This window comes from Nocardia vulneris, from assembly GCF_001613425.1.
GTDB lineage: Bacteria > Actinomycetota > Actinomycetes > Mycobacteriales > Mycobacteriaceae > Nocardia > Nocardia vulneris.
On record NZ_BDCI01000030.1, the window covers coordinates 1 to 55,068 of the forward strand.

At 67.7% G+C, this 55,068-nt stretch carries 61 protein-coding genes (1 of these 61 only partly in view); 23 read left to right on the forward strand and 38 right to left on the reverse strand.

The window, feature by feature from the left end; genetic code table 11:
• Window positions 1–766, reverse strand: a 766-nt coding sequence (locus tag NVU01S_RS28520; protein ID WP_373864219.1) for a coiled-coil domain-containing protein, incomplete at its 3' end; no start/stop codon positions are given.
• Window positions 767–1,054: 288 nt separating this feature from the next.
• On the reverse strand, window positions 1,055–1,633 hold the full coding sequence (locus NVU01S_RS28525; protein WP_043669337.1) for an Rv1476 family membrane protein: 579 nt from the start codon (window positions 1,631–1,633) through the stop codon (window positions 1,055–1,057).
• A 407-nt stretch (window positions 1,634–2,040) separates the two neighbouring features.
• Here NVU01S_RS28525 and NVU01S_RS28530 point away from each other — a divergent pair, with 407 nt between their 5' ends.
• Together NVU01S_RS28530 and NVU01S_RS28535 are read left to right on the forward strand one after the other, a co-directional pair.
• Window positions 2,041–4,875, forward strand: a complete 2,835-nt coding sequence (locus NVU01S_RS28530) for an aconitate hydratase (protein ID WP_156161545.1) — start codon at window positions 2,041–2,043, stop codon at window positions 4,873–4,875.
• Window positions 4,876–4,962: 87 nt separating this feature from the next.
• Complete coding sequence (locus NVU01S_RS28535; protein WP_014986321.1) at window positions 4,963–5,529, forward strand: TetR/AcrR family transcriptional regulator; 567 nt, start codon at window positions 4,963–4,965, stop codon at window positions 5,527–5,529.
• 6 nt (window positions 5,530–5,535) lie between these two features.
• Here the strand turns inward: NVU01S_RS28535 and NVU01S_RS28540 are convergent, their stop codons facing one another.
• A complete protein-coding gene (locus NVU01S_RS28540) occupies window positions 5,536–6,330 on the reverse strand; it encodes a hypothetical protein (protein WP_043669343.1) in 795 nt (264 codons plus the stop codon).
• A 204-nt stretch (window positions 6,331–6,534) separates the two neighbouring features.
• On the opposite strand from NVU01S_RS28540, the gene NVU01S_RS28545 reads away from it, so the two are divergent.
• From NVU01S_RS28545 to NVU01S_RS28555, 3 genes are all read left to right on the forward strand, one after another.
• Window positions 6,535–6,951 (forward strand): acyl-CoA thioesterase, encoded by a 417-nt coding sequence (locus tag NVU01S_RS28545; protein ID WP_043669345.1) that lies wholly within the window; start codon window positions 6,535–6,537, stop codon window positions 6,949–6,951.
• A gap of 307 nt (window positions 6,952–7,258) precedes the next feature.
• On the forward strand, window positions 7,259–7,675 hold the full coding sequence (locus NVU01S_RS28550) for a hypothetical protein (RefSeq protein WP_237748142.1): 417 nt from the start codon (window positions 7,259–7,261) through the stop codon (window positions 7,673–7,675).
• Between the two features lie 44 nt (window positions 7,676–7,719).
• The gene (locus tag NVU01S_RS28555) at window positions 7,720–8,649 is read left to right on the forward strand and encodes an MvdC/MvdD family ATP grasp protein (RefSeq protein WP_244467217.1); all 930 of its coding nucleotides are present in this window, start codon (window positions 7,720–7,722) and stop codon (window positions 8,647–8,649) included.
• A gap of 278 nt (window positions 8,650–8,927) precedes the next feature.
• Here NVU01S_RS28555 and NVU01S_RS44995 read toward each other — a convergent pair whose 3' ends face one another.
• Both NVU01S_RS44995 and NVU01S_RS28565 read right to left on the reverse strand, forming a co-directional pair.
• Window positions 8,928–9,161, reverse strand: coding sequence for a helix-turn-helix domain-containing protein (locus NVU01S_RS44995; protein WP_014986328.1), 234 nt, complete (start codon window positions 9,159–9,161; stop codon window positions 8,928–8,930).
• 81 nt (window positions 9,162–9,242) lie between these two features.
• Window positions 9,243–10,874: an ABC-F family ATP-binding cassette domain-containing protein gene (locus NVU01S_RS28565; RefSeq protein ID WP_029900596.1), complete on the reverse strand. Its 1,632-nt coding sequence runs from the start codon at window positions 10,872–10,874 to the stop codon at window positions 9,243–9,245.
• A gap of 160 nt (window positions 10,875–11,034) precedes the next feature.
• On the opposite strand from NVU01S_RS28565, the gene NVU01S_RS28570 reads away from it, so the two are divergent.
• The 5 genes from NVU01S_RS28570 (at window position 11,035) to NVU01S_RS28590 (ending at window position 15,150) form a co-directional block, all read left to right on the forward strand.
• The gene (locus NVU01S_RS28570) at window positions 11,035–11,820 is read left to right on the forward strand and encodes an SDR family oxidoreductase (protein ID WP_043669351.1); all 786 of its coding nucleotides are present in this window, start codon (window positions 11,035–11,037) and stop codon (window positions 11,818–11,820) included.
• Window positions 11,821–12,049: 229 nt separating this feature from the next.
• Window positions 12,050–12,388 (forward strand): hypothetical protein, encoded by a 339-nt coding sequence (locus NVU01S_RS28575; protein ID WP_043669354.1) that lies wholly within the window; start codon window positions 12,050–12,052, stop codon window positions 12,386–12,388.
• Window positions 12,389–12,424: 36 nt separating this feature from the next.
• Entirely contained in the window at window positions 12,425–13,537 is a 1,113-nt protein-coding gene (locus tag NVU01S_RS28580; protein ID WP_043669356.1) for a lycopene cyclase family protein, read from the forward strand.
• An 88-nt stretch (window positions 13,538–13,625) separates the two neighbouring features.
• Window positions 13,626–14,558, forward strand: coding sequence for a non-homologous end joining protein Ku (ku, locus tag NVU01S_RS28585; RefSeq protein WP_043669359.1), 933 nt, complete (start codon window positions 13,626–13,628; stop codon window positions 14,556–14,558).
• Between the two features lie 34 nt (window positions 14,559–14,592).
• On the forward strand, window positions 14,593–15,150 hold the full coding sequence (locus NVU01S_RS28590; RefSeq protein WP_036561517.1) for a GNAT family N-acetyltransferase: 558 nt from the start codon (window positions 14,593–14,595) through the stop codon (window positions 15,148–15,150).
• Between the two features lie 168 nt (window positions 15,151–15,318).
• Here the strand turns inward: NVU01S_RS28590 and NVU01S_RS28595 are convergent, their stop codons facing one another.
• Window positions 15,319–15,936, reverse strand: a complete 618-nt coding sequence (locus NVU01S_RS28595) for a hypothetical protein (RefSeq protein ID WP_244467218.1) — start codon at window positions 15,934–15,936, stop codon at window positions 15,319–15,321.
• 45 nt (window positions 15,937–15,981) lie between these two features.
• Complete coding sequence (locus NVU01S_RS28600) at window positions 15,982–16,302, reverse strand: hypothetical protein (protein WP_156161546.1); 321 nt, start codon at window positions 16,300–16,302, stop codon at window positions 15,982–15,984.
• Between the two features lie 219 nt (window positions 16,303–16,521).
• Between NVU01S_RS28600 and NVU01S_RS28605 the strand changes: the two genes are divergently transcribed.
• Window positions 16,522–17,601, forward strand: coding sequence for an isopenicillin N synthase family dioxygenase (locus NVU01S_RS28605; protein ID WP_043669543.1), 1,080 nt, complete (start codon window positions 16,522–16,524; stop codon window positions 17,599–17,601).
• Between the two features lie 7 nt (window positions 17,602–17,608).
• Here the strand turns inward: NVU01S_RS28605 and NVU01S_RS28610 are convergent, their stop codons facing one another.
• Window positions 17,609–18,475 (reverse strand): MetQ/NlpA family ABC transporter substrate-binding protein, encoded by an 867-nt coding sequence (locus NVU01S_RS28610; protein WP_043669369.1) that lies wholly within the window; start codon window positions 18,473–18,475, stop codon window positions 17,609–17,611.
• Window positions 18,476–18,609: 134 nt separating this feature from the next.
• Between NVU01S_RS28610 and NVU01S_RS28615 the strand changes: the two genes are divergently transcribed.
• Genes NVU01S_RS28615 through NVU01S_RS28625 form a run of 3 tightly spaced genes read left to right on the forward strand, consistent with a single transcriptional unit; the run spans window position 18,610 to window position 21,169 of the window.
• Window positions 18,610–19,485, forward strand: a complete 876-nt coding sequence (locus tag NVU01S_RS28615; protein ID WP_043669372.1) for a MetQ/NlpA family ABC transporter substrate-binding protein — start codon at window positions 18,610–18,612, stop codon at window positions 19,483–19,485.
• Window positions 19,482–20,495, forward strand: a complete 1,014-nt coding sequence (locus tag NVU01S_RS28620) for a methionine ABC transporter ATP-binding protein (protein WP_043669375.1) — start codon at window positions 19,482–19,484, stop codon at window positions 20,493–20,495. The genes NVU01S_RS28615 and NVU01S_RS28620 overlap by 4 nt, the downstream gene beginning before the upstream one ends.
• 11 nt (window positions 20,496–20,506) lie before the next feature.
• The gene (locus NVU01S_RS28625; RefSeq protein WP_042258923.1) at window positions 20,507–21,169 is read left to right on the forward strand and encodes a methionine ABC transporter permease; all 663 of its coding nucleotides are present in this window, start codon (window positions 20,507–20,509) and stop codon (window positions 21,167–21,169) included.
• 44 nt (window positions 21,170–21,213) lie between these two features.
• Here the strand turns inward: NVU01S_RS28625 and NVU01S_RS28630 are convergent, their stop codons facing one another.
• The 8 genes from NVU01S_RS28630 to NVU01S_RS28665 all read right to left on the reverse strand — a co-directional run bounded on the left by NVU01S_RS28630 (window position 21,214) and on the right by NVU01S_RS28665 (window position 27,678).
• A complete protein-coding gene (locus NVU01S_RS28630) occupies window positions 21,214–21,660 on the reverse strand; it encodes a DUF4189 domain-containing protein (protein ID WP_052280520.1) in 447 nt (148 codons plus the stop codon).
• A gap of 151 nt (window positions 21,661–21,811) precedes the next feature.
• The gene (locus tag NVU01S_RS28635) at window positions 21,812–22,237 is read right to left on the reverse strand and encodes a DUF4189 domain-containing protein (RefSeq protein ID WP_043669378.1); all 426 of its coding nucleotides are present in this window, start codon (window positions 22,235–22,237) and stop codon (window positions 21,812–21,814) included.
• Between the two features lie 133 nt (window positions 22,238–22,370).
• Window positions 22,371–23,150 carry an ESX secretion-associated protein EspG gene (locus NVU01S_RS28640; RefSeq protein ID WP_043669382.1) on the reverse strand — a complete coding sequence of 260 codons (780 nt, stop codon included), beginning with the start codon at window positions 23,148–23,150 and terminating at the stop codon, window positions 22,371–22,373.
• The gene (locus NVU01S_RS28645) at window positions 23,143–24,444 is read right to left on the reverse strand and encodes a hypothetical protein (RefSeq protein WP_052280521.1); all 1,302 of its coding nucleotides are present in this window, start codon (window positions 24,442–24,444) and stop codon (window positions 23,143–23,145) included. The genes NVU01S_RS28640 and NVU01S_RS28645 overlap by 8 nt, the downstream gene beginning before the upstream one ends.
• Window positions 24,441–24,818 (reverse strand): hypothetical protein, encoded by a 378-nt coding sequence (locus tag NVU01S_RS28650; RefSeq protein ID WP_063048183.1) that lies wholly within the window; start codon window positions 24,816–24,818, stop codon window positions 24,441–24,443. Before NVU01S_RS28650 ends, NVU01S_RS28645 begins: the two co-directional genes overlap by 4 nt.
• A gap of 9 nt (window positions 24,819–24,827) precedes the next feature.
• Complete coding sequence (locus NVU01S_RS28655; protein WP_043669387.1) at window positions 24,828–25,403, reverse strand: DUF3558 domain-containing protein; 576 nt, start codon at window positions 25,401–25,403, stop codon at window positions 24,828–24,830.
• Between the two features lie 18 nt (window positions 25,404–25,421).
• Window positions 25,422–25,916: an LppA family lipoprotein gene (locus NVU01S_RS28660; RefSeq protein WP_167829372.1), complete on the reverse strand. Its 495-nt coding sequence runs from the start codon at window positions 25,914–25,916 to the stop codon at window positions 25,422–25,424.
• Window positions 25,917–25,986: 70 nt separating this feature from the next.
• Window positions 25,987–27,678 (reverse strand): alpha/beta hydrolase, encoded by a 1,692-nt coding sequence (locus NVU01S_RS28665; RefSeq protein WP_043669390.1) that lies wholly within the window; start codon window positions 27,676–27,678, stop codon window positions 25,987–25,989.
• Window positions 27,679–27,769: 91 nt separating this feature from the next.
• Here NVU01S_RS28665 and NVU01S_RS28670 point away from each other — a divergent pair, with 91 nt between their 5' ends.
• Window positions 27,770–28,084: a WXG100 family type VII secretion target gene (locus tag NVU01S_RS28670; RefSeq protein ID WP_043669392.1), complete on the forward strand. Its 315-nt coding sequence runs from the start codon at window positions 27,770–27,772 to the stop codon at window positions 28,082–28,084.
• A gap of 102 nt (window positions 28,085–28,186) precedes the next feature.
• Here the strand turns inward: NVU01S_RS28670 and NVU01S_RS28675 are convergent, their stop codons facing one another.
• The 11 genes from NVU01S_RS28675 to NVU01S_RS28725 form a co-directional block, all read right to left on the reverse strand.
• Window positions 28,187–28,630 (reverse strand): SRPBCC family protein, encoded by a 444-nt coding sequence (locus NVU01S_RS28675; RefSeq protein WP_043669395.1) that lies wholly within the window; start codon window positions 28,628–28,630, stop codon window positions 28,187–28,189.
• Window positions 28,627–28,992: an ArsR/SmtB family transcription factor gene (locus NVU01S_RS28680; RefSeq protein WP_043669398.1), complete on the reverse strand. Its 366-nt coding sequence runs from the start codon at window positions 28,990–28,992 to the stop codon at window positions 28,627–28,629. The genes NVU01S_RS28675 and NVU01S_RS28680 overlap by 4 nt, the downstream gene beginning before the upstream one ends.
• 34 nt (window positions 28,993–29,026) lie before the next feature.
• A complete protein-coding gene (locus NVU01S_RS28685; protein WP_043669557.1) occupies window positions 29,027–29,614 on the reverse strand; it encodes a TIGR03086 family metal-binding protein in 588 nt (195 codons plus the stop codon).
• 170 nt (window positions 29,615–29,784) lie between these two features.
• A complete protein-coding gene (locus NVU01S_RS28690; protein WP_042258910.1) occupies window positions 29,785–30,150 on the reverse strand; it encodes a metal-sulfur cluster assembly factor in 366 nt (121 codons plus the stop codon).
• The gene (sufU, locus tag NVU01S_RS28695; protein WP_043669401.1) at window positions 30,143–30,616 is read right to left on the reverse strand and encodes a Fe-S cluster assembly sulfur transfer protein SufU; all 474 of its coding nucleotides are present in this window, start codon (window positions 30,614–30,616) and stop codon (window positions 30,143–30,145) included. Before sufU ends, NVU01S_RS28690 begins: the two co-directional genes overlap by 8 nt.
• Window positions 30,617–30,619: 3 nt before the next feature.
• The gene (locus NVU01S_RS28700) at window positions 30,620–31,873 is read right to left on the reverse strand and encodes a cysteine desulfurase (protein WP_043669404.1); all 1,254 of its coding nucleotides are present in this window, start codon (window positions 31,871–31,873) and stop codon (window positions 30,620–30,622) included.
• Window position 31,874: 1 nt separating this feature from the next.
• On the reverse strand, window positions 31,875–32,651 hold the full coding sequence (sufC, locus tag NVU01S_RS28705) for a Fe-S cluster assembly ATPase SufC (RefSeq protein ID WP_014986356.1): 777 nt from the start codon (window positions 32,649–32,651) through the stop codon (window positions 31,875–31,877).
• A 32-nt stretch (window positions 32,652–32,683) separates the two neighbouring features.
• Entirely contained in the window at window positions 32,684–33,892 is a 1,209-nt protein-coding gene (gene sufD / locus NVU01S_RS28710; RefSeq protein ID WP_043669407.1) for a Fe-S cluster assembly protein SufD, read from the reverse strand.
• Complete coding sequence (sufB, locus tag NVU01S_RS28715) at window positions 33,892–35,328, reverse strand: Fe-S cluster assembly protein SufB (RefSeq protein ID WP_029900622.1); 1,437 nt, start codon at window positions 35,326–35,328, stop codon at window positions 33,892–33,894. Before sufB ends, sufD begins: the two co-directional genes overlap by 1 nt.
• Complete coding sequence (locus NVU01S_RS28720; protein WP_043669410.1) at window positions 35,325–36,125, reverse strand: helix-turn-helix transcriptional regulator; 801 nt, start codon at window positions 36,123–36,125, stop codon at window positions 35,325–35,327. Before NVU01S_RS28720 ends, sufB begins: the two co-directional genes overlap by 4 nt.
• A 414-nt stretch (window positions 36,126–36,539) precedes the next feature.
• Window positions 36,540–37,313, reverse strand: a complete 774-nt coding sequence (locus NVU01S_RS28725; RefSeq protein ID WP_043669413.1) for a TetR/AcrR family transcriptional regulator — start codon at window positions 37,311–37,313, stop codon at window positions 36,540–36,542.
• Between the two features lie 94 nt (window positions 37,314–37,407).
• On the opposite strand from NVU01S_RS28725, the gene mptB reads away from it, so the two are divergent.
• The 5 genes from mptB to pip all read left to right on the forward strand — a co-directional run bounded on the left by mptB (window position 37,408) and on the right by pip (window position 42,940).
• Window positions 37,408–39,090 (forward strand): polyprenol phosphomannose-dependent alpha 1,6 mannosyltransferase MptB, encoded by a 1,683-nt coding sequence (gene mptB, locus NVU01S_RS28730; RefSeq protein ID WP_036561526.1) that lies wholly within the window; start codon window positions 37,408–37,410, stop codon window positions 39,088–39,090.
• A complete protein-coding gene (locus NVU01S_RS28735) occupies window positions 39,087–40,019 on the forward strand; it encodes an ABC transporter ATP-binding protein (protein ID WP_043669414.1) in 933 nt (310 codons plus the stop codon). Before mptB ends, NVU01S_RS28735 begins: the two co-directional genes overlap by 4 nt.
• Complete coding sequence (locus NVU01S_RS28740) at window positions 40,016–40,807, forward strand: ABC transporter permease (RefSeq protein WP_043669416.1); 792 nt, start codon at window positions 40,016–40,018, stop codon at window positions 40,805–40,807. The genes NVU01S_RS28735 and NVU01S_RS28740 overlap by 4 nt, the downstream gene beginning before the upstream one ends.
• Before the next feature lie 147 nt (window positions 40,808–40,954).
• Complete coding sequence (locus NVU01S_RS28745; protein ID WP_043669560.1) at window positions 40,955–41,923, forward strand: COX15/CtaA family protein; 969 nt, start codon at window positions 40,955–40,957, stop codon at window positions 41,921–41,923.
• A 24-nt stretch (window positions 41,924–41,947) separates the two neighbouring features.
• On the forward strand, window positions 41,948–42,940 hold the full coding sequence (pip, locus tag NVU01S_RS28750) for a prolyl aminopeptidase (RefSeq protein WP_082032004.1): 993 nt from the start codon (window positions 41,948–41,950) through the stop codon (window positions 42,938–42,940).
• Window positions 42,941–42,983: 43 nt separating this feature from the next.
• On the opposite strand, the gene NVU01S_RS28755 is transcribed toward pip, so the two are convergent.
• Genes NVU01S_RS28755 through NVU01S_RS28805 form a run of 11 tightly spaced genes read right to left on the reverse strand, consistent with a single transcriptional unit; the run spans window position 42,984 to window position 52,666 of the window.
• Complete coding sequence (locus tag NVU01S_RS28755) at window positions 42,984–43,601, reverse strand: TetR/AcrR family transcriptional regulator (RefSeq protein ID WP_043669422.1); 618 nt, start codon at window positions 43,599–43,601, stop codon at window positions 42,984–42,986.
• Window positions 43,598–44,266, reverse strand: coding sequence for a TetR/AcrR family transcriptional regulator (locus NVU01S_RS28760; protein ID WP_043669424.1), 669 nt, complete (start codon window positions 44,264–44,266; stop codon window positions 43,598–43,600). The genes NVU01S_RS28755 and NVU01S_RS28760 overlap by 4 nt, the downstream gene beginning before the upstream one ends.
• Window positions 44,267–44,305: 39 nt before the next feature.
• A complete protein-coding gene (locus tag NVU01S_RS28765; protein ID WP_052280523.1) occupies window positions 44,306–44,872 on the reverse strand; it encodes a hypothetical protein in 567 nt (188 codons plus the stop codon).
• Between the two features lie 15 nt (window positions 44,873–44,887).
• A complete protein-coding gene (locus NVU01S_RS28770; protein WP_043669427.1) occupies window positions 44,888–45,832 on the reverse strand; it encodes an MlaD family protein in 945 nt (314 codons plus the stop codon).
• Window positions 45,829–46,842 (reverse strand): MlaD family protein, encoded by a 1,014-nt coding sequence (locus tag NVU01S_RS28775; RefSeq protein ID WP_043669430.1) that lies wholly within the window; start codon window positions 46,840–46,842, stop codon window positions 45,829–45,831. The genes NVU01S_RS28770 and NVU01S_RS28775 overlap by 4 nt, the downstream gene beginning before the upstream one ends.
• Window positions 46,839–47,888, reverse strand: a complete 1,050-nt coding sequence (locus NVU01S_RS28780) for an MCE family protein (RefSeq protein ID WP_052280524.1) — start codon at window positions 47,886–47,888, stop codon at window positions 46,839–46,841. Before NVU01S_RS28780 ends, NVU01S_RS28775 begins: the two co-directional genes overlap by 4 nt.
• Entirely contained in the window at window positions 47,888–48,934 is a 1,047-nt protein-coding gene (locus NVU01S_RS28785) for an MlaD family protein (RefSeq protein ID WP_043669433.1), read from the reverse strand. The genes NVU01S_RS28780 and NVU01S_RS28785 overlap by 1 nt, the downstream gene beginning before the upstream one ends.
• Window positions 48,931–49,935 carry an MlaD family protein gene (locus NVU01S_RS28790; protein WP_043669435.1) on the reverse strand — a complete coding sequence of 335 codons (1,005 nt, stop codon included), beginning with the start codon at window positions 49,933–49,935 and terminating at the stop codon, window positions 48,931–48,933. Before NVU01S_RS28790 ends, NVU01S_RS28785 begins: the two co-directional genes overlap by 4 nt.
• Entirely contained in the window at window positions 49,932–50,960 is a 1,029-nt protein-coding gene (locus tag NVU01S_RS28795) for an MlaD family protein (RefSeq protein WP_043669438.1), read from the reverse strand. The genes NVU01S_RS28790 and NVU01S_RS28795 overlap by 4 nt, the downstream gene beginning before the upstream one ends.
• A gap of 3 nt (window positions 50,961–50,963) precedes the next feature.
• Entirely contained in the window at window positions 50,964–51,833 is an 870-nt protein-coding gene (locus NVU01S_RS28800; protein ID WP_043669441.1) for an MlaE family ABC transporter permease, read from the reverse strand.
• Window positions 51,833–52,666, reverse strand: a complete 834-nt coding sequence (locus NVU01S_RS28805; protein WP_014986376.1) for an MlaE family ABC transporter permease — start codon at window positions 52,664–52,666, stop codon at window positions 51,833–51,835. Before NVU01S_RS28805 ends, NVU01S_RS28800 begins: the two co-directional genes overlap by 1 nt.
• Before the next feature lie 261 nt (window positions 52,667–52,927).
• On the opposite strand from NVU01S_RS28805, the gene NVU01S_RS28810 reads away from it, so the two are divergent.
• From NVU01S_RS28810 to NVU01S_RS28820, 3 genes are all read left to right on the forward strand, one after another.
• Window positions 52,928–53,839 (forward strand): 2-hydroxyacid dehydrogenase, encoded by a 912-nt coding sequence (locus tag NVU01S_RS28810; RefSeq protein ID WP_043669445.1) that lies wholly within the window; start codon window positions 52,928–52,930, stop codon window positions 53,837–53,839.
• 138 nt (window positions 53,840–53,977) lie between these two features.
• Entirely contained in the window at window positions 53,978–54,682 is a 705-nt protein-coding gene (locus NVU01S_RS28815; RefSeq protein WP_043669448.1) for a TetR/AcrR family transcriptional regulator, read from the forward strand.
• Window positions 54,679–55,068: the beginning of a PEP/pyruvate-binding domain-containing protein gene (locus tag NVU01S_RS28820; protein WP_043669451.1), read on the forward strand. 2,220 nt of this gene lie beyond the right edge of the window; only the first 390 of its 2,610 coding nucleotides appear in the window; it begins with the start codon at window positions 54,679–54,681; its stop codon lies beyond the right edge, outside the window. Before NVU01S_RS28815 ends, NVU01S_RS28820 begins: the two co-directional genes overlap by 4 nt.

Consider the following 55,068-nt stretch of genomic DNA (forward strand, 5'->3'; position numbering starts at 1 on the left):
GGCCGGCGACATTCTGTCGCGCGAAGTCCAAGCGGCCCTGCGCATCCTGGCGTTGCCGGAGCAGGTCGTCGCGCCGGACCGTCTGCTGATCGAGTTCGTTCTTGGCGGCGGCGACGGCGTGCTCGGCGTCGATCTTCTTCTGCTCGGCGACCGCGGCCGCGGCGTCGGCCGCCGATTTCGCCTGGCGCGCACTGGAGTTCTTGTTGCCCTGATCGATCTGGGCCCGGCGTAGTCGGTCCAGCACCTGCTGCTGGTTCTTCGACACCAGCGATAACAGCTGGGCTTGGTCGAGCGCGGTGGCCGGGGTGGACGCGGCGAGGTACACGACCATCGAGTCCGCGGCCGGGCGGGTGTAGGCCTGGGACGCGAACTGATCGAAATTGCGCCGGGCCTGCCCGACCTGCGTTCCGGCATCGGCCAATTGGCGTTGCGTGTCGGCGACGACGGCGGCGGCCGCGTCCGCGGCGTCGCGCGCGTCCTGCAGGTCGACCAGGGCCTTGTTGACCTCTTCGCGTTTGCGCGCGACCTCGCCGTCGAGCTGCTGCAACTGCTGGTCGACCGTGGCGACCTGATTGATCAGCGCGCCGACCTCGGTGACGCTCGCGTCGACTCGCGCTCCCGCGTCGGCGATTTGGCCGTCGCTCGGATTGGGCGGCGCGGGCGGGACGGCGACGGCGGGTCCGGCCAGCACCACGGCGACCGACACCAGCAACCCCAGAGCGATCCCCAGCGGCCGCCGATAGGCGACCTCGCCGTTGTTGCGCATCGCACCTCCCAAGGACCCGACTCCGGCAAACACCCCATGGGCATCACCGGAACCATCAAGCCCAGTGGTCGGCAGACACCCCTGACAACACTCTTTTCCCGCAAGCAAGCACTCGAACCGTACGACACTTCTGCCCCCAAAGGAACTTCAGCAACAGAATGACAAGCGCGTAATTTGTCCGTTGCCGGTAATTAGCCGGATGCACACAAGGTTTCCGGGCGGAAAAACGTACCGGTCGTCAGGGAAAGTAGCTGGATAGAAACCAGCTATGCAGGAGCAGACCGAGGTCTACGCGGAGGGGGTCTTGTCGCGGTCCACCCCGGCGGCGACCACCGGCGTTTCGGGCTCGGCACGCCGACGAGACTTCACGACATAGAGGCCGACGATGACCACCGCGGTACCGGCCAGCAACACGCTGGAAATCGCGGTCCAGGAGATCGGTTCCGGCTGCTGCAACTGGTCGACGAACGCCTGGGCCGCCTCGGTGGAATGGGCACTGCCCTTGAACTTGGCCTTGTCCTCGGCCCACTCCAACCGGACCCGGCTGATCGAATCGCTGTAGGTGCCGGCGAAGTCGTCGCTCAGCACCACGACGGTGCCGTGCTGGGTCTTGCCGAGTTCGGTGGCCAGGTCGCGCAGGCTCGAATCGCGGCCGGGGTTACCGGGCACCACCACGATGCTGAGCGGGATGCCGTTCGCTCTCGCCTCGGCGGCGACGGCCGCCAGCCCTGACTGATCCTTGCCGTCCACGGTGGCGACATGGTTGTCGGCCAGGTCGGCGTTGATGGTGGTGACGGTGTCCTCGGTGACGTTGGGCGGCAGTTCGGCGGCCATGGGCGAAAAAACCGAGGTGTGCGAGACGGTCATCTTCCATCCGGTCTGTCGAGCCGCATCGGCATCCGAGGCGACATGCATCCAACACTGCGGGGTGAGCGCAACACCCCCGGGCTGGCTCCGAAAGCACAGTACGCGACCGAGTGTCGCAGCACCCGCAGACGCCACGCGACGCGCCCCGCGCGGTACCCACAGCCCGCGCGCACTCGCGGTCGCGCACCCTGGCATGGTTCGCAGGTGGGTGGGCACACCCTTCTATAGGCAGGCCCGCGCGAACCGGACCCGTGCGGTTCACAGGACAAGCGTACTGTTAAGGTCATAGCGCAGAGGAACCCGGCGCTGCCGCGCTGGAATACCTGCAATGACACCGGAGCGACTGCTTGCAGGTCGCTCGAAAGGCCAGCCGCCGACACAGCCCCGTCGGCGGCCAACCCTCACAGATGAGTGGAGCTGACGTGACGACAAGTATCGATACTTTCGGCGCCAAGGGCACCCTCGAGGTCGGAAGCAACTCCTACGAGATCTTCCGTCTCTCGGCCGTGCCGGGCACCGAGAAACTCCCCTACGCACTCAAGGTCCTCGCGGAGAACCTGCTCCGTACCGAGGACGGCGCCAACATCACCGCCGATCACATTCGCGCCATTGCGAATTGGGATCCCAACGCCCAGCCCGACACCGAGATCCAGTTCACGCCCGCGCGCGTGATCATGCAGGACTTCACCGGTGTGCCCTGCATCGTCGACCTCGCCACCATGCGTGAGGCCGTCACCGCCCTCGGCGGCGATCCGAGCAAGGTCAACCCGCTCTCGCCCGCCGACATGGTCATCGACCACTCGGTCATCCTCGACGTCTTCGGCCGCGCCGACGCCCTCGAGCGCAACGTCGACCTGGAATACCAGCGCAACGGCGAGCGCTACCAGTTCCTGCGCTGGGGTCAGGGCGCCTTCGACGACTTCAAGGTCGTCCCGCCGGGCGTCGGCATCGTGCACCAGGTCAACATCGAATACCTGGCGCCCACGGTCATGGTCCGCAACGGCCAGGCCTACCCCGACACCTGTGTCGGCACCGACTCGCACACCACCATGGTCAACGGCCTCGGCGTATTGGGCTGGGGCGTGGGCGGTATCGAGGCCGAGGCGGCCATGCTCGGCCAGCCGGTCTCCATGCTGATCCCGCGCGTCGTCGGCTTCAAGCTGACCGGTGAGATCCAGCCCGGCGTCACCGCCACCGACGTGGTGCTCACCGTCACCGACATGCTGCGCAAGCACGGCGTCGTCGGCAAGTTCGTCGAGTTCTACGGCAAGGGCGTCGCGGAGGTTCCGCTCGCGAACCGCGCCACCCTGGGCAACATGAGCCCCGAATTCGGTTCCACCGCAGCGATCTTCCCGATCGACGAGGAGACCATCAACTACCTGCGCCTCACCGGCCGCACCGACGAGCAGCTCGCGCTCGTCGAGGCGTACGCCAAGGAGCAGGGTCTGTGGCACGACGCGGACAACGAGCCCGGCTACTCGGAGTACCTGGAGCTGGACCTGAGCACCGTGGTGCCCTCGATCGCCGGCCCGAAGCGTCCGCAGGACCGAATCCTGCTGTCGGACTCCAAGACCGCGTTCCGCAAGGACATCCACAACTACACCAACGACGCGGAGTCCGGCCCGGCCGCGACCACCCCGCACACCCACCTGGACGAGGCCATCGAGGAGTCGTTCCCGGCGTCCGACCCGGCCGTGCTGTCCTTCGCCGACGACGACGCGGTGCTGATCCCGTCCGCCGCCAACGGCAACATCGGCCGCCCGTCCAAGCCGGTCAAGGTGTCCGATCCCGAGCGCGGCGACTTCGTGCTCGATCACGGCGCGGTCGTGGTCGCGGGTATCACCTCCTGCACCAACACCTCCAACCCGTCGGTCATGATCGGCGCGGCCCTGCTGGCCCGCAACGCGGTCGAGAAGGGCCTCGCGTCCAAGCCGTGGGTCAAGACCAACATGGCGCCGGGCTCGCAGGTCGTCTCCGACTACTACGAGAAGGCCGGCCTGTGGCCGTACCTGGAGAAGCTCGGCTTCTTCGTGGGCGGTTACGGCTGCACCACCTGCATCGGCAACACCGGCCCGCTGCCGGACGAGATCTCCAAGGCGATCAACGACAACGACCTCTCGGTCACCGCGGTGCTCTCCGGCAACCGCAACTTCGAGGGTCGCATCTCCCCCGACGTGAAGATGAACTACCTGGCCTCGCCGCCGCTGGTCATCGCCTACGCGCTCGCGGGAACGATGGACTTCGACTTCGAGACCGACCCGCTGGGCAAGGACACCGACGGCAACGACGTGTTCCTGAAGGACATCTGGCCGTCCCCGCAGGAGATCGACGACACCATCAAGTCGGCGATCAGCCGGGACATGTTCACCAAGTCCTACGCCACCGTCTTCGAGGGCGACGAGCGCTGGAAGGGCCTGAGCACCCCCGAGGGCGACACCTTCGCGTGGGACGAGAGCTCGACCTACGTCCGCAAGGCGCCGTACTTCGACGGCATGCAGATGGAGCCGAGCCCGGTCGAGGACATCACGGGCGCCCGCGTGCTCGCGCTGCTCGGCGACTCGGTCACCACCGACCACATCTCCCCGGCCGGCCCGATCAAGCCGGGCACCCCGGCGGCGCAGTACCTCGACTCGCACGGCGTGCAGCGCAAGGACTACAACTCGCTGGGCTCGCGGCGCGGTAACCACGAGGTGATGATTCGCGGCACCTTCGCCAACATCCGGCTGCGCAACCAGCTGCTCGACGACGTCTCGGGTGGTTACACCCGCGACTTCACCCAGGACGGTGGCCCGCAGGCGTTCATCTACGACGCCTCGCAGAACTACCAGGCCGCGGGCATCCCGCTGGTCGTGCTGGGCGGCAAGGAGTACGGCTCGGGTTCCTCGCGCGACTGGGCTGCCAAGGGCACCTCGCTGCTCGGCGTGAAGGCCGTGATCACCGAGTCCTTCGAGCGCATCCACCGCTCCAACCTGATCGGCATGGGCGTCATCCCGCTGCAGTTCCCGGCCGGCGAGTCCGCCGCGTCGCTGAAGCTGGACGGCACCGAGACCTTCGATATCGAGGGCATCACCAAGCTGAACGAGGGTGTGACTCCGAAGACCTTGAAGGTCACCGCCACCAAGGAGAACGGCGAGAAGGTGAGCTTCGACGCGGTGGTCCGGATCGACACCCCCGGTGAGGCCGACTACTACCGCAACGGCGGCATCCTGCAGTACGTGTTGCGCAACATGATTCGCGGCTGATCTCGCATCTGCCGTACGTCGAGGATCCGCGCACCGCGTTTTCGCGGTGCGCGGACTTCTCACACCTCCTGGAGGAGCACGCCCGACATGCCCAAAGTCAGTGAAGATCATCTCGCCGCCCGGCGGAGCCAGATTCTCGACGGGGCGCGGCGCTGCTTTGCCGAATACGGGTACGAGGGCGCCACGGTGCGCCGCCTCGAGGAAGAGATCGGGCTGTCCCGGGGCGCCATCTTCCATCACTTCCGGGACAAGGACGCGCTGTTCCTCGCGCTCGCGCAGGAGGACGCCGAACGGATGGCCGATGTCGCGGCCAACCAGGGCATCGTCCAGGTCATGCGCGACATGCTCACCCACCCAGAGCAATTCAACTGGCTCGGCACCCGGCTGGAGATCGCCCGGCGGCTGCGCACCGACCCGGAGTTCCGCGCGGGCTGGACCCAGCGCTCGGCCGAGCTCACCGCCGCCACCCTGGCTCGCCTGGAACGCCGCAAGGCGGCGGGCGCGCTGCGCGACGACGTGCCCACCGACGTGCTGCTCGGCTACCTCGACCTGGTGCTCGACGGCCTGATCGCGCGCATCGCCTCCGGCCACACCAACGAAAACCTCACCGCCGTCCTGGATCTCGTCGAAGCCTCGGTGCGCCGCCGGGACTGAGGCCGCTCAGAAATTGTCGTTGATGTACTCGGCGGCGTGCGTCGTCCACAGCACATCGGTGCCCGGCATCTCGTGGCTCGAATACAGCACGTGCTGTCCCTCCGGCCACGGCGTCAGGTAACCGATCACGCCGTTCACCGCCGTGGCGTAGCGATTCAGGTTCGTCACCGGATCGCTCATCAGCCAGGCCAGCAGTTCCGCGAAGATCAGCGGCCCGAAGTTGCCGATCCGCGCGCCCTCCAGGAACGAGAACGGCGAGATGCCGACGTCGATGATGCGCAGTGGCGAATCCGCGGGCGCGGCGGTGATGATGTCGCCGGGATTGGCGTACTCACGGATCGCCACGCCCGCCGGCCAGCGCCCCCGTTGACCGTGCAGGCCGAAGGTGTTGGCCGGGCACAGGTTCCCCACCGACTCGCCCGCCTTGCGCAGCGGGTTGGAGATGTTCACCGCGAACGCGATCTCCAGCGGCGAGCCGTTGGTGTTCTTGTATTTGCCCGAGCGCACCCCCTCCAGGATGCGGCTGGCACAGATCCCTCCCAGCGAATAACTGAGCAACCCACACACATTCGGCGAATCCTGGATCGCCTTGACGCCCGCCGCGGTGCCGAGCCGCACCGAGGTGTCCAGCGACGGGCCCCACAGATCCGGCGACGGACCGACCGAAGCGGGCCAGTCCGGTTCGAAAGCCGAGAACCGCGCCGGGTCCAGCAGCGCGGTGACGGCGTGCAGCATGCCCGCGGGCGTTCCGTCCGGATTGCGCGGCTCACCGGTGCCACGCAGGGTGATGATGTCGATCATCAGTGATCTCCTTGCACACGCGCCGCGTCGTCCGGCGCATAACCCCACGGTAAGCCCGTTTCGGAGCCGAAGGGCGAGTACCGGACTACCCGATTCGCTGAACGAACCAGCCGCGCGACGACCCCGCCGGCCACCGTCCACCGGTGTGACGAAGGCATCGGTCCGTCCGGGAACAAGACCATCCGGTACGGCGCTGGTCCAGACATGACCTTCACCATCCCGATCGTTGTGCGCGGTTACGAGCTCGATACGCAAGGCCACCTGAACCAGGCGGTCTACCTGCAGTACACCGAGCACGCGCGGTGGGAGATGTTGCGGGCCGCGGGCCTGCCGCAGGACAAGCTGATCGCGACCGGCGTGGGCCCGGTCGTGCTGGAATCCACCATCAAGTACCTGCGGGAGCTGCGCGGCGGCGACGAAGTCACCGTCGATACCGATATCGAATACTCCGGCGGCAAGACCTTCACCTTCCGGCACGAGATCCGCAAACTCGACGGCACCGTCGCGGCCGAGGCGCGGGTGGTCGGCGGGCTGCTCGATTTGCGCGAACGCAAGCTGGTGCCCGGACCCGCCGACCGTTTCCGGGACCTCGCCGAGCGTCCCGACCTGCTCGGTCTGTGAAATCGCACGTGCGAATGCACAGCCGCCAATCCGGGGCTATGCGATAGACACATTGCCATTCGGAAATAGCTCGTTGATTGCGCCGGAACTAGTGGTGCCCTGCCGAAAAACTTTCGGCGCTAGCGCATCCGGGATCGTAATCCGGTTTGCCACCGGGGGTTAAATCTGTCGATCCGGACCGGTACCGGCCCTTCGCACGTTATGATCGGGCTCACGCTCGGGGGTCGTGGCAAATCGCGAGCAGATCGGAGAAATGGCTATGACCGACGCACTCCGCCTCCACGGAACCGCGCCGAAGAGTGATCGTGTGCCTCCGCTGCACGGACTGTTGGTAGCGGAGTCGGAGCGAGATATCAGCGTGCGCGTCGCCGAGGGAACGTGGACCTTCCGTCGGTCCGACGTGCTGCGCGTGCTCGATTCGGCAGTGCCCGAAGGGGTCCGCGCCGAGCGCGGCGCCCGGCCGGTGCTGGTCGACATCCGGGTCGGCGCCACGGCGGATTTCACCCGCCGCCTGCGCATCGACGTGGTCGACCGCCCGATGACCATGCAGCAGGCCCCGTCTGCCGCGCTCGGCGACGAGCAGCTGCGCGAGCTCACCGAATCCTGGGCCGATCGCCTGAATCTGGTGGACCTGCCCGGCACCAACGGCGCCACCTTCACCTACTGCCAGACCAAGTCGCTCGCCACCAGTGACGACGGTATCAACTGCGACAGTCTCGACTGAGCGGCGCATTCATGGCGGGACGCCGGACGGGTTCAGTCCTCATCGTGTCCGAATCCGACGATCTGCACGCTACCGCCATGGCGGCGACGCTGCGAGAATTCCACGGGCTCAGCGCGATTCAGCTCGACCTGCGCGACTTTCCGCGTGAGTCGGGCAGTTTCCGGCTGGACCGCTACGGTACCGCCCGTTCGGTCTCCCACCTGATCGGCCTCGACGACGTCCGCTCGGTCTGGTGGCGCCGGCCGCACCCGACCCAGCCGCCCGCCGGAGTCCGCGTCTCCGACAACGACTTCCGGCAGGCCGAATGCGACGGCTTCATCCAGGGTCTGCTCTGGTCCATCCCGGCGCACTGGGTCAACGACCCGGGGGCCGATCGCACCGCCGCCCGCAAGATCGTCCAATTGGAGACCGCGCTGCGGGCCGGCTTCGCGGTGCCGGAGACGCTGATCACCAACGACCCGGACGAGGCCCGCAGCTTCGCCGAATCCCGGCCCGGCCCAGTCGTTTACAAGCGCACCGGGACCAGCCGCGCCGAGTTCGCGGAAACCAGGATCATCACCGAGCACGACTACGACAGACTGGTCGGCATCCGCGCGGCGCCGACCACCTTCCAGGACTACGTCGACGCGGAATGCGATCTGCGGGTGGTCTGGGTGGACGGCGTCGAATGGACGGTGCGCATCGACTCCCAGGCGGGCGTCGGCCGCGTCGACTCCCGCCTGGACACCTCGGTCGATTTCGTGCCCGAGCATCTGCCGGCCTCGGTCAGCAAATCGCTCGCCACCCTGATGGGCGCGCTCGGATTGTCGTTCGGCGTCTTGGACATTCGGCTCGGCCTCGACGGCGAGTACTACTTCCTCGAGGTCAACCCGCAGGGACAGTTCGCGTACCTGGAGATCAAGACCGGCCTGCCGATCTTCCGCAGCCTGGCCAATCTGCTCGTCGACGGGGACGGCGCCGTCGAGGGCTACTGACGCCGTCGAACAGCCGCCGCCCTTCCCCGAGCAACACCGGAAACACCAGCAGCCGAAGCTCATCCACCGCGTCCTGAGCCGGCGGCTCGTAGGACGCGCGTCCGTAGACATGGGGGCCACCCCACGCAGCAGTCCGGCCAGATAGTCGTCCGGTGCCGAGTCGCCGACCTCGATCCAGTCGAGCGCCTCGTCCGGGCCTGCCGCCTAGCCGTCGCGCGGGAACTCACCGGTTCAGGCGAAATCCGTTCCGCCGAAACCGGTTCGAGCCGGATGCGGTGCTACTGACTCTTGCGGCGGTTCGCGCCGCCACGGCTGCGGAGTTGCACGTGCGACTCCACCAGTACGTTGTGGATGAAGCCGTAGGAGCGACCGGTTGCTCGCGCCAGCGAGCGAATGCTCGCACCTGCCTCGTACTGCTTCTTCAACTGGGTCTGTAGGCGGTCACGGGACTTCCCCGTGACGCGGGTTCCCTTACCCAGGGTGGCTTTGACTTGTGCGGGCCTGTCGCTCATGGCTTCCTCCGAGTCGCCGAGCAGCGTCTTTCCAGGCTAAGCACTCGAGGGGCCGTGATCAACGGGTTCTTGTGATGAAACTCACGCGAGCTGAATCAATTCCAGATAATCCGCGGACCAGTGGTCCTCCGTACCGTCCGGTAGCAAGATCACCCGCTCCGGCGAGAGCGCCTCAGCGGCCCCCGGATCGTGCGTGACGAGCACGACCGCGCCGGCGTAAGTGCGCAGCGCATCCAGCACTTGTTCGCGCGAGACCGGGTCGAGGTTGTTGGTCGGCTCGTCGAGCAGCAACACATTGGCAGCCGAGGACACCAGTCCGGCGAGCGCCAACCGCGTCTTCTCACCACCGGACAGGGTGCCCGCGGGCTGGTCCAACTGGGGACCGGTGAACATGAACGCGCCGAGCAGGCCGCGCAGGTCCTGCTCCCCCGCGTCCGGCGCGGCATGCCGGATGTTCTCCCAGACCGTCGCGTTGTCGTCGAGGGTGTCGTGCTCCTGCGCGAAATACCCGACCTTCATGCCGTGGCCCGGCACCAGACTGCCCGCGGTGGGCTGTTCCACCCCGGCGAGCAGCCGCAGCAGCGTGGTCTTGCCCGCGCCGTTGAGCCCGAGCACCACCACCCGGCTGCCGCGATCGATCGCGAGATCCACCCCCGCGAAGATCTCCAGCGAGCCGTACATCTTGGTCAGGTTCTCCGCCATCAGCGGCGTCTTGCCGCAGGGCGCGGGCTCGGGGAACTTGATCCTGGCCACCTTGTCGGCGACGCGCACGTCGTCGAGTTCGGCCATCAACCGGTCGGCCCGCTTGGCCATGTTCTGTGCCGCAGTGGCTTTCGTGGCCTTGGCGCCGAGCTTGGCGGCCTGCACCCGCAGCGCGCTCGCCTTCTTCTCGGCATTGGCGCGTTCGCGCCTGCGGCGCTGTTCGTCGGTGGCGCGCGCGTCCAGGTACTTCTGCCAGCCCATGTTGTAGACGTCGGCCTCGCCGCGCACCGCGTCGAGGAACCACACCTTGTTCACCACATCGCCGAGCAGTTCCACGTCGTGGCTGATCACGATGAGACCACCGTCGTGGTTCTGCAGGAAGCCGCGCAGCCAGGTGATCGAGTCGGCATCGAGGTGGTTGGTCGGCTCGTCCAGCAGCAGGATGGTGTCGGAGCGGCCGCCGCTGCCGTCGGACGCGGCGAACAGGATGCGCGCCAACTCGATTCGGCGGCGCTGACCACCCGAGAGGGTCCGCAGGGCCTGGCCGAGCACCCGGTCGGGCAGGCCGAGGCTGTGGCAGATGCGGGCCGCGTCGCTCTCGGCGACGTAGCCGCCCAGCGCCGAGAAGCGATCCTCGAGCCTGCCGTACTTGCGCACCGCCTTCTCGCGTTCGTTCTCGTCGGCCACCTCGGCCATCAGCGCCTGCTGCTTCTCCATATCGCGGATCAGCGTGTCCAGTCCGCGCGCGGACAGCACGCGATCGCGCGCGAGCACATCCAGGTTGCCCTCCCGCGGATCCTGCGGCAGATAGCCGATATCGCTGGAGCGCAAGATCTTTCCGGCATACGGTTCGCCCTCGCCGGCCAGGATGCGCAGCGTGGTGGTCTTGCCCGCACCGTTGCGCCCGACCAGTCCGATCCGGTCGCCGGACTGCACCCGCAATGCCGGTCCAGGGGCCGACAGCAGCGTGCGGACTCCGGCCCGGACCTCCAGGTCGGTCGCGGTGATCACAGGTTTCTCCTCCGGATCGGTAGTGCTGGGCGGTTGCTACTCGATTGTGCGACGCGTTACACACAAGAACCACCGATTTTACCCGTGATCGGAGCAGCCCTTCACACCCCGCGATCGGTATGTGACGGCCGTAACTGAACGGCGAGTAACCTGCGGTTGCATGAGTGAGCGAAACAACGGCACCGCGACCGATCTAGTGGGCAAGAGCGCGTTGGTCACCGGGGCCAGCCGGGGCATCGGCAAGGCGGTGGCGGCGGAGCTGCTCAGCCGGGGCGCGAACGTGTTGATCAGCGCCCGCAAGAAGGATCCGCTGGAGGAGGCCGCCGCCGACCTGCGCGCGCTCGGCCATCAGGGCGAGGTCGTGGCGCTGGCCGGGAACTCCGGTCACGCCGAGGACCGCGCCGCCTCGATCGACCGGATGATGGCCGAATTCGGTTCGGTGGACATCCTGATCAACAACACCGGCATCAATCCCGTGTTCGGCTCGCTGATGGAGGCCGATCTCGACGCGGTCCGCAAGATCTTCGATGTGAACGTCGTCGCGGCGCTCGGCTACGTGCAACTGGCCTACAAGGCGTGGATGGGGACGCACGGCGGTGCGGTGGTGAACGTGGCCAGCGTCGCGGGCCTGCGCTCGTCCGGCGTGATCGCCGCCTACGGCGCGTCCAAGGCTGCGCTCATCCGGCTCACCGACGAACTGGCCTGGCAGCTCGGCCCGAAGATCCGGGTGAACGCCGTCGCGCCCGGCGTGATCAAGACGAAGTTCGCCGACGCGCTGTACTCCGCCGACGAAGAACGCGCGGCGAGCGTCTATCCGCTGAAACGCCTCGGCACCCCCGAAGACGTCGCCCGCCTCATCGGCTTCCTGGTCTCCGACGAAGCCGCCTGGATCACCGGCGAAACGGTCCGCGTGGACGGCGGCCTCCTCTCCACCGGCGGCCTCTGATTCCAGCGAAAACACCTGTGGACGAACACCTTTCACCGCACGGCGACACACGCCGCACCCCGGTGCCAGGTGTTCGCACACCGCATAGCGCCGGACCCCTGGTCTGGACAAGAGACCAGGGGCCGCCCGGACACGCGCCCAGGGCACCTGTCTGTGCAGCGTCGAAATCCTGCGGCGCGCCCGATTGCCCCTCGCCGGTCGGTCGCACCCCGGGCGAAGCCGGACCGCTGTGCCGGACGACAGGAGCCCGGAAGCCGACAGCGCACGCACGCTGGGCACCCAACTGCGCGGCAGCGGAATCCCGTGGCGCAGCGGACCTCAACTCGACGCCGGGCGATCGCGCACCAGGCACAGCCGGACCGCTGTGCTGGACAACACGAAGCCTGAGGCCGACAGCGCACGCGGGCCGAGCACCAAATTGCGCAGCGCCGAAATCCTGTGGCGCAGCGGACCGCACCTCGGCACCATCTCGGCGCACATCGCGTGGAACCGGGCTGCGGTGCCGGACTATTGGCAGCCCCAAGCCGACAACACACTCATGGCGAGCTGCCTGTGCGACATTGGGTAGCCGCCGGGCCGGGGCCGGCTCGCGGCGGGTGGCGGCGTGACTGTCGATGTCGTGGTTTGTGGTCTCGGACCGGCGGGACGCGCGCTCGCGCATCGGTGTCTGGTCCGCGGTTTGGCGGTGACCGTGGTCGACCCCGCGCCAGAACGGCGGTGGCACGCCACGTATGCGGCGTGGGCCGACGAACTGCCGGATTGGCTCGCGAAGGACGCGGTGGCCGCGACAGTCGCGCAGCCGGTGGCCTGGGGTACCCGCGTGCACCGGATCGATCGGCCCTACGTCGTGCTCGACACGGCACGGCTACAGGACTCGCTGGACGTGACGGGGGCGCGAATCATCGCCGATCGCGCGGTCGAGTGCGGGCCCGGCACGGCGGTGCTGTCCTCCGGCACCGTGCTGCACGGTCGGCGGGTGATCGACGCCCGCGGGATCGGCCGCTCCCCCGCACTGGCCGAGCAGACGGCGTACGGGCTGATGCTCGACCGGGACCGCTGCGCCGGTATCGAGCCGATGTTCATGGACTGGCGGCCGGACAACGGCGCGGCCGTCGACGCACCGCGCTCGTTTCTCTACGCGGTCCCCCTCGACGGCGACACGATGCTGCTCGAGGAAACCTGCCTGGTCGGGCGGCCCGCCCTCGACGGCCGCGAGCTGCGCGACCGGCTGCTGCACCGATTGCGTTCGCGCGGTGTCGAAGTCACCGGCGACGAACGGGTCGAGCGCGTCCGCTTCCCGGTCGAAGGCGGCCGGCCGGGCCGCTACACCTTCGGCGCGGCGGGCGGTTTCGCGCATCCGGCCACCGGCTACAGCGTGGCCGCCGCGCTCGCCGCCGCAGACACCGTCGCACGCGGCGCTGCGGCCTGGCCGGTTGCGGCGCGCGCGGTGTACCGCCTGCGAGCCGCCGGGTTGCGGGCACTGCTCGGCTTACCCACAACCGACCTCCCGGTTTTTTTCGACGCGTTTTTCACGCTTCCGCCGGCCGCGCAGCAGGCCTATCTGTCGGGCCGTACCGACTTGAACGGCACCGTCAGAGCCATGCTCGGCCTATTCGGCACCTTGCCGCCGCCGGTCCGTCGGCGCGTCGCCGCCGCGACACTCGGGACGCCCATTCGCTCGCGTATTCGAATACCGTCCGCCATCATGGAGGAATGAGTGGGTCTTACCGTCCGGCACTCATCCGTCCCGAACCGGTGGAGCACCGGGTTCGCGGACGCGGTACCCGCGTCGAGGGGATGCAGCAGTGAGGTCGATCTGGAAAGGCTCGATCGCATTCGGGCTGGTGAACGTCCCGGTCAAGGTGTATACCGCCACCGAGGACCACGACATCCGCTTCCACCAGGTGCACGCCAAGGACGGCGGCCGGATCAAATACGACCGGGTCTGCACCGTCTGCGGTAAATCCGTGCAGTACGCCGACATCGACAAGGCCTACGAATCCCCCGACGGCGACAAGGTCATCCTGACCGACGAGGATTTCGCCAAACTACCCGCCGCCGAGAAGCACGAGATCCCGGTGCTGCAGTTCGTGCCGTCCGAGCAGATCGATCCGATTCTGTACGAGAAGAGCTACTACCTCGAGCCCGACTCCAGTACGCCCAAGGCCTACGTGCTGCTGGCCACCACGCTGGAACGGATCGACCGCACCGCGCTGGTGCATTTCACGTTGCGCCAGAAGACCAGGCTCGCCGCGCTGCGCGTGCACGAGGGCGTGCTGGTGCTGCAGACCCTGTTGTGGCCGGACGAGGTCCGCGAGGTGGAATTCGAATCCCTCGACGGCGTCGCCGAACCGAAACCGCAAGAGATCAAGATGGCCGAGACACTCGTCGAGACCATGTCCGACGATTTCGATCCGGACCAGTTCACCGACGAGTACCAGATCGAACTGAAGCGGCTGCTGGACGAGGCGATCGCCAGCGGCACCGGCAAGGTGCCCGAGCAGCCCGAGTCCGCACCCGCGGACATGGACGCCGAGGTGGTCGACCTGGTGGCCGCCCTGCAGCGCAGTCTGGAAGCCAGCGGGCGGCGCAGCACCGCCGAGGACAACGGCAAGGCCGCGCCCGCGAAGAAAACTCCGGCCCAGAAAGCCGCCGCGAAGAAAACTCCGGCCAAGAAAGCCGCGAAGAAGACCGCCGACAAGCCTGCGAAGAAGACCGCGGCCCGCAAGGGCGCGTGAGGGCCGAGGCGCGTCCTGCTGGCAAACTGTCGGCATGGATTCTGCCGTAGTGATCGTCCCGATGGGTCTCGGCCACCTGCGCCAGGTCCTCGATCTCGGTCACGAAGTCTTCGACATCACCACCAAGCCGTACACCTCGTGGTCGCTCACCTCGGTCGCCGAGCACCTCGACAGCCCCGACAACGCCTGCTGGGTCGCCCTCGATTCCGACCGCGTGGTCGGTTTCGTGCTCGGGTCGATGGAGTTCGAGAACCGCGACGACTGGGCCTACCTCGAATGGATCGCCGTCGCACCGGATATGCAGGGGCACGGCATCGCCCGCCGCCTGGTCGACGTCTGCTCCGAGGCGCTGTTCGCCCGCGGCGCACGGCGCATCGTCACCGACGTCGAAGACCGCAACGCGGCCTCCACCGCGCTGATGACCCGCAGCGGCTTCACCCCCGCCGCCACGGTCACCCTGTTCGTCCGCCCGAATCCCGATGACCCCGACCCGGATTCGCAACTCGACGCCGCCGCCATCGCCCCCGGCACCAAGCGCGCGTTGATCCGCCGCGGCCGCCTGGCCGGCGACAACCACCGCGCCGCCCGCTAGCGCTCGGCCGCCCGCTCCGAATCCGCTCGCCGCCGGCACCGGCTGCCCCGCCCGCCAGTGCGCAGTTCAGACCGTCGCCGCACCCTTTCTGTCTTCTCGCACCCGCTCTGCCAGGCCACAGCGGGTGCGCGAAGACAGAAGGGGTGCGGCGGGGCAGGAAGGGTGCGCCTAGCTCGCCGCCGCGGCGCGACCTTCCTCGAAGAACGCCAAGAGGCTTGCTGCCGAGTCGAATTCGGTGCCGGGGCGCAGCGCGCCGAAGGGGGCGTTCCAGAACGCGCCTGTGCGCGGTGTCCACGGACCCACATACGCATAAGGTCCGGGGTGGGCCGAATCCCCCGGTGACACACCGTAATTCACCTCACCTACCGCGCTGGACAGGTCGAAGTGCTCGGGCCAGAGCACCGGCGTGCTGTCCGGGGCCAGGCATCGCAAAGCCTTGTCCCCCAGGGCGAACCAGTCGCTGATCTGCTGCGCCGCGACCGGATCGATCTCCATCGCGCTGTCCGGCTCCACGCCGGTGGTGTCCTTGTACAACCCGTCCGGTGCCCCGGGTTCGATGTTCGCGAGCTTGCCGAGTTCCCGATAGGTTCCCGCCAGCGCCGCGCGCCCCTCCGGCCAGACCAGTTCGGCGCCGACCACCGACACCGGCCACTGCACCCCGCCGAACCCCTGGTGCACCACCCGTAACCGGATGGTCTCGTACTGCCGATACTGCGGCCCCGCGATCAACAATTCCGCCACCGCATGCAACCCGCGCCGCGATCGCTCGTACATCTGTTCGTCCACACCGGCATCATTGCCGGTGCAGACCCGACCCGCAGCCGTTTCAGCTCACGGCTGAGCTTCCTCCGCCAGGACGATCCCGAAGTGCGACACGATCGCATCGACACTGCGGGTCAACCCGGACACGCTCTGCTTCAACCCCGACACGTCGCCCTTGAGGAAAGCCACGTCCTGCTTGAGCACAGCCACGTCCTCCTCGACCGCACCCAGGCGGACCTGCGTGTGCCCAGCCATGACCTTCAGGGTGCTCATACTGTGCTCGAGTCGCACGACGCGATCGCGCGTATCGATGATGGCGTCCTGATAGGCGATACCGTCGCCCTCCGTCCGCTGCCATTTCCCTTCCAGCACCGCCACCCGCTCTTCCAACGATGGAACTTTGACTGACATGTAGATCCCCCTGTCGCGTCGATTGGAGCCCTCAGCTTAAGGCCGGACACCGACAGCGCCACGCTCCCGATCTCGGTCCATTCTGGACCCTCATTCGGGTCAATTCTGGAACCCTCGAACAGGTCTCGGATGGAACCGGAAGCAACGGATTTACCCGAATGTGACCCGAACGCCGGTTCGGCGCAGCGGGTACGGACCATGCTGGGGGACGGTGCAGCGGAGACGGAAGGACGGCGCGTCGTGGAGTTCCACGTTCCTATCATCGATATCTCGCCCTACGTCGAGGGCGCGGACGCCGCGGCGCGGGCCGCGGTCGCCCGGCAGGTGGACGAGGCGGCGAGCACGGTCGGGTTCATGCAGATCCGCGGGCACGGGATCGCCCGCCCGGTGCTCGACGAGTTCGCGGCCGCGCTGGACGAGTTCTTCGCGCTCGCGCCCGCCACCAAGGAGAGCTACCGGACGGCGGTCGAATTCAATCGGGGCTATTCACCACCCAAGAGCGAGAGTCTGAGCTTGAGCCTCGGGGTGGCCTCGGCGACCCGGATGAACGACTTCTTCGAGGCGTTCAATATCGGCACGACCACCTCCGACTATCCGGGACTGGATCTTCCCGCGCGGGCGGGCTACGCCGACAATGTCTGGCCCGCAGAACTTCCCGGCTTCCGGCCGCGGGTGCAGCGGTACTACGCCGAGGCCGCGCGGGTGGCGGGCACGCTCACCACCGTCTTCGCCGACGCCCTCGACCTACCGCCCGGCTATTTCGAGAGTTTCACCGATCACTCGCTGAATGTGTTGCGCATGAACAACTATGCGCTGCCACCGGGCAGTGTGGACCTCGACGGCGACCTCAAGGGGATGGGCGAGCACACCGATTACGGCATCGTCACCGTCCTGTGGGCCGACCAGGTGCCCGGCTTGCAGGTGCTGGGCGCGGACGGCCGCTGGCACGACGTACAACCCGCCGACGAGGCGCTGCTGGTGAATCTCGGTGACGTGATGGCCCGCTGGACCAACGAGCGATGGCTCTCGACGCTGCACCGGGTGATGCCGCCGATCGTCGACGGCACCATCGAACGCCGGCGCAGCGCCGCGTTCTTCCACGACGGCAATTTCGACGCGGTGATCGAGACGCTGCCCTCCTGTGTCGGCGCGGGCAGCAAGTATCCGCCGATCACCGTGTCCGAGCACGTGCAGGCCAAGCTGGCCGGTTCCCGTGCGCTGCAACCGAATACGAACGCACACCGGGAAGCAGCCCGGGTGCTCTCGGCCCGCGACTGACCCGAAACTACTTGCGGAACTTCGCTTCCAGTTCGGTCGCCGTGGCTTGCAGGTCGGCCGGGGTGTTCGTCTTGAAGATGCCTTCGTAACCGGTCTCGGCCCGCACTGCGGCCACTACATCCGGATCGTGGTACAGCGCAGCCAGTTTCAGCAGCGTCGGGTTGTCCTTGTCGGCGGCCCGCGCGGCGAAGATGTTGATGTACTGCTTCAGTTCCGGGCGCTCCGGGTCGTCGGTGTAGATGGTGTCGTTCTTGGTCAGACCCGCCGGACGCGCGAAGGTGTCGTCGACGAACGCGGCGTCGACACTGGCCAGCGACTGCGCGGTGAGGGTCGGATCGATGGGTGTCAGCTTCACCTTGGAGGCCGCGGTGTCCACGTCTTCGACCTTGGAGTCCCAGCTCGCACCGCCCTTCAGCACGACCAGGCCCGCCGCGGCGAGGCTGAGCAGCGGCCGCACCTGATTGGCGGGGTTGTTGCTCAACGTGATCTGGCCGCCCTGCGGGATCTCGGCGACGGACTTGTGCTTGCGCGAGTACAGGGTCAGCGGGAAGATCTCGGTCGCGCCGACCGGCACCAGGGTGTCGTTGTTGCGGGCGTTGTAGTTGGCCAGGTAGCGCACGTGCTGGAACTTGTTGAGATCGATACGCCGTTGGGCCAGTGCGGGATTGGGCTGGTTGTAGTCGGTGAAGTTGATGAACTCCACGCGAATGCCTTGATCGGCCGCCTTCTTCTTGTACACGTCCCAATGCGACTCTGCGAGATCGTTCACACCGATGCGGATCACTCCGTCGTCGTGCTTCGCGCCACACGACATCGTGGTCACGGCCAGGGCGGAAAGAATCGGAATCACCAGCAGACGGTGCATCAAGCGCATTGCGAGCAAACTAGACGGTCGTCCAAGAATTGGGAAGGGTTTCGCTCACCACAATCCCAACCGTTGTCCCGCCCGCCCTCGGATCGCTTGGATTACCGGGTTCATATTGCGACGAGCTTTTCGGGAGCAACGAAGTGAAATTCCATCGGGCACTGGCGATCCCGGTCCTGGTAGCAACCGCGGCCCTCACCGTCACGGCGTGCGGTTCCGACGACAAGTCCTCCTCCGACACGGTAGTGCGGATCGGCACCACCGACAAGGACAAGGCCTGGGACGTCTTCGAACAGCGGGCCAAGGACAAGGGCATCACGCTGAAGATCACCAACTTCTCCGACTACAAGCAGCCGAATCTCGCGCTGTCGCAGAAGCAGATCGATGTGAATCTCTTTCAGCACCTGCAGTTCCTGGGCGCCTACAACGTCGCCAACAAGGACACGCTGACTCCGATCGGCGCCACCTACATCGTGCCGCTCGGCCTGTACTCGAAGAAGCACAAGGCGCTCGCGGACCTGCCCCAGGGCGCGGAGATCGCGATCCCGAACGACCCGACCAACCAGGCGCGGGCGCTGTTCGTCCTGCAGGCGGCCGGTCTGCTGAAACTGTCCGGCAGTTCGAGCGCGCCCACCGCCGCCGATGTCGACAAGGCCGCGTCCAAGGTCAAGGTGACCACGGTCGACGCCGCGCAGACCGCGCTCTCGCTCGTGTCCGTGGACGGTGCGGTGATCAACAACACCTTCCTCGACCGCTCCGGCATCGACCCCGATTCGGCGCTGTACAAGGATGATCCGAAGAACCCGGCGGCCGAGCCGTACATCAACGCGCTGGTGACCAGGGCCGAGGACAAGAACAACCCGAAGCTGCTGCAGCTGGTCGAACTCTGGCACGACCCCGAGGTGCAGCGGGCGCACGCCGAGGTCACCAAGAACACGGCCGTCGAGGTACGCCGCACCGGCTCCGAACTGGAGCAGATTCTCCAGCGGGTGCAGCAGACCATCCGTGACGGCAAGTGAGCGATAACCCGCCCGCCGTCGAATTCCGCTCGGTCACCAAGGTTTTCGGCAAGGGCGCGGATGCCCATGTCGCGCTGGACGCTATCGATCTGCGGATCGAGCAGGGCGAGATCTTCGGCGTGATCGGCTATTCCGGCGCGGGCAAGAGCACCCTGGTCCGCCTGATCAACGCCCTGGAGCGGCCGACCAGCGGCAGCATCGAGGTCGCGGGCACCCCCATCACCGGCGTGCGCGAAGCCGAGGTGCGCCGTCTGCGCCGCGATATCGGGATGGTGTTCCAGCAGTTCAATCTGTTCCGATCCCGTACCGCCGCAGGAAATGTCGAATACCCGCTCAAGGTGGCGGGCTGGAAACGAGCCGCGCGTAAGGCGCGGGTCGCGGAGTTGCTCGAGTTCGTCGGACTTTCCGACAAGGCCCGCAGCTACCCCGACCAGCTGTCCGGCGGCCAGAAGCAGCGGGTCGGCATCGCTCGCGCGCTGGCGACCTCGCCGTCGCTGCTGCTCGCGGACGAGTCGACCTCGGCGCTGGACCCGGAGACCACCGCGGAGGTGCTGCGCCTGCTGAAGAAGGTCAATCGGGAGCTCGGCGTCACCATCGTGGTGATCACCCACGAAATGGATGTGATCCGTGCCGTCGCCGACCGGGTCGCCGTGCTCGCCGAGGGCCGGATCGTCGAACTCGCCAGCACCTTCGAGGTTTTCGCGACGCCGCAGGCCGCACCGACGCGATCGTTCGTGGCGACGGTGCTGCACAACCGGCCGTCCGAGGACGAGGTGCGCAGGCTCGGTGAGCTGCACGGCGGCCGGCTCGTCACGGTGGACGTCGACGACGAGCACGGCATCGGCGCGGCGTTGACCGTCGCGGCGCACGCCGATGTCCGCTTCGAGGTGGTCTACGGCGGGGTCGGCACGTTGCAGAACAAGACCTTCGGCAGCGTCACCCTGGCGTTGCACGGACCCGACGACGCCGTCGACAAGGTGATCGCCGAACTCGGCCCGCGCACGGCCTGAAAGGAGTACCGATGCAAGCGGATTGGGACAAACTCCGGCCGTTGCTGACCGAGGCGATCGGCACCACCCTCTATCTGGTGCTGATCACCTTCGTGATCGGTGGCCTGATCGGACTGTTCCTGGGCACCGTGCTCTACACCACCCGCAAGGGCGGGCTGCTCGCGAACGCCCCGATCAACCTGCTGCTCAACGTGATCGTGAACGTGGTGCGCCCGATCCCGTTCATCATCCTGCTCGCGGCGCTCGGGCCGGTGACGCTGGAGGTGGTCGGCACCACCATCGGCCGCGACGCCGCGGCGTTCGTCATGATCGTGGCGGCGTCGTTCGGCATCGCCCGGATCGTGGAGCAGAATCTGGTGACGGTCGACCCCGGCGTCATCGAGGCGGCGCGCGCGGTCGGCGCGGGACCGCTGCGAATCATCTTGACGCTGTTGATTCCCGAGGCGCTCGGCCCGCTGATCCTCGGCTACACGTTCGTGGTGATCTCGATCGTCGACATCTCCGCCATGGCGGGCACCGTCGGCGGCGGCGGGCTCGGCGATTTCGCGCTCGTCCACGGGTATCAGCAGTTCAACTGGCAGGTCACCTTCGTGGCCACGCTGATCATCGTGGCGGGCGTGCAGGGCATCCAGTTCTTCGGTAACTGGCTGGCCCGAAAAGTATTGCGCCGCTGAGGCCCCTGGTGCCCGGGACAACTCCCGGGCACCAGGCGACCGCGTCATTCCACGTTGCTGGTGCAGAGCGTGGTGCCGACGATGCGCGCCGCGCTCGGCGCCGAGCTGCCGAAATTCACCGGCGGCGGCCCGAATGCGGCGAGCGCCGCACGCTCGGCTTCGGCCCGGTTGGGACCGGTGCCACCGACATAGCGACCGTCGCGTTCGGCGATGGCGCCACAGCCGTCGACGAAGCGGACGATGATATTGCAGTTCCGCCCGCCCTTCGCCCGGCAGTCGTCGAGCGCCGCGGCGTCGGATTCCGCCCAGTTCGGGTAGTTCCAGGCCGTCGAGACGCCGGCACCGTTCGCGTCGACCGTGATCGCCCGCGACCCGTAGTAGGAACCGTCCGGCCCGGGCTCGGCACCGGCCTGCCCCGCGCCGGCCGCCACGAAGGCGACGGCCGTCGAGGCGAACAGGCCCAGGACAGCCTTGCCCGCTGTGTATTTCATGATTCTCCCCACGAAAGAAAGTAAACCTCGGTCAGATCATCCGGCATCCGAATCGATCTGTCCAAGCCTTTGCAGACGGCCACTCACCTCGAAATAGGCTGTCATACAGGGCCTTTTGAAATGCAAGGTTCGCTTCCGCAGGGCGAGTTGTTCAGCTCGCGTTCTTGGTGCACGAGGACAGCACTACACGCGCCGGTTGCGGCACGGCACTGCCGAGATCCGGGAACGGCGGCGCGCTTTCGCCGAGCTTGGCGATCGCCAATCGCTCCGCTTCCTCCCGCGTCGCCGCCCAATCGGCCGCGAACGCACCGTCGGCGCCGCGCACGGCCGCCGCACAACCGTTGGAGAAACGCACGAGAATCTTGCAGTCGTACACGCCGCAGTCCCGAATGGCCACCGCATCCGCGGCCACCCAGGACGGTTGATCGACCGAGCCGACCACTTTGCCGGTGCTGGGCGAAAAGGCCAGCGTCCCATGATAATCAGGCGCCGCGCCGGCGGAGCCCGTGCCGACGATGGTCAACGCCGCGGTGGATGCCAGGACCGCACCGAACGCGGCCCTCCCCAGATTGGACAACAGAAACTCCCGTTCAAAGAAGATGAAGCGAGCTGATCATCACCCACACCACCTACCCTGTCCAGCACCGGGAAAGCTGCCGCCGATCCTCGGGGCAGCCGCGCAATCCGGCACTCCGGCTGCGGATTCGGTCCTAGCGACGCGTGCGCAGATACTCGTCGTGCTCACGGTCCTCGCGGTAGTACCGCTGCGTGAGTGCGATCAGTCGGCGGATCTCGGCGGCCATGGCGGCCGAGTCCATCGGCTTGGCGACGACAGGATCACCGGTCTGCACGTAGTAGCGGCCATCCGGATAGTCCATCCACCAGAAGCCACGGCCGAACGTGGGACGCGCGTCGACGGCCGGGCCGGGCAGTACCGTGATCTCGCCGAGCGCACGGCGCTCCCGTTTGAGCAGCCGGTCGAACCGCTGTGCGAGGCCCACCGCGTACGCTTCGCGCACCGGGCGCTCCCGGTCGGCGGTGATCTCCGCGCGCCGCGCCTCCAGCGGTGGCTGGGTGCCCGGCGGCGTATCCGGTAGCGCGCCAATTGCTTCCGCGGCGACCTGGGCGGCGGTGCCGTAGCGCAACCTCACGTCTGCGCCGGTGTCCGCGGCGACGCCCGGAAGCTGCACCAAGGTCGCGCCCGCCGCGTCGCGCACCGCGCCGTGGAAACGGAAGATCCGGGTCAGCTCCGGCGCACCGAAGCCCTTCAGCTCGATCCGGACCTCCGGCTCCAGCAGGATCTGCAACGCGCGTTCCAACTCGATCGAATGCCGGTCGAGCAGTGCGGCCGTCGCCGCTTCCCGCTGCGCCACCAGATCGGCGAAATCGACGGCCTGCGGCCGGAATTGCAGCGGATACGGCAGCCGATCCCGGCCGTAGGCGTGCCAGAGCAGCTGGAACTCCAGTCCGGTGAAACGCACCTCAATCATGGTCACCGATCACCGGCGGCACCGTTTTCGGCAGCGCACCCAAACCGGTGAGCTCCTCGCCGTTCTCCTGCGTGATCAGGTAATCCTTTGTGCCGGTGGTTTTTTCGTCGTCATTGCCCCGGCCGGCCGCCCCCGGAGCCATGCCGGGCATGCCGCTCGTACCCGCCCGGCCGGTGGCCGTGCCGGTCGCGGTCCGCGCGGCAGCGGCCGGAACCACGCCCGGCTGCTGCGGATTTCCCGGCACGCTGCGGCCGGGGGCAGGCTGCTTACCGGGTTCGCTGGAAGTAGTGCCAGGGCCGGAACGGGAAAGGGGCGAAACAGGGTTCGAGCGCGAGGGCGTGCCCGGACTGGGCGTGCCCGCCGGTGATGGCGTCGTGGCGACCGGCGTCGTACTGGTCGGCGTACCGGTGTTCGTGGAAGTGGTAGGCGCGGCGGTCGATTGGTTCGCGGTCGCCGAGGTCGCCGCCGGGGAGCCGGAACTCGCCGCCTGCGTGGTCGTCGCCGGATTCGCTTCGGGCGCTGCGCTGTTCGGCTGATCGGCCGGATCCGTCGCCGCACCCGTCTTGCCATCGGTTCCGGATGGCGTGGCAGAACTCGGATTCGACGTGCCCGGACCGGAGGACGGCACCACCGGCGTCGACGGATCGCGCACCACGGTCGGCGCGGGCGGAATGATCGGCACTCCGTTGTCGGTCTGGTTCGCCACTTGCCAATACACCGTCTGCAGAACGCGTTTCGCTTCCTCCCGCGCCTCGTCCGCGGTGTAATCACCGGACTTCATGGCACCGTCGGCAGGCAGCGTTTTGCCCTTCAGATCCACCGGAGCGGCGAGGCCGGGCATCAACGCCTGAGTCTGATTCAGGCCGGTGTACATCTCCGTGAGCTTGGCGTACAGGAGGTGCGCCGAGGTCGTCAACTGCCCCGCACCGTCACTGTAGGTCCGCACCGCCTCCGCCGCCTTGCCCGCCGCCTGACCGGACCAGCCGTTCGCGATCGTGCGCTGCACACTCGCATTGAACGTCTCCGTCGTCTCCCGGAACGCGGTGCCGATCTTGAACCACGCCTCCGCGGCCTGCAGCACCGTGCCCGGCTGCATCGCGGCCACCCGCTGCACCAGATCCGCCAGCGGCAAGGTCTCGAACAGCGCCAGATCCTCGTTCGTGATCCGCGGCGGTTCGTACCCGCCCTGGAACTGATCGGTGCCGACATTCGTGACGGCGTAGATGTTCGCGCGATCCCGGTTCCACTGCTCCTGCGCCGCGATGATGCGGGCGCGGTACTCGTCGTAGGTCATGCGGGCGCGTCGATTCCGGTGAGCTGGTCGGCCCGGGACTGGTCGACGGCGCGGTAGTTGGCCATGGCCTTGGCGAAGACTTCCTTCATGAGGGTCACCTCGTCGATGTGCTCCCGGATACGGTTCTGGATCGAATCCACGCCGGTGGAACCCTTCGAAGTGAACTTGTCCTCGAGGACCTGGCCCGAAGGGAAGCCGCCGAACCCGGCAACGGTGGCAACGTTTCGAGACAGTTGCAGGAGGTCCCGAAGGTTCTCGATATTGCGATCGCAGTCCTGAGCGAGACCAACTCCGACGCTCTCATCGAGGGTCAGCTCCCCTGCGTTGGCAGCTTCGAGCAACTCTCGCCAAGTCGACAGACTTTCACCAACCATCAGATCCCCCTACCTCGACGGCAGATATTTCGCCAGATCGTTCGTGTGTTTGTTCGCCAGAGGGCATGGCTGCCCCTCCTGCGGCGCACCGTAGCGGCCGAGCATGTCGAAGATGACCGTACCGCCTGGAACTTCAACAGCCACGGCACATCCCAGATGATCGTTACGATCACTCGCCATCGTGAACTGAAGCGCGCGGCGGTTGCCGACCGTCGTCGGCTGCATATCGATGAAGTCCCGGCGCTCCTGCACAGCCGACAGCGTCGGGGTTCCCGCCAGAATGCTGAGGTCGTACCATCGCGCCTGCGCGCGCCAAGCGCACGACTTCCAGCCGTCGAACTCGACACCGGCGAGAGCAGACTTCTTGCTGTCCGGGTCAAGTCCCGTAGCCCGCACGGCATCGACAGGAAGCAAGCACGGGTCCCACGGGGCCTGCTCCTGCACCGGCGTCCCCGACGCCGACGCACTCGCACTCGGCGCACTGCTGGTCGCCGGTGTACCGGACGTGTCGTTGCAGCCGGCGAGAAGCAGCACGGCACCGAGGGTGATCGTGAGGGTGCGGACGGTGTTTCCCCTGCTCGGCATGAGGCCCCCTTCTGCTGGTCAGTTTCCCGGCTGCTGCCGCAGATCCTCTTCACGGTACCGGCAGCCGGTGAGGCCGGTCAGGAGGGCGGCTTTGTCGGTGCCGAGGGTGATCTCGTTGCCGTGGTCGGGCGAATGCAGGGTGATGTCGTGGCGGCCGGAGGTGTCGGCGCGCACGGTCAGGGCGGTGATGCCGTTTTCGGCGGCGAGGTCGCGGGCGGCCTGGAGTACGCGGGGCCATTCGTCGTCGGTGATCGGTACCGCCGAGGTGAGCGAGTCGGTCGTCATGGAGACGCCGATGGTCTCCAAGTAGGGCGAGGGGCAGCCGAGTTTGCCTTGGCCGCGGTCGCGCAGGGTGCGCCATTCGAGTTCGGGCGCAAGGTTTTTCGCGGCGTCGGCGATCCGCTGGAGCAGGGCTGCGAGTTGCCGCTCGGTGTCTTCGACCGACGGTAGCTGTCGCATCTGGGCCTCGGCGTGCGCGATGTCTTCCTTGGACGGGCGGTCGGGATCGTTCATCCTGTCTCCACATCCGGTCAGGACCGTCACGCAGACGATCGCCGCGAGTATTCGGGTCACGACCGTCATGTCAGCGCACCACCAGTTCCGGCAGTCCGGCGATGACGACGGCCATGTTGTATCCGGCGGTGCGCAGTTCGCCGTTGCCGCTCGGCCGCGGATATTCGCTGTGTCCGTTCGAGTCTTCGCGGCGCACGTGGTCGGTGGTCGTGGCCTCGCCGACGGAGAGCTGCTCCAGTTTCGTGGTGACCGGGTCGGGACCGAAGCGACCGAAGCCGTCGACCAGCGAGATCGGGTCATCGGGCGCGCGCATCACATAGCCGTGGCCCTGAGCCAAACCCAGGTCGGGTTCGTCGTTCGCGTTGATTCCGGGCGAACCGTAGAAGACCGCGTCGTCGATCGGCTGGGTGCGGCCGTGGTCCTGCAGCGCGAGTGCGGTCGTATAGGACCCGTAGGAGTGACCGAGCGCCGTGAGGTGCGGGTCCGGCCGGGTCGACGCCACGTCCAAACCTTCGAAGAACTGCGCCAGTTTGGGCGCACCGTCCTCGGCCCGCGCCGAGCGTGCCGCCTCCAGCCCGAGGTCCGGCGGCGGTTCGTAGCCGAGCCAGGCGATCGAGGCGACCCGCTCGTCCGGACGTCCGGCCAGCCGCAACTGCTTCTCGGCTTCCCGCTGCACCGCTTCGGCCTCGCGGGTCATGCCGTCGAGCGATTGCACGGTGGTCGAGACGCCGGGCACCGTGACCGAGACATGGTCGGCGTTGTCGGGATCGCCGACGGCCACCGCCGCCATCCCCTTCTCCCCCGACTGCAGGTCGAGCAGCAGCAACCGCGCCCCCTTGTCGGGATTGGCCGGGTCGAGCGGATGCTCTTTCAGGATCTTCTCGATCGAGTCGAGGTCGGTCAGCTTCGCCTCGACCTCGGCGAGTTTCGTCTTCTCGGCGGCGTAGGGGTCGGGGGCGTTCGGATACCGCGCGCCGTCCGGCGCGTCCTTCACCTGGTCTTTCAGCGCGTCACGGTCCCGGGTCAGCCGGGCGCGTTCGTCGTCGATCCGGTTGACGTTCGCTTCGTGGCGGGCCATGGACGGGATGCCGTCCCGGTTTCCGATCCATTCGGGATGCCGGTCGATGACTTCGCGGCGCTGCCGCTCGTCCATCGCGTCCCAATACTCTTTGTTCTGTTGCGGCGTACCGTTTTCCGGCGGTGCGGGGGCGGTCAGTCCGCCCTGGGTCGCGCCCGCGGCGGCGGCCGCCGCGACGTCGGTGGCGCCTCGGTCGTCGATCTTGCCGTCGGCGGCCTGGTTCAGGACCGCGGCCGCGTCCGCGTCGATGTCGTCGGCCTGCTTCAGCACCGCGTGCACGGCGTCCTGCAGTTCCAACCGTAGCGACTCCACCTGCACAGGGTCCGGCGCGTCGGGCAGATCGGCGATGGTCACGTGGCCGGCGTCCCAGATCTCGAGCCCGTTCGCCGTCGCGGTCTGTTCGAGGGCGGCCAGCGTTTCCTTGAGGTGGGTGACCGCTTCCCTGGTCTGCTTTGTCAGTTCGCGGACCGCCCCGAGGGTGGCGGCCTCGTCGACCAGTTGATCGGTGGTGACGGTGAATCTGCGGCGCGCGGCCGCCGCGGCATCACCCTGCCAACCGAGCAGCGTGCCGATATCGGCGAGTTGGCCGGTTATATCCTGCACGGTGGCGATGCGCCGGGACAGCGATGTCTCGAGCATTTCCAGCGCCAGCACATTCCACCAGCGAATGTCCGGTAGCAACATCGTCCAGGATCCCCCCACGGAAGTCAGGATTGCTTGCGACGAGAGGTATCGTATCCGGGAATTACCGTGAATTTCGGATCAGGGGGCGTAAATGGGTGATTCCGTTTCGGTCGATCCGGAACTGCTGCGCGGTGCGGCCGCTCGGCTGGACACGCTGTACGACAACGCGGGTACCACCTTGCGCGCCACCGATCAGGCGATCGCCGATAGCCGCGAGGGCTGGAAAGACACCGCGGCCACGGCGTTCACCAGGTTCAACGCGTACTTGGACGGTCGCCGCGCGCTGCTGCAGCAGCACGTGGCCGAACTCTCGGAATCGCTGAACACGACGGCGGGCACCCTGCATGCGCAGGATCAATCCCGGGCTGCCGAGACGACCCAGCTGCAATCCAGCCTGGACCTCTGAGCCGAGCAGCGCACACCGCAATAGTCTGCGCTGCTCTTATTTTCGCTACCCCGCTGCCGGAAAACCGGGCGCGGCAAATCTTTTCAATAGCATTCGAGCGATTTATTGCGCGTCGAGCAGACCCGCCAGACGATGGTGCAAACCGGGCCACCCGCCGCTCATTCTGGTGCGGGACAACTGGGAAATCGGATTGTCCGGATCGAAACCGCTGTGCGTGAACAACATCCGCGTTCCTGTGCCCTCCGGATGCAACTGCCAGCTGAGCACCCAGCCGCTGTCCTCCGCGACCGCGGCATCGTTCCAGGTGATACGCAACAACTTCGGCTCGACCACCTCGAGCACCTCGCCGCGGATCTGCCCGGAGAAGTTGACCTCCGGGATCGGGCGCGCCTGCATCTGGAAGCGATTGCCCGAAACCGGTTCGAAGCCGGTGGGTTCCATCAACCACCGAGCCAGCAGATCGGGGGTGGTGAGCGCGCGCCAGACCTTGGCCGGCGGGTGCGGATAGAACTGGTCCACCTCGATGGTGGTCAGGTCATCGGTCATCGGGTCTCGCCCTTCTCGTCGTCGGGGTCGTCGGGCAGCGCGTCCAGCACGTCACCCAGGTCGCGCATCCGGGCACGCCAGTACCGCTCGAACGGCGCCAGCCAGGATTGCAGATCGTGCAGGGGTTGCGGTTCCACCCGGTAGTAGCGGAACCGGCCGCGCTTCTCCTCCCCCACCAGCCCGACCTCGCGCAGCACCTTCAAATGCTCGGACACGCTGGGCCGGGCCATATCGAACCGTTCGGCGATGGACTGCACCGACTGTTCGCCGTCCAAGAGCAGGTCGAGGATGTCGCGGCGGGTGGGGTTGGCCAGCGCGCCGAACAGGAGGTCGGCGTCACTGGATTTCGTGCGGTACGGCATCGCGGCCTTCGTTCGGGGGCTGGCGGTTCTCGCGCTACGGGCGTCGTCCGACGAAACACAGGAACTCGGTCTGCGGGTCCGCGTCCGCCGGTGCAGTCACCTTAGGTCCGAACGCCCACGGCTGCCGCAGCGCCTCGTCCATCGGCAGCAGGTGCTCGTGCACGAACGTGACCACGTCGGGGTCGAGCCGCTCGTCGCCGCCGATGCCACGGGCCACGTCCCAGGTATGGATCAGCACGTCTTCGGGCAGGATGTCGACGATCTGCCGAAAAGGCCTGGGCCCCTGGAACGTCGGGATCTCGGCGGCCAGGCAGGCGGGATCGTCGATGGCCGCGGCCAGCCCGTCCCCGACGTGTTTCCACGCGGCGGCCGGGTCGGCGTCCGCCGCGATCTCGGGCAGCGCGCCCATCTCGGCGACCCCGATCCCGTGCAGCGGCGCGGGCTCGGTTCCGCGCACCTGTGCCAACGTCCGGCGCTGTTCGTTGATCACGTGCCCGACGACATCCCGCACGGTCCACCGCGGGCACGGCGTCACGTTGTCCCACTGGTCCACACGCACCGCCATGATCCGGGCCAGAAATCCCTCGCTGGTCACCCGGAACCGCTCAGCAGCTTCCGACATCTCCACTCCCTTCCTGTCATGTAGGAAATTACCTACCTTTTATAGGTAGAAGATAACCTACCTATTGCTGCTCGGCCAAGCCCCCGTGACGAGGGGCACACGCCTCCGGTGCGAAAACGTCGACGGCCGCTACCTCGTGGGCAGCGGCCGTCGATGTGCGATGCGAAAGATCAGACGGTGAAGCCGAGGGCGCGCAACTGTTCGCGACCGTCCTCGGTGATCTTGTCCGGGCCCCACGGGGGCATCCAGACCCAATTGATCTTGAGGTCCTCGACCAGTCCGCTGCGAACCAGGGCGTTGCGCGACTGGTCCTCGATGACATCGGTCAGCGGGCAGGCCGCGGACGTCAGCGTCATATCGAGGATCGCGACCTCGTCCTGCACGGCCAGGCCGTAGACCAGGCCGAGATCGACGACATTGATGCCGAGCTCGGGGTCGACGACGTCACGCATCGCCTCCTCGAGATCCTCCAGCCGCTTGATGTCCTCCTCGGACAGCTGCTCGGCGGCGGTTTCCGATGCGGGTGTTTCAGTCATTGCCGGCCCCATTCGTGGACGTGGTTTGCTCGGGCGCGATCCGGATCACCGCGTCCTTGAACGCCATCCAGCCGAGCAGCGCGCATTTCACCCGGGCCGGGTACTTCGACACACCGACCAGTGCGACGCCGTCGCCGATGACATCCTCGTCACCCTCGATGGTGCCACGGCTGGAGATCATCTCGTTGTAGGAGTCGACGACCTTCAACGCCTGCTGCACGGGCAGGCCGATGACCTGATCGGTGAGGATCGAGGTGGCGGCCTGACTGATCGAGCAGCCCTGCCCGTCGTAGGAGACGTCGGCGACGTCACCGTTGTCGTCGAGCTGGACGCGCAGGGTCACCTCGTCACCGCAGGTCGGGTTCACGTGGTGCACCTCGGCACCGTACGGCTCCCGCAGCCCGCGGTGATGCGGGTGCTTGTAGTGGTCCAGGATCACTTCCTGGTACATCTGCTCCATGCGCATGTTCTATGCAACCCCAAAGAACTGCTGAGCCTTCCGCACGGCGGCAACCAGTGCGTCGACCTCATCGAGTGTGTTGTACGCGGCGAACGAGGCCCGCGCCGTGGCGGGAACCCCGAGGCGACGCAGCAACGGCCACGCGCAGTGGTGACCGACCCGCACCGCGACACCTTCGTCGTCGAGGATCTGGCCCACGTCGTGCGCGTGGATGCCGTCCACCACGAACGAGATCGCACCGCCGCGAGCGACCGTGTCGGTGGGGCCGATGATGCGCACACCCTCGATCGCGCCGAGCCCGGCGAGCGCTGCCTCGACCAGCGAATGCTCATGCGCCGCAACGGCTTCCATGCCGAGCGAGGCGAGATACCGCACGGCAGCGCCCAATCCGACGACCTGCGAGGTCATCGGCACGCCCGCCTCGAACCGCTGCGGCGGCGCCGCGTAGGTGGTGGCCTCCATGGTGACGGTCTCGATCATCGAGCCGCCGGTGATGAACGGCGGCGTCTCCGCGAGCAGCGCGCGACGGCCGTAGAGCACGCCGACCCCGGACGGGCCGAACATCTTGTGGCCGGAGAACGCCGCGAAGTCGACATCGAGCGCACGGAAGTCGACCGGCATGTGCGGCACCGACTGGCACGCGTCGAGCACGGTCAGCGCGCCGACCGCCTTTGCCCGCCGCACGATTTCGGCGACGTCGCTGATCGCGCCGGTCACATTGGACTGGTGCGTGAACGCGACCACCTTCGTGGCGGGCGACAATTCGAGCGAATCGAGATCGATCCGGCCGTCGTCGGTCACGCCGTACCACTTCAGCGTCGCGCCGGTGCGGCGCGCGAGCTCTTGCCACGGAACGAGATTCGCGTGGTGCTCCAGCTCGGTGATGACGATCTCGTCGCCGGGGCCGACGTGGTACGGGAACCGGTCGTCGGCGAACGAGTAGGTCACCAGGTTGAGCGATTCGGTCGCGTTCTTGGTGAACACGATCTCGTCGGCGTCCACGCCGACGAACCGGCCGATGGCGGCGCGCGCGTCCTCGTAGGCGTCGGTCGCCTCCTCGGCGAGCTGATGCGCGCCGCGGTGCACCGCCGCGTTGTGCGTGGTGAGGAACTCGCGTTCCGCGTCGAGCACGGCGAGCGGCCGCTGCGAGGTCGCGCCGGAGTCCAAGTACACCAACGGTTTCCCGTCCCGAACCGTACGGCTCAGGATCGGGAAGTCGGCCCGGATGCGGGCCACGTCGAGTGCGGGGACCGTGGCGGTCATATCAGGCTCCTGCTGTTGCGCTCTGCGTAAAACGGACGTAGCCGTTGGCATCGAGTTCGTCGGCCAGTTCCGAACCGCCCTCGGCGACGATGCGGCCGCCGACGAAGACGTGCACGAATTCCGGCTGGATGTAGCGCAGGATGCGGGTGTAGTGGGTGATCAGCAGCACGCCGCCGTTCTCGCGCTCCTTGTAGCGGTTCACACCCTCCGAGACGATGCGCAGCGCGTCCACGTCGAGGCCGGAGTCGGTCTCGTCCAGGATGGCGATCTTCGGCTTGAGCAGGCTGAGCTGCAGGATCTCGTGGCGCTTCTTCTCGCCGCCGGAGAAGCCCTCGTTCACGTTGCGCTCGGCGAAGGCCGGATCGATCTCCAGCTCGGCCATCGACTCCTTGACTTCCTTGACCCAGTGCCGCAGCTTGGGCGCCTCGCCGCGCACGGCGGTGGCGGCGGTACGCAGGAAGTTCGACGTGGAGACGCCGGGCACCTCGACCGGGTACTGCATGGCCAGGAACAGGCCGGCCCGGGCGCGCTCGTCGACCGACATGGCCAGCACGTCTTCCCCGTCGAGGGTGATCGAGCCGGAGGTCACCGTGTACTTGGGGTGACCGGCGATCGCGTACGACAGCGTCGACTTGCCCGAGCCGTTGGGGCCCATGATGGCGTGCGTCTCACCGGACTTGATGGTGAGATCGACGCCCTTCAGGATCTTGATGGGCTCGCCGGACTCGTCCGGGTTGGCGACCTCGACGTGCAGGTCCTTGATTTCCAGGGTGGTCATCGAATTCGAGTTCCTTTGTGGGAGTGAGGGGTTCAGGCGCCGATCGCGGCGAGCTCGGCCTCGATGGCCGACTCGAGCCGCTCCCGGATCTCGGGGACCGCGATCTTCTGGATGATCTCCTGGAAGAAGCCGCGCACCACCAGGCGCCGCGCCGCGTCTTCCGGGATGCCACGGGCACGCAGGTAGAACAGCTGCTCGTCGTCGAAGCGGCCGGTCGCCGAGGCGTGTCCGGCGCCGGCGATCTCACCGGTCTCGATCTCCAGGTTGGGCACCGAGTCGGCGCGCGCGCCGTCGGTGAGCACCAGGTTGCGGTTCACCTCGAAGGTGTCGGTGCCTTCGGCGGCCGCGCGGATCAGCACGTCGCCGACCCACACCGTGCGGGCATCGCCCTTGGGCGAGGCCGGATCGCCTTGCAGCGCACCCTTGTACAGCACGTTGGACTTGCAGTTCGGCTGCGAGTGATCGACCAGCAGGCGCTGTTCGAAGTGCTGGCCCGCGTCGGCGAAGTAGAGGCCGAGCAGTTCGGCGTCGCCGCCGGGGCCCTCGTAGCGCACGGTGCCGGTCAGCCGGACCAGGTCGCCGCCGAGCGTCACCGCGATATGCCGCAGCGTCGCGTCGCGGCCGAGCTTCGCGTGGTGCGCGGTGGCGTGCACCGCGTCGTCGGCCCAGTCCTGCACCGCGACGACGGTCAGCTTCGCGCTGTCGCCGAGCACGAATTCCACGTTCTCCGCGTAGGTTCCGCTGCCGCGCTGGTCGACCACCACGGTGGCGACGGCGAAGTTGCCGAGCCGGATCTGCAGGTGGCCGTAGGCGGTCTTGCCCTCGCCGGGACCGGTGACCGTGACGACGACCGGTGCGGCCACCTCGGTCTCCGCGTCGACGGACACCACGGTGGCCTGCTCGAAGCCCGAGTAGGCCTGGGCCGCAACGCGATCCGCGGGCGTGCCGGCGGTGCCGAGCCGGGCGTCGTCGCGCCCGACGGTCTCCACCCGGACACCCTCGACCGCACCGACCTCGATCGTGGCCTGCCCGTCGCGCACCGCGGTGCCGTCGTGCAGCCCGCGCAGGCGGCGCATCGGGGTGAACCGCCACTCCTCGTCGCGGCCGGACGGGACCTCGAACGCGTTCACGTCGAACGAGGTGAACACCTCGCCCTTGTTGATCGCGGCTGTCGCGCCCGGGTTCTGGACCGGCTTCGAGGGGTTCTCGCCCTCGACCGCTCCGATGACACCTGTCGCCATCAGCCGACGGCTCCTTCCATCTGCAGCTCGATGAGCCGGTTCAGTTCCAACGCGTATTCCATCGGCAGTTCCTTGGCGATGGGCTCGACGAAGCCGCGCACCACCATCGCCATCGCCTCGTCCTCGGTCATGCCGCGGCTCATCAGGTAGAACAGCTGGTCCTCGGAGACCTTCGAGACGGTGGCCTCGTGCCCCATCGTCACGTCGTCCTCGCGGATGTCGACGTACGGGTAGGTGTCCGAGCGGCTGATCGTATCGACCAGCAGCGCATCACATTTCACGGTCGACTTGGACCCGTGCGCGCCCTTGTTGACCTGCACCAGACCCCGGTAGGAGGCCCGGCCGCCGCCGCGCGCCACCGACTTGCTGATGATGTTGGACGACGTGTGCGGCGCCAGGTGCAGCATCTTCGCGCCGGTGTCCTGGTGCTGTCCCTCGCCGGCGAACGCCACCGAGAGCACCTCGCCGCGGGCGTACTCGCCGGTCATCCAGACCGCCGGGTACTTCATGGTGACCTTGGAGCCGATGTTGCCGTCGACCCACTCCATCACCGCGCCCGCCTCCGCCTTGGCCCGCTTGGTGACCAGGTTGTAGACGTTGTTCGACCAGTTCTGGATGGTGGTGTAGCGGCAGCGGCCGCCCTTCTTCACGATGATCTCGACCACCGCGGAGTGCAGCGAGTCGGACTTGTAGATCGGCGCGGTGCAGCCCTCGACGTAGTGCACGTAGGCGCCCTCGTCGACGATGATCAGGGTGCGCTCGAACTGGCCCATGTTCTCGGTGTTGATCCGGAAGTAGGCCTGCAGCGGGATGTCTACGTGCACGCCCGGCGGCACGTAGATGAACGAACCACCCGACCACACCGCGGTGTTCAGCGCGGAGAACTTGTTGTCGCCCGCGGGGATCACCGAGCCGAAGTACTCCTGGAAGATCTCCGGGTGCTCCTTGAGCGCGGTGTCGGTGTCGAGGAAGATGACGCCCTGCTGCTCCAGGTCCTCGCGGATCTGGTGGTAGACGACCTCGCTCTCGTACTGCGCGGCGACACCGGACACCAGGCGCTGCTTCTCCGCCTCGGGGATGCCCAGCTTGTCGTAGGTGTTCTTGATGTCCTCCGGCAGGTCGTCCCAGGTGGCGGCCTGCTTCTCGGTGGAACGCACGAAGTATTTGATGTTGTCGAAGTCGATGCCCTCGAGGTTGGAACCCCAGTTCGGCATGGGCTTGCGATCGAAGATGCGCAGCGCCTTCAGCCGGATGTCGAGCATCCAGTCCGGCTCGCTCTTCTTGGCCGAGATGTCGCGAACAACCGCCTCGGACAGGCCTCGTTGCGCACTCGCTCCGGCCACATCCGAATCGGCCCAGCCGTAACCGTATTTGCCCAGGGAAGCGATGGTCTCTTCCTGGGTGAGCGGTTGCACCTGGTCGGTGGTCGTCGTCATTCGGCACTCCTTCCGGAGTCGTTCGTTCGTACCGTTGCGGGCTGTGCAGCGGTTTCTGATGAAGTTTTGCTGATCGGCAGCACGAGCAGGGGCACGTGGGTGGTGCACACGCAGTCGCCGTTGGCGATCGTGGCCAGCCGCTGCACGTGCGTGCCGAGCAGGTCACGGAACGCCTCGAGTTCCGCCGCGCACAACTGCGGGAATTCTTCCGCGACGTGCGCGACCGGGCAGTGGTGCTGGCAGATCTGCACGCCGGTGCCCACCTTGCGGGTGGTGGCGGCGAATCCGGCCTCGGTGAACGCCTCGGCGATCTCCTCGGCCTTGGCCTCGGTGTGTTCCGGGGTGTGCTCCTCGACGGGTGCGATCCCGGCCACGATAGTCCTGGCTCGTTTGCGGGCGAACTCGGTGATGGCTTGGGCACCGCCGATCTCGCCGAGCTGGCGGATCGCGGCACCGGCCAGATCGTCGTAGGCGTGGCCCAGCTGTCCGCGCCCGGCGGCGGTGAGCTGGTACTGCTTGGCGGGACGGCCGCGGCCCTTCTGCTGCCACGGCGCGGACCTGCTCGCCCTGGCCTGACCGGAATCGATCAGTGCGTCGAGGTGCCTGCGCACCCCGGCCGGCGCGAGCCCGAGGGTGGTGCCGATGGCGGTCGCGGTGATCGGCCCCTCCTCCAGCAGTAGCTGGACGATGGCCGCGCGGGTGTGTCCTTCGGCGACCGTGGCGGGGGCAGCGGACGACGCGGTACCGGCCCGGCGACCAGCCCCTTCATCGTTTTTCCGCAAACCCACGGTTTTCACAACATCAGTGTGGCGGAATTCGTTCCCGAAATCTAATAAGGGTGCCCTGACTTCCAGACCCCTGTGACCTGCGTCGACCGCCGTCACCGAGCCATACCGGTCGGTATCGGTCGTGCCGGGTGGTTGCGGACGGGACCGCCATCCGCCCGTAAATTCTGCGGAATCCGCACCTGGTCGATCCACCAGGCCCTGACCTGCGAGTTCCGGTCCGGACCCGAGCCGACGGCGAACTGCGCACGGTTCGCCGCCCGGCCGGCAAGCACCCGGACAACCGACGCGAGACTGATTAGTCCGGGCTGCAATTGCTTCAGTGCGATGCGTCACAACCGCTCGGACTACCCCGTCCCCGAGCGCACTCGGCCCACCGCGACAAGCTTCGGCGGCGTTGCCGACAGGGCTGCCACCGGATCCCGGTTAGCTGTGCGGATCCACTTCCGGAAGTTTGTCGACGGGCTCCGCCGCCGCCGCGGCCACCACGCGGGCATCGACATCCGGCAGTACCCCGTCGCCGTCGACCGACGGCACCGCCACCGGCGGATCCCCGAAATCCGGCATCCCCGCATCGATATCCGAGGAGCCGGTGCCGGTCGACCCGGCCGCCGGCTCGGCGTCGTACAGCCCCGCTTCGGTGAAGGTGATCCGGACCAGGCGCGCCATCGCGGCCGCCACCGTGTGCAGCGGGTCCGCCGAACGGCGGACCCGGGCCAGCACGGTCGCGCCCTCGTAGGCGGCGACCACCGTCGTGGCCAGCTCCCCTGCGGCCTGTGCGGACAGGCCCAGCTCGGCGAGCAGCCCGGCGAAGGCCTGCTCCATCGCGTCGAACGCGGCGCCGCAGGCGGCCCGGACCGCCTCGACGTCGCTGCCGCCGTCGAGCGCGGGCGTGCCGATGGCGCAGCCGTCCACCCAGTCGGACTGCGCCAGCTTGCGGGTCATGAACTCGAAAAGCGTTGCCGTGGTGGCGAAGACGTCGGTCGGCGCCTGCCTGATCATCCGGCCCGCCAGGGTGCCGGTGCCGGTGATCGCGGCCACCGCGATCTCCTCCTTGCCGCCCGGAAAGTGGTGGTAGATCGACCCGTAGGGCAGGCCGGCCGCCTCGCTCAACGCCTTCAAGCCGAATCCGTGATACCCGTGGCGCGCGAGCAATTCGCACGCGGCGACCTCGATCCGTCGCCTGGACTCCGAAACCATATGTCCGATTGTCCCTTGCCCGGCCCCGCTGCCGATCGGAACGAGCGGTGCCCGTACGCGGTATCGGCCGACCGCGCGAACTAGGCTGCGTCTCGTGGCGGTACTGGAGGGCGCGCGGCGCAGAACACTGGCATTCGGGCGCCGGGCACTCGGGTTGGACGTGCCCGCCGCCGATCATTCGATCGCGGTCCTGCACCAGGACGAATCCGAAGTGCCCGGCCTCAATCGCAAGGAACTGGTCCAGCTGGACCGGATCCGGCTGATGGGCGCCACGGGCACGGTGCTGATGGCGATCAGCGCGCTCGGCATCGGCGCGCAGCCGGTGCATCAGAATCCGACCTCCGGCGTCCGGGTGCTCGGCATCTTCGCCCGCGCGCACACCGGATCGCTGGCCATGTGCATGACCGGCACGGTGATCGTGGTGCTGGCCTGGCTGCTGCTCGGCCGCTTCGCGATCGGCGGCATCGGTGGTTCGCCGATCCACCGCCTCACCCGCTCGCAGCTGGACCGCACGCTGCTGCTGTGGATCATCCCGCTCAGCGTCGCGCCGCCGATGTTCAGCAACGACGTGTATTCCTATCTGGCCCAGAGCGAAATCGCGGCCCGCGGGATCGACCCCTACCAAGAGGGGCCGGTCGCGGGGCTCGGCATCGACAACGTCCTGACCAACAACGTGCCGACCATCTGGCGCGACACCCCCGCGCCGTACGGCCCGCTGTTCCTGTGGATCGGCCGCGGCATCGCCGAACTCACCGGCGACAACATCATCGCGGGCGTCTGGGTGCATCGCATGCTGGCGCTGGCCGGTGTCGCCTTGATCGTGTGGGCGCTGCCCCGGCTGTCCCAGCGCTGCGGTGTCGCGCCGGTGAGCGCGCTGTGGCTGGGCGCCGCGAATCCGCTGGTGCTGTTCCACCTGGTCGGCGGCGTGCACAACGACGCGCTGATGCTCGGACTGATGCTGGCCGGCATGGAGTTCTGCCTGCGCGCCATCGAGGACATCCACCCATTCGACGGCCGGGCCTATACCTGGCTGATCGCCGGCGCCATCGTGATCACGATGTCGTCGTCGGTGAAATTCACCTCGATCATCGCGCTCGGCTTCGTCGGCATGGCGCTCGCCCGGCGGTGGGGTTTCTCGGTGCGTTCGGTCGCCGTCGCGGCCGCGCTGCTGGGCGCGATCGCCATCGGGACCACGCTGTTGATCGGTTCGATGAGCGGGCTGGGCTTCGGCTGGATCCACACCCTCAATGTGGCCAACGCGGTGCGCAGCTGGATGTCGTTGCCGACCGTGCTCGGCATCATCACCGGCTTCGGCGGGGTGCTGCTCGGCCTCGGCGACCACACCACCGCGATGATCAGCATCACCCGCCCGATCGCCGCGGCGGTCGCGGGCTTCATCGCGGTGCGCATGCTGGTCGCGACCGGCATCGGGCGGTTGCACGCGGTCGGCGCGCTCGGTGTCGCGCTCGGTGCGATCGTGCTGCTGTTCCCCGTGGTGCAACCCTGGTACCTGCTGTGGGCGATCGTGCCGCTGGCCGCGTGGGCGACCCAACCGGTGTTCCGCGTTCCGGCCGTGACCTTCTCGGCGATCGTGAGCCTCATCCTGATGCCGCGCGGCGCCGAATTCGAGGTGTTCCAGATCGTCGGCGCCGCGATCGCCACGGTCATCGTCGCCGTGCTGTTCATCGTCCTCACCCGGCACGCCCTGCCCTGGCGCGGTCAGACGGGGGTGTCGGCTCCGTCACAGACGCCCAAGTCCTACGGTGTGACATCGTGACTCAGCGCAGCGAACCCGCCGTTCGGGTCGAGGGTGTCGTCAAGCGGTACGGGGAGACCACCGCGGTCGACGGTCTCAGCTTCGATGTCGAACGGGCGCAAGTACTTGCGCTGCTCGGACCCAACGGCGCGGGCAAGACCACCACGGTGGAGATGTGCGAGGGCTTCGTCGCACCGGACGCGGGCACGGTGCGGGTGCTCGGGTTGGACCCGATCGCCGATTCGGAGCGGCTGCGCGCGCGCATCGGCGTGATGCTGCAGGGCGGCGGCGCGTATCCGGGCGCGAAGGCGGGCGAGATGCTCGACCTGGTCGCCGCGTATTCGGCCGATCCGCTCGACCCGCAGTGGCTGCTGCGCACGCTCGGCTTGCAGGACAATCGCGCGACGCCCTATCGCCGGCTCTCGGGCGGGCAGCAGCAGCGGCTGGCGCTGGCGTGCGCGCTGGTCGGCAAGCCGGAGATCGTCTTCCTGGACGAGCCGACCGCGGGCCTGGACGCGCAGGCGCGACTCATCGTGTGGGAGTTGATCGATGCGCTGCGCCGCGACGGCGTGACGGTGGTGCTCACCACCCATGTGATGGACGAGGCCGAGCAGCTCGCCGACCAGCTGGTGATCATCGACCACGGGCAGATCGTCGCCTCCGGCACGCCCGCCGAGGTGACCGCGCACGGGGCGGCGGGGCAGCTACGGTTCTGCGCCCCACCGAAACTCGATCTGGAATTGCTGAAATCGGCACTGCCGGAAGGGTTCGCGCCCCGCGAGACCACGCCGGGCACATATCTGGTGGAGGGCGAGATCACCCCACAGGTACTCGCCACGGTGACCGCCTGGTGCGCCAGGGTGAACGTGCTCGCCACCGACATCCGGATCGATCAGCGCAGACTCGAAGACGTTTTCCTGGAACTGACCGGACGGGAGCTGCGCGGATGACCCAGCCAGATCTGAGCGCCAACCGCTTCGCGCCGGGCACCTTCGCGCCCGACCCGCGGCCCAGCTCCCGGCTCGCGATGATGAGCGCGCAGACCCGGCTGGAGCTGATCCTGTTGCTGCGCAACGGCGAACAGCTGCTGCTCACCATGTTCATCCCGATCACCCTGCTGGTCGGGCTCAGCCTGTTGCCGTTCGGCGACCTCGGCGACGATCGGGTGGACAAGATCGTGCCCGCGGTGATGATGGTGGCGGTCATGTCCACCGCGTTCACCGGCCAGGCCATCGCCGTCGGCTTCGATCGCCGCTACGGCGCGCTCAAGCGGCTGGGCGCGACCGCGCTGCCGCGCTGGGGCATCATCGCGGGCAAGTGCGCCGCGGTGCTCATCGTCGTTGTGCTGCAAGCGATTCTGCTCGGCGTGATCGGTTTCGCCCTGGGCTGGCGCCCGGAGCCCGCCGGACTCGTGCTGGGCGCGTTCGTGATCGCGCTCGGCACCGCGACGTTCGCGGCGATGGGGCTGCTGCTCGGCGGCACGCTGAAGGCGGAGGTCGTGCTCGCGCTGGCGAACATCCTGTGGTTCGTCATGCTCGGCATCGCCAGCGTGGTGTTCGCCTCCGACGACCTACCCACCGCGGTGAATGTGCTTGCCCGCCTGATTCCTTCGGGCGCGCTGACGGTCGCGCTGGAGGACGCGATGCGCAGCAGCGTGGACTGGTTCGGCATCGCGGTGCTCGCGGTGTGGGGCCTGGTGTCGGGCGGGCTCGCGGCCCGCTGGTTCCGCTTCCAGTAACCCACGCAGCTCGTCGATAACCTACGGCGCTGCGTCGATAACCCACGGAGCTGCGTCGATACCTACGGAGCTGCGTCGATCACTCCGGCAGCCGCCGTGTGCGGTACCAACGACAGCGTGTAGTTGACCGTGCTCTACCATCGTGACGTGCTGTATCGCGCGTTCCTGCGACTCGTCGACAAGCTGCCGCTGCCCTCGCTGCGGGTGCAGCGGATCCTCGCGATCGCGGTCATCCTCACCCAGGCGGGCATCTCGGTCACCGGTGCGGTCGTCCGGGTCACCGCGTCCGGTCTCGGCTGCCCGACCTGGCCGCAGTGCTTCCCCGGCAGCTTCACCCCCGTGGGGGTGTCCGAGGTGCCGGTGCTGCATCAGGCCGTCGAGTTCGGCAACCGGCTGCTGACCTTCGTGGTGTCGCTGTGCGCCGCACTGATCGTGCTCGCGGTCGTGCGCGCCCGCCGTCGGCACGATGTGCTGGTCTACGCCTGGCTGATGCCCGGCGGCACGCTGCTGCAGGGCATCATCGGCGGCATCACGGTGCGCACCGGGCTGCTCTGGTGGACCGTCGCGATCCACCTGCTCGCGTCCATGCTCATGGTCTGGCTCTCGGTCGTGCTGTACACCAAGATCTGCGAACCCGACGACGGCGTCGCCACCGTGCAGGCGCCCGCGCCGCTGCGCTGGCTCACCGGGCTCAGCGCGGTCGCGATGAGCGGGGTGCTGATCGCGGGCACGCTGGTCACCGGCGCGGGACCGCACGCGGGCGACAAGAGCATCGAGCGGCAGGTCGAACGGTTGCAGGTGGAGATCGTCACGCTGGTGCACCTGCATTCGCAGTTGCTCGTCGGCTATCTCGCGCTACTGATCGGCCTCGCCTTCGGCCTCTTCGCGGTCGGCATCACCCCGGCCGTGCGCAAGCGGCTGTTCGTGGTTCTGGCCATCGTGTGCGCCCAGGCGCTGATCGGCATCGTGCAGTACTTCACCGATGTCCCGGCCGTGCTGGTCGTCTTCCACGTCGGCGGCGCCGCGGCCTGTGTCGCCGCCACCGCCGCCCTCTGGGCCGCCCTGCACACCCGCGAACCGGTTCCGGCCGCGGTCACCGCCAAGCAATCCGCCTGAGGTCGGGCCGGTAGAGTACCGGCGATGGGGACCACCGTGCCGGGAGCACCAGTGCCGCAGCCGTTTCCACTGATCGACCCCTATGCGCACGGATGCTTGGAGGTCGGTGACGGCAACCGGATCTACTGGGAGACCAGTGGAAATCCGGACGGGAAACCCGTGCTCGTGGTGCACGGCGGGCCGGGTTCGGGCGGCAAGCGCGGCTCGCGCCGGAACTTCGATCCCAGCGCCTATCGGATCGTGCTGTTCGATCAACGCGGTTGCGGCGAAAGCCTGCCGCACGCCGCCGATCCCGCGGTCGATCTGTCCGTCAACACCACCGACCATTTGATCGCCGACATGGAGCGCCTGCGCGAGTTTTTGGGCATCGAGCAGTGGCTGCTGTACGGCGGCTCGTGGGGCTCCACTTTGATCCTTGCCTACGCCGAGCGCTATCCCGCCCGGGTCTCCGAGATCATCCTGGTCGGCGTCACCATGACCAGACCGGAAGAGACGGACTGGCTCTATCGCGGTGTCGGCCGCTTCCTGCCCGGGCCGTGGGCCGCGTTCCGGGACGCCCTGCCCGCCGCCGAGCGCGACGGAAACCTCGTCGCCGCGTACAACCGCCTGCTGAACGACGCGGATCCCGAGGTGCGCGCCAAGGCCGCGCGGGACTGGTGCGCGTGGGAGGACGCCGTCATCGCGCACGAAAACCTGGGCCGCCCAGGCCAATACAGCGACAAGACGGATGCCGACCTGCTGGCCTTCGTGCGGATTTGCGCGCACTACTTCGCCAACGACGCCTGGCTCCCGGACGGACAACTCCTGCGTGACGCGCACGCACTCGCGGGTATCCCCGGTGTGCTGATCCACGGACGCCTCGACCTCGGCTCGCCCCTGTACACCGCATGGCAATTGGCGCAGGCGTGGCCGGACGCCGAGCTGCACGTCGTCGACGATTCGGGACACACCGGCAGCCCGGAGATGCTGCGGGCGATTCTCGACGCGGCCGCCCGGTTCGCGCCGTCAGGGAGCTAGGGCCTGTTTCATACGAGCTGGACCCCGAAGGCGCCGCTGTGACTTATGAATCAGACCCGAGGGTCGCGTACGCGAAGGCGACGAGTTGCGCCCGCACCCGCGTCCGGTCCAGCCCGTCGGCGCCGTCCCGGATCGCGGACAGCAGGGCCGCCAGCAGCGCGGAGAGCAGGGCCTCCCCGGTCAGCCGCGGATCCAGCGCCGGATCGATGTAGCCGAGTTCCATGCCGCGCTTGATCCGGGTGGTGGCTTCGTCGCCGTAGACGCGCAGGTTCCGGATCGAGCGTTCGGCCACCCGCTCGTCGATCGTGGCGGCTTCCAGCAGAATGAAGTTCACCAAACCCGGTTCGTCCGCGACCAATTCGTAGCAGTGGTCCACGATGGTGGCGATCACGTCGCAGAATTCGTCGAGGGTCTTCGGCCGCCGGCCCGCGATCGCCCGGCCGAACACCCGTTCCCGGATCAGGGCGAAGTAGTGGTCGATGACCGCGTCGAGGATGTCGCGTTTGTTGTCGAAGTAGTTGTAGAACGTGCCGTGACTGGCCCCCGCCCTGGCCGCGATATCGGCGACGACGACCGAGCGGTAACCCTTGTCCACGAACAGTTCGTGTGCCGCGAGCACCAGTTCGGCACGGCGCTTGGCGCCCCGATCCGCGGCGTTCATCGCACGGGTCCAGCGGAATCGCGTGGCCGCAAGGCTTTTTCGAGCAGGGTGAGCACACCGTTGGTGGTGCGTTCCCGTTCGGCCACGGTGTTCTCGCCCCGCATCTCCTGCAGGATGCCGGGCACACCCAAGGTCAGCACGATGTGCGCCGTCACCTCCGGGTCGAGGTCCGCGCGAATCCAGCCCGCCGCCACCCCGAGCCGCAGTTCGTGTGCCACGAACGTGCTGACCAGCAGCTCCAGGCCGAGGAGCCGATCGCTGAGTTCCTTGTCGATCGCACTGGCCTCGACCAGGAACAGTCGCACGAAATCCGGTTCCTGATCCAGCATCTCGTACCAGCGGCCGATCGCGGACCGGAGTTCGGCGAGCAAGTCCGACGCCGAGGCCGGACGTTTCAGCAGCGTCCGCGGCTGCACCCGGTCGACGAACTTCGCGATGCCGAAATCGACTACGTGGTCCAGTATTTCGCGTTTGCTCTCGAAGTACCGGTACACCGTGCCCTGGCCGATGCCCGCGTGCGCGGCGACATCGGAAATCGTGGTGGCCTCATAACCACGCGCGACGAACACCGCATAGGCGGATTCGATGATCTGCTGCCTGCGCCGCTGCGCCAGGCCCGGTTCCGGTGGCCGACCGCGGCGCGGCGCGCTGGGCTGGTCCGGCACAGCACTCCCTCTCGACGCCAACCAGGACCCGTGAGTTTATCAACGCCCCAGCGCCTCGCCTTTCGGGCCGTAGTCGACGACCTGCCAGTCGCCGCCGTTCTCGGCCACCGTCACCACCAGGATGTTCGGTACCGTCACCGGATTCGGCTGCTGGATGTTCTGCGTCTTCTGGGTCGCGAACACGGTCACCGAGTACTGGTTGTTCCCTTGGGCGTCCACCGCGGTGCCCAGCACCTGCCCGGAGGCGACCACCTGCGCCTCGGTCATGATCTTCGCCAGCGTGTCGTGCACCTCGTCGTAGCGCTTGCGCAACGCGTCCGAGGTACCCCGCTGCACGCTGTCGAAGAAGGCGGGCAGGTTCTTGTGGTCGTAGGTCAGCGAGCGCAGCGTGTAGTCCTCGGCCACCTCCGCGGCTTTGTCCCGATCGGCGTTGGTCTGCCGCAGCGCGGCGAGTTCGTCGGAACTGGACTGCCAGGACAAGCCCAGCGCGACGCTGAGCGCCGTCAGCAGCACGGCGATGCCGCCGAGCAGATAGCCGATTCCTTTGCGGGGCTGCGTCTTCGGCTCCTCGACGGGGGTCTCGGTTGCGCTCTCGGTGGTGCTCATGACGTCCTCAACTCTCTACTTCGGCAGGTCGAGCGTGATACGGGCGGTCCCGTGTTCCGGGAAGGTGGCCGACAGCAGGTCGATGATCGAACCCGCGTCCACCCGAAGGGGTTTCAGCACACTGGTGGCCGGCTTCAGCGCGGTCGCGATGTGCGCGAGATCCGGTCCCAGCGTCGCGAGGTACCGATCGATCTGCTGCACCAGCGGACCGAGCGGCTCGTCCCAGACGTGTTCGCCCGCATAGGAATAGCCCTTGAATGCTTCGATCAGGTGCACTACCTCGGGCAGCACGTCGGTCAGATCGCCTGCCCAGCCGCCGATCACCGGCCCGTAGCCGTCGAAATTCTCGGTGAGCTGCTGGCCGTGCACGTACAGCCGGGTGATCGCGTCCCGTTTGTCGTGCAGCAGCTGCGCCGTCATCGTCAATGTCTTGGTGAGCAGGGCGATCTCCTGCTCGCGTCCCGCATACCCCTGCGACACGATGGCGGCCAGCCGCTCGACCTTCGCCGGATCTATCTGGGAATTGAGCACATCCAGTTTCGCGAGCGCCTCGCTGACCGTCGTCGCGACGCGCACCTGGCTCGTCGGCACGACGCTGCCGTCGGTGAGGTACGGCCCCGCCGTCGTGGTGGGGCGGAAGTCCATGAACTGCTCGCCCGCCGCGGACAGGTTGCTGACGTGCACCTCGCTGCCCAGCGGCACCCGGTATTTCGCGTCCAGCTCGATCCGCACCGCGAGCCCGGTGCCGGTCGCGGTGATGGCGCGCACCTTGCCGATCCGCATCCCGCGCAGGTCGACCTGCGAGGTCGGCATCAGTCCGCCGGACGAATCCATCAGCACGGTCACGGTATTCGTGCTGCGCCGCGGGTCGATGTCGAGCACGCCGACCGCCATGTAGGCCGCGCACACCACGGTCATCACCAGCAGCAGCACCAGCGAGACGGGTCCGGAGAGTTTCATCGCACCATCCCGATCGATCGCAGTACCTGGATCATCTGATCCGAGCGGTGCGCGGCATCGGCCGCGACTGCGTCGGCCGTCACCCGCTGCACCTGGATGTTGGGCGGCGCGCTGAAGAACGGGATCAGCTTCTCGCGCAACAGGCGGTTCATCGTGTCGACGTTCATCGGGACCGTGGTGTCCGCGCTGCCGATGGTGCGCGCGGCCGGGGCCAGAATGCTGATGATGTCGTGCAGGTCGCCGCGCAGCGGCAGCGCGAGATCGCCGACGTACCTGGCCAGTTCGCCGCCGTCGATGATCAACTGGACCAGGCCGAACAGCACGTCGGACAGGCCCGCGGCCCGGCCGGGACCGAGCGTCAGGGTTCGGTCGACGTTGTCCTTGTTCGCCTCCAGCGTCGTGGTCACGCCGGCCGCGGCGGCCAGGATCCGATCCAGCTCGGCGGAATGCGTGGCGAGGTCGTGTAATGCGTTGCGACCGCCCGCCAGGATGCGGGCGAGGTCGGCCTCGTCGGCCGGGAACGCGGCGTTCACGCTGACGATCAGGTCCTGCAGGTCGCCGAATCGTCCGCCGGTGACGATATTCGACATCGCACGCAGGATGTCTTCCACATTGGCGGCGGGCACGGTCCTGGCCCGGGGAATGACGTCGCCATCGACCAGGAACGGCGGCCCGGCATTCGGCGGCGCGGCCAGTGCGATGTGGATATCGCCGAGGATGGTGCTCTGCCGCAGCTCGGCCGTGGCCGTCTTCGGCAGTCGCACATCGGATTTCAAGTCGACGGTGGCGACGGCCGTGTCGCCGATCAGCTCGATCCGATCGAGCATGCCGACCTCGACGCCCTCCGAGATGACCTTGGCGCGGTCGGGCAGGTTGAGCACCGAACCGAATTCGATCCGGATGCTGAAGGTGTCCCCCGCCAGATAGGTACCCGGGATCGGCACGTCGGTCGCGCGGACGCCGCAACCGGTGAGCAGCAGCGCGAGCGCGGCGAGCAGCAGGCGTTTCACGGCGCACCCACCGTGCCGAGAATGACCTGGAGCAGCCCGACCTGGCTGCCGTCGGCCGATTCATAGTGCGGCGGCCGGTAATTCACCCGGGGCGCACCGGTCGCCGGGTCGACGATCGACGCCAGACCGGAAACCACCGGCGGCAGCTGCATCAGCAGATCCACGATGCTGCCCGCCAGCACGGCGTAGCGGTGCACCTCGGGCACGATCCGGTCGAGGAACTCGAAGGACTGCTGGTCGTATTTGCCGACGTTGCGGGCGATCACCGGCAGGAACTGCAGCGCCAGATCGACCGCACGGGACAGCTCCGCCGAGAACCCGTCGACCAGCGCGATGCCGTTCTTCAGGTTGTCCAGCAGCGCCCGCATATCGGGCCAGTTGGTGATGAACATGGTGGTGAGCTGATCCAGGTTGTCGACCAGCCTGCGCAGCACCGCATCTCGATCGGCCGGGTCCCCGATCACCTGGGACAGCCGCTGCAACAGCGCGTTCCACTGCGGCGCGGTGCCGTCCAGCGCGTTGACCGCGCCGGTGAGCGTCTGATCGAGCAGCCGGTCCGACGGCGCGCCCGGCGTCGGCGTGGACTGCACCCCGACCAGATCGCCGGACAAGGTCGCCAGCGCGTCGAGCGCCTCGCTGATCCCGACCGGCGTGCGCGTGCGCTCGAGTGGAAGGCACTGCGCGGTATCGAATTTCGGGCCGCCGGTGTAGGTCTTGGACAGTTCGACGTGCCGGTCGGTGACGATCGAACTGGACATGGTCGCCGCCGTGACGTCGGCGGGCAGCTCGATCTTGCCGTCGATCGTCATCGTCACCCGCATCCGGTCACCGCGCGCCTCGATCCCGGACACGGTGCCGATCTCCACGCCCAGCAGCGTGACGCTGTTGCCGACGTAAAGACCTACCGTGTCGGCGAATTCGGCACAGATCGCCTGCTGGGCGGGCCGCACCCGGTCCACCCAGGTCGCCCCGCTCACGCCCACCAGGACGGCCACGGTGACCAGCGCCACCACCGCAACGACGACCGTTCGCGCCCAGCGCTTCATCAGCACGCCCTCCCCTCGAACGGAATGCACAGCGCCGGACCGCGCACCACACTGGCCGATTGGTCGACCGTGATCCCGTCGGCGCCGAGCATCGCCGAGATCTTCGCGATGAAGTCCTTGATGCCGGCGATGACCGTGTCGATCCGCCCCGGGTCCTGCACGAGTTTGTTGAACAGCTGCTCGAATTCGGCGACCGAGGGTTCGATCGCGTCGCCGTAGGCCATGACCGGCCGGTGGATGATCAGGAACAGCCGCCGCAGCAGTTCGAAGACCTGCACGACCTCGCCCCGGCGCTGCCCGAGCACGACCGCGACGGTGCCGAGTTCGCGCACGAAGTCGGCGAGTACCGCCCGATCGGTCGCGATCGCGCCGACATATTCGTCGGAAACCCGCAGGGCCGCGTTCAATTGGTCCGAGCGCTGGGCCAGCACTCCGGACAGGTCGTTGAAATTGCCCACGATCGAGCGCACCGCGTCGGGCTGACCGGCCAGCGCCGCGTTCACCTCGGCGATGGTGCCGCGCAGGGTGTTGCCGTCCACCTTGCTGAGCACCGGCGTGGCGACGTCGATGATGTCGGTCAGCTCGAACGGCGTGGTGGTGCGCTCCGGCGGAATGTGCTTGTCGCCCAACGCGCGCTCGCCCTTCGGCTCGAGCGAGAGGTAGTGCCCGCCGATCGGCGTCAGCATCTTCACCGCGACCACCGAGCCGTCCCCGACGTGCACACCGCGGTCCACCCCGAAGCGCACCTCGACGTGATCGCCCACCAGCGCGACCGAACGGACCTGTCCCACTTTGATGCCCGCGATCCGCACCTCGTCGCCCGAGCGCGCCCCGCCCGAGGTGCGGAAGTCCGCGGTGTAGGACTGCTCGCCGAACGGCACCACGTACAGCACCCCGGCGGCGAGCAGGGCGAGCACGGTCACCAGCACACCGGCGACGCCCCAGCGCAACTGCGTCCAGGATTCCGCCTTCTCGGTGCGCAGGGTTTTCAGCTCGGCCAGCAGCCGGGCCGGTATCGCGCGCAGTTCTGCGGTGCCACCGGTCATTTGCACACCACCAGTTTCTGATTCCCGAGCACAACGGTGCCGAGGCCGGGCAGCCCCAGCTCTCCGTTCGCACACGAGTACGTCTTCGCTTCGCCCGCGGGCAGCTGCTGGTTCAGCCCGGTGAGCAACGACGGTACGAGCGAGAGGATTTCGACCAGCTGATCGGTCTGCGGCAGCAGCCGGCGCAGCAGTCCGTCCAGCGGCAGGTAGCTGTCGTCGTAGGCTCCGCGCAGCTCCTCCAGCAGCGGAATCAACGGCACAAGAGTGCGATTGGCCTGATCGATGGCGGTGAGGATCATCGAGGTGCGGCTGCCGAACCGGTTGAGCACCCCGTTGAGTTGCTTCACCAGATCACCGACCGCCGCCGACTTCCCGCTGATCGAGCCCGAGATCTCGCCGAGGTTGTGGATCAGCAGCACCACTACCGCCTCGCTGCTCTTGGCGTGCTTGGTCAGCCGGTCCAGGTCGGCCAGCGCCGGGCCGATGCCGCTGCCGTCGCCCTGCAGGACCCGCAGCAGGTTCATGCCGAACTGGTTGAGCTGCGCGGTATCCAGCGTTTCGAACAGCGGCTTGAAGCCGTTGAACAGCTTGGACACGTCGAAACTGGGAATCGTGCGCGCCACCGGAATGGTGCCCTGCGCCGGGAGTTGCGTGCCGCCGGGTTTCGCGGTCAGCAACTCGATATAGCGCTGCCCGATCAGATCCTGGTAGCGCACCGCGGCTTCGGTGTTGTCGTAGAGCGGCCGCTGCCGGTCCACGGTGAACCGGACCCGCGCCTGGGTGCCCGCCAATTCGACCGCGTCCACCTTGCCGACCGCGACGCCCGACATCCGCACGACGTCACCCGCGTACAGTCCCGAAACGTCGGTGAAGACCGCGTGATACGTGACTTTGTCCTCGGGCACCGGCGTATTGAGCGCGGCCACGATGAACGCCGAGCAGGCCGCGACGATCACGAAGAAGACGCCGAGCTTGACGCCCGCGGCGGTGACACTGTTCATCGCGGCACCCCGATGATCGAATCCGCCAGGTACGGCATGTTTTTCACGATGACCTCCAGCTGCAGCCGGACCCGCCCGTCCACCACCGGGAACGCGCTGTCGATCCGCTCCAGCAGTGCGGGCAGGCGATGGTAGGCGGGTGCGACGGTGCCGATCGACGCGCTGATCGGCACCACCAGATCCAGCACGCCGCCGATGATGGCGGCCAGGTCCGGGTTGTCGCGGCGCAGCAGATCGGCGACCGGCAGCAGCAGCGCCGTATCCAGCGTCGCCAGTGCGTGTTTGGTCCGCTCCCGATTTTCCTGATGGCCGAAATACTCGCTGTTGTCCAGCACGCCGAGGATCACGTCGACCACCGGCGGTGTGGTCTGCGCGATGCCGGTGCTCACGTCCGCGCCGATGTCGAGGTAATGCGCCAGTGGCGCACGCTGATTCGTGGCCAGCACCCGGGCGGTGGCGAAGAACGACTGCACCGCGGGCCCGAGCGAGGCCGTGTTGTCGAGCAGCAGATCGAACAGGGCGCGCACGGTTTCGGAATCGAGCACCTGGGTCAGCCGCGCGGCCCGCCGGAACACGCTCGACACCGTCGCGTTCGTCGCGTTGGCCCCGATGAACAGGATGGTGTTCTCCGGGAGCTTGCCGCCCTTGCCGGTGTTCACCAATTCGATGGCGCTGGAACCGAAGATGTTCGACGAGGTGAACCGGGCCGACACATCGTCGGTGAGCGCGGCCGCCTGCCCGCGATCCAATGCCAGTTCGATGCGCTGATGGCCGTAGCCCACGGTGTCGACCTTGCGCACGGTCCCGATCGCGAGACCACGGAATTTCACCTCCGCGCCGGGCGCCAGCCCCTCGCCGAGGGTGGCCGCGTCGATGGTGAGCGCGAAGCGATCGGCGAACTCGCCCTGCGCGTACTGGGTGGTGAACACCGCGACGACGACGAGCACGGCGGCCACCGCCAGCCCGCGCAACCGCAGCATCCAGCGACCGGCGGTGCGTCCCGAATGATCAACGAAGACCGGCATATGTCACCCCGAGATCCGGATTCCGACATCGAGGCCCCAGAAGACGATCGTCAAGATCATGTCCGCGACCACCACCAGCACCAGGCTGGCGCGGATCGCCCGCCCCGAGGCCCGGCCGACGCCCTCGGGTCCGCCGGTCGCGTAGAACCCCTGGTAACCGTGGATCAGGATGATCATCACCACGAACACCGTCGCCTTGATCAGCGACGCGAGCACGTCGCCGGGTTGCAGGAAGGCGTCGAAATAGTGGTAGTAGGTGCCCGAGGACTGACCGTGCAGCACGTTGACCACGACCGCGCAGGACAGATAGCTGAGGATCAGCGTCAGCAGGTAGAGCGGGACGATGGTGATCATGCCCGCGATCACCCTGGTGGTCACCACGAACGGGATCGGCCGGATGCCGATGGCTTCCAGCGCGTCGATCTCCTCCGAGATCCGCATCGCGCCGATCTCGGCGGTCATCCGGCAGCCCGCCTGCGCCGCGAAGCCGATGGCGGCGACCATCGGCGCCATCTCCCTGGTGTTCGCATAGGCCGAGACGAAGCCGGTGAGCGGGCCCATGCCGACCATGTTCAGCGCCGTGAAACCCTCTACGCCGATCGAGCCGCCGACCGCGACGCCGAGGAAGATCAGCACCGCGACGGTGCCGCCGCCGACGATGAGATTGCCACTGCCCCAGGTGATATCGGTCAGGGTGAGCATGGTCTGCCGGCGATAGCTGCGCAGCGTGTGCGGTACCGCGGCGAGCACCTGGGCGATGAAAGTCAGCTGATGCCCGAGCGATTCGAGCAGCGTCAGCGGCGGCCGGGTGCCGCGCTCGGCGAGCCGCACGGTCCGGCCGAACGGCCGATAGGAGGCGGGGATCTCTGTCATCAACCCACCTTCTGCGGCAGGAACATCGAAACGAGCTGGGTGATCACCAGATTCACGCCGAACGCCGCGATCACCCCGATCACCACCGCGGCGTTCACCGCGTTCGCCACGCCCTTGGGGCCGTGCGTCGCCTCCAGACCGCGCTGGCACGCGACGATCAGCACGATCACGCCGAAGACGATTGATTTCGCGATGGCCACGCCGAGATCGGCCATGGTCGCGAAGGCCGCGAACGAGGACAGGTAGCTACCCGGCGTCACCCCTTGAAAACCAACGGCCACAACGTAACCCGTGAACACGCCCATGAAGATCACGAGCAGGCAGAGCAGCGGGGTGAGCACGATCATGGCCGCGAGCCGCGGTGCGACCAGCCGCCGGACCGGGTCGATGCCCATGGTGCGCAACGCGTCCACCTCTTCGCGGATGGTGCGCGCGCCCAGGTCCGACGCGATCGCCGAGCCCGCCGCGCCGCCGAGCAGCAGCGCGGTGACCATCGGCGCGCCCTGCCGGATCACGCCGAGCCCGCCCGCCGCACCGGCCACCGAGGTGGCGCCGACCTGCTGGGTGAGGCTGCCGACCTGGACCGAGACGATCACGCCGAACGGAATCGCCACCAGCACAGCGGGTATCGCGGTGACGCTGACGATGAACCACCCCTGCTGCAGCGTGTCCCGCCACGGATGTCGAAGCTTGAGCACGTCGGTCACCAGGTAGCCGAACGCCGCGACGGCGAGCTGCAGGGTACGGCCGAAGGTACGCAAACTGTTGAGGACGAGATCGAAACCCCAGCGCGCCAACGGCTCCGACACCCGGGCGACTTTGTCGACGACCACCGCAACCTCTATTCCGCCGGCTCCACCCCCGACCACGGCTAATTTAGCCGACTGATATGTCACTCTGCGGCGGAATCAGCCAATCCGGAAAATTGACTGAGACAGTTATACCTGCCCGGACAGTCCCGCACACCGACCAGACGGTCTGTCGGAAAATGTCCGGCGAACGGCCACTACGGCCGGTTCCGGACCCTGCGCATCAGACAGCCGACCGGAGATGTCCCAGCCGACGCACCGCGCTACACCGCCTAATCTGTGGGCATGGCGGTCATCGTTCTGGTGCCGGACGACCAAGGCGTCACGGCACTCTCCGGCATCGACGGCGTGCGGCCGATGCGATACGAACTCGGCTCCCCCCTGCCCGAGGGCGCGGAGCACGCGGAAGTGCTTGTACCCAAGTTCCTTTCCCGCCCCGACGCGATGAACCTCAGCGACCTGCCGAAACTGCGTCTGGTCCAGTTGCTCACCGCGGGTGCGGAAGGATGGATCGGCACATTGCCCGAAGGGGTCCTGCTGTCCAACGCCCGCGGCGCGCACGGCGGCAGTTCGGCCGAATGGGCGCTGGCCGCCCTGCTGTATCTCTATCGCGACCTCGGCAGCTTCGCGGACGCCAAACGGGCGCGGCAGTGGACCTACCATCAGACCGAAACCCTCGCGGGCAAGCGGGTACTCGTCGTCGGCGCGGGCGATCTCGCCGCCGAACTAGACCGCAGGCTCACCGGATTCGACACGGTGGTGACACTGGTCGGCACCCGGGCCCGCGACGGCGTGCGCGGCATCGAGGAATTGCCCGGCCTGCTCGGCGACCAGGACGTCGTCATCCTCACCGTCCCGGTCACCACGCGCACCCGCGGCATGGTGGACGCGAAGTTCCTCGCCGCCATGGCCGACAACGCCATCCTGGTGAACGTCGCCCGCGGGCCCGTGGTGGACACCGACGCATTGCTCGCGGAACTGCGCTCGGGCCGCCTGCGCGCCGCCCTCGACGTCACCGATCCCGAGCCGCTGCCGCCCGAGCATCCGCTCTGGGACGCCCCCAATCTCGTGCTGACCCCGCATGTCGCGGGCAGCAGCACCGGCAGCTTCGAACGCGCGTGGGCCGTGGTCCGCGCCGAGATCCTGCGCTTCGCCGCGGGCACGGAACCGAAGAACCTGGTCCGCGGCGAGTACTGACCGGTCGCGCCGGAACTCCTTGCCCACGAGCGTTTTTCCGCTGCTGACCAGAATGACGATCAGTCGTTGACGACACCACCTACCGCGGCGTACGGTCGCTTTTGACAACTTCTCAAAATATGTCAAGGTGACAAAACTATGAGTGTCGATGAACTGGCGCGCGAGCAGGCGATCCTCGACGCGGCCGCGGAGCTGCTGTGCCGGATCGGCTACAACAAGCTGACGATGGGCGATGTCGCCGAGGCCGTCGCGCTGCACCGCGGGCTGGTATATCTGCAGTTCAAGTCGAAAGACGAACTCGTCGAGGCCACCGTGCGCCGCGAACTCGGCCGCTACGCGCGGGCCTGGCGGGCGCATCTGCTGGCCGACCCGCACGCGGGCAGTGTGGCCAGCGTCTATCGGGCGATGGTGCACACGCTCAGCCGGCTGCCCCTGGCCGCCGCGATAGTCGCGCGCGACCCGGACATCCTCGGAAAGTATCCGGCCAAGCCGGGCAACGTCTTCGAGCGACTGGCGAACACCGGCACCCGCGATTTCCTGCGCGCCATGCAGGCGGCGGGCACCCTTCGTCCCGAGGTCGACGTCCGGACCACCGCCTACATCCTCGACGCGCTGACCCCGGCCATCCGGCGCACGCTGCCGATCGGGGACGCCGCACCCGCCGATCCCGAGCGACCGTCGGCCGACCAGCTCCTCGAGACGCTGGCAGACCTGCTCGAACGTGCCCTCACCCCGGACGGCGCCGATCTCGCCCGCGGCAAGACGCTGCTGCTCGACGAACTCGCGCACGCCCACGCCGAGTTCGACGCCACCCCGAACCGCCAGGAAGGAACCCTTTCATGACCACCTCCGGCAGCGATCCGCTCGTCCTCGAGCTGGACGACGCGCGCGCCACGCTGGCCCATGCCGGCGGCAAAGGCGCCTCGCTGGCCCGCCTGGCCGCGGCGGAACTCCCGGTGCCGCCGGGATTTCACGTGACGACGGCCGCGTACCGCCGCTTCGTCGACACGACCGGGCTGACGGCCCGCATTCTCGACGCGGTGGCCGCGGCCGACCCGGATCGTGCGGACACGGTCTCGGCGGCCGCCGCCGAGATCGCCGCGATGTTCGCCGAACAGACTGTGCCCGAGGAGATCTCGCAGGCCGTGCGGTCGGCCTACGCGCGGCTCGGCGAGGACGTCGCGGTCGCGGTGCGCTCCTCGGCCACCGCCGAGGACCTACCGGAGCTG

What these genes read in the sequence shown, in the direction of transcription:
- NVU01S_RS28525 (WP_043669337.1), bottom strand. Translation starts at nt 1,633, where the DNA reads ATGACCGTCTCGCACACCTCGGTTTTTTCGCCCATGGCCGCCGAACTG.
- NVU01S_RS28530 (WP_156161545.1), top strand. Translation starts at nt 2,041, where the DNA reads ATGAGTGGAGCTGACGTGACGACAAGTATCGATACTTTCGGCGCCAAG.
- NVU01S_RS28535 (WP_014986321.1), top strand. Translation starts at nt 4,963, where the DNA reads ATGCCCAAAGTCAGTGAAGATCATCTCGCCGCCCGGCGGAGCCAGATT.
- NVU01S_RS28540 (WP_043669343.1), bottom strand. Translation starts at nt 6,330, where the DNA reads ATGATCGACATCATCACCCTGCGTGGCACCGGTGAGCCGCGCAATCCG.
- NVU01S_RS28545 (WP_043669345.1), top strand. Translation starts at nt 6,535, where the DNA reads ATGACCTTCACCATCCCGATCGTTGTGCGCGGTTACGAGCTCGATACG.
- NVU01S_RS44995 (WP_014986328.1), bottom strand. Translation starts at nt 9,161, where the DNA reads ATGAGCGACAGGCCCGCACAAGTCAAAGCCACCCTGGGTAAGGGAACC.
- NVU01S_RS28570 (WP_043669351.1), top strand. Translation starts at nt 11,035, where the DNA reads ATGAGTGAGCGAAACAACGGCACCGCGACCGATCTAGTGGGCAAGAGC.
- NVU01S_RS28590 (WP_036561517.1), top strand. Translation starts at nt 14,593, where the DNA reads ATGGATTCTGCCGTAGTGATCGTCCCGATGGGTCTCGGCCACCTGCGC.
- NVU01S_RS28605 (WP_043669543.1), top strand. Translation starts at nt 16,522, where the DNA reads ATGCTGGGGGACGGTGCAGCGGAGACGGAAGGACGGCGCGTCGTGGAG.
- NVU01S_RS28610 (WP_043669369.1), bottom strand. Translation starts at nt 18,475, where the DNA reads ATGCGCTTGATGCACCGTCTGCTGGTGATTCCGATTCTTTCCGCCCTG.
- NVU01S_RS28625 (WP_042258923.1), top strand. Translation starts at nt 20,507, where the DNA reads ATGCAAGCGGATTGGGACAAACTCCGGCCGTTGCTGACCGAGGCGATC.
- NVU01S_RS28630 (WP_052280520.1), bottom strand. Translation starts at nt 21,660, where the DNA reads ATGAAATACACAGCGGGCAAGGCTGTCCTGGGCCTGTTCGCCTCGACG.
- NVU01S_RS28640 (WP_043669382.1), bottom strand. Translation starts at nt 23,150, where the DNA reads ATGATTGAGGTGCGTTTCACCGGACTGGAGTTCCAGCTGCTCTGGCAC.
- NVU01S_RS28645 (WP_052280521.1), bottom strand. Translation starts at nt 24,444, where the DNA reads ATGACCTACGACGAGTACCGCGCCCGCATCATCGCGGCGCAGGAGCAG.
- NVU01S_RS28650 (WP_063048183.1), bottom strand. Translation starts at nt 24,818, where the DNA reads ATGGTTGGTGAAAGTCTGTCGACTTGGCGAGAGTTGCTCGAAGCTGCC.
- NVU01S_RS28655 (WP_043669387.1), bottom strand. Translation starts at nt 25,403, where the DNA reads ATGCCGAGCAGGGGAAACACCGTCCGCACCCTCACGATCACCCTCGGT.
- NVU01S_RS28660 (WP_167829372.1), bottom strand. Translation starts at nt 25,916, where the DNA reads ATGAACGATCCCGACCGCCCGTCCAAGGAAGACATCGCGCACGCCGAG.
- NVU01S_RS28665 (WP_043669390.1), bottom strand. Translation starts at nt 27,678, where the DNA reads ATGTTGCTACCGGACATTCGCTGGTGGAATGTGCTGGCGCTGGAAATG.
- NVU01S_RS28670 (WP_043669392.1), top strand. Translation starts at nt 27,770, where the DNA reads ATGGGTGATTCCGTTTCGGTCGATCCGGAACTGCTGCGCGGTGCGGCC.
- NVU01S_RS28675 (WP_043669395.1), bottom strand. Translation starts at nt 28,630, where the DNA reads ATGACCGATGACCTGACCACCATCGAGGTGGACCAGTTCTATCCGCAC.
- NVU01S_RS28680 (WP_043669398.1), bottom strand. Translation starts at nt 28,992, where the DNA reads ATGCCGTACCGCACGAAATCCAGTGACGCCGACCTCCTGTTCGGCGCG.
- NVU01S_RS28685 (WP_043669557.1), bottom strand. Translation starts at nt 29,614, where the DNA reads ATGTCGGAAGCTGCTGAGCGGTTCCGGGTGACCAGCGAGGGATTTCTG.
- NVU01S_RS28690 (WP_042258910.1), bottom strand. Translation starts at nt 30,150, where the DNA reads ATGACTGAAACACCCGCATCGGAAACCGCCGCCGAGCAGCTGTCCGAG.
- sufU (WP_043669401.1), bottom strand. Translation starts at nt 30,616, where the DNA reads ATGCGCATGGAGCAGATGTACCAGGAAGTGATCCTGGACCACTACAAG.
- NVU01S_RS28700 (WP_043669404.1), bottom strand. Translation starts at nt 31,873, where the DNA reads ATGACCGCCACGGTCCCCGCACTCGACGTGGCCCGCATCCGGGCCGAC.
- sufC (WP_014986356.1), bottom strand. Translation starts at nt 32,651, where the DNA reads ATGACCACCCTGGAAATCAAGGACCTGCACGTCGAGGTCGCCAACCCG.
- sufD (WP_043669407.1), bottom strand. Translation starts at nt 33,892, where the DNA reads ATGGCGACAGGTGTCATCGGAGCGGTCGAGGGCGAGAACCCCTCGAAG.
- sufB (WP_029900622.1), bottom strand. Translation starts at nt 35,328, where the DNA reads ATGACGACGACCACCGACCAGGTGCAACCGCTCACCCAGGAAGAGACC.
- NVU01S_RS28725 (WP_043669413.1), bottom strand. Translation starts at nt 37,313, where the DNA reads ATGGTTTCGGAGTCCAGGCGACGGATCGAGGTCGCCGCGTGCGAATTG.
- NVU01S_RS28740 (WP_043669416.1), top strand. Translation starts at nt 40,016, where the DNA reads ATGACCCAGCCAGATCTGAGCGCCAACCGCTTCGCGCCGGGCACCTTC.
- pip (WP_082032004.1), top strand. Translation starts at nt 41,948, where the DNA reads ATGGGGACCACCGTGCCGGGAGCACCAGTGCCGCAGCCGTTTCCACTG.
- NVU01S_RS28755 (WP_043669422.1), bottom strand. Translation starts at nt 43,601, where the DNA reads ATGAACGCCGCGGATCGGGGCGCCAAGCGCCGTGCCGAACTGGTGCTC.
- NVU01S_RS28765 (WP_052280523.1), bottom strand. Translation starts at nt 44,872, where the DNA reads ATGAGCACCACCGAGAGCGCAACCGAGACCCCCGTCGAGGAGCCGAAG.
- NVU01S_RS28770 (WP_043669427.1), bottom strand. Translation starts at nt 45,832, where the DNA reads ATGAAACTCTCCGGACCCGTCTCGCTGGTGCTGCTGCTGGTGATGACC.
- NVU01S_RS28780 (WP_052280524.1), bottom strand. Translation starts at nt 47,888, where the DNA reads ATGAAGCGCTGGGCGCGAACGGTCGTCGTTGCGGTGGTGGCGCTGGTC.
- NVU01S_RS28785 (WP_043669433.1), bottom strand. Translation starts at nt 48,934, where the DNA reads ATGACCGGTGGCACCGCAGAACTGCGCGCGATACCGGCCCGGCTGCTG.
- NVU01S_RS28790 (WP_043669435.1), bottom strand. Translation starts at nt 49,935, where the DNA reads ATGAACAGTGTCACCGCCGCGGGCGTCAAGCTCGGCGTCTTCTTCGTG.
- NVU01S_RS28795 (WP_043669438.1), bottom strand. Translation starts at nt 50,960, where the DNA reads ATGCCGGTCTTCGTTGATCATTCGGGACGCACCGCCGGTCGCTGGATG.
- NVU01S_RS28800 (WP_043669441.1), bottom strand. Translation starts at nt 51,833, where the DNA reads ATGACAGAGATCCCCGCCTCCTATCGGCCGTTCGGCCGGACCGTGCGG.
- NVU01S_RS28810 (WP_043669445.1), top strand. Translation starts at nt 52,928, where the DNA reads ATGGCGGTCATCGTTCTGGTGCCGGACGACCAAGGCGTCACGGCACTC.
- NVU01S_RS28815 (WP_043669448.1), top strand. Translation starts at nt 53,978, where the DNA reads ATGAGTGTCGATGAACTGGCGCGCGAGCAGGCGATCCTCGACGCGGCC.